Here is a 44,424-nt window from a genome sequence, read left to right as displayed (position 1 = left end):
GTGGTCATGCTGGTCTATCCTCGCGAAGTATTGCAAAATCGCCGCCATCACCATGACGGAGGCGTTATGCAGGATAAATCAGCGGTGGGCGGTGGGTTTACTCTCCGCGTAGCGGCTTCGTTCAACCCGGCGGTACGGCAATCTGCAGCGCCAGCCAGCCGGTCAGCGCGTAGAAGAGGGCGAGCAAAAAGTTGTCGCGCAATCCAAAAGCCATTTCGATATTTTGCTTCTCTGATAATTTTCCCATTATAAGCAGGCTTTGCCGCCCCGGTCAGGCTGCCGGCATGCCGCAGGCTGCGACAATCCGCCGCAGCGGCCGGGCACGCACCGCGCCGGGTAAATCGCCGATAATCCGCGCATGCCACTGATCGCCCCCACCGCCGACAGCAGGGAGTACCTGCTCAACCTGCGCCGACTGTTCGCCCTGCGCTGGGCGATGCTGGTGGCGATGGCGCTGCTGGTGGTGGTCGCCCCGCCCTTGATCGGCATCGAACTGCCGCGCCTGGTGATGTTCGCGATCCTGCTCGTGGTCGCTCTGCTCAACGGCTTCGGCCAGTGGTACGCGGCGCGCAGCCAGGCCGCCAGCGCCAGCGAACTGTGCAGTCAGCTGCTGATCGACATCGTCGCCCTGAGTGCACTGATGTTCTTCAGCGGCGGCGCCACCAATCCGCTGGTCTCGCTGCTGCTGCCGCCGGTCGCCATCGCCGCACTGGGTTTGCCGCAACGGCTGGTATTCCTGGTCGGCGCCAGCGCAGTTGCCGCCTACTCGCTGCTGATGCTCTACTACCTGCCGCTGCCGATCGCCGACGCGGCACGGGCGACGCAATTGCACCTGATCGGCATGTGGCTGACCTTCACCGTCTCGGCGCTGCTGATCGCCTGGATCATCCTGCGCATGACCCGGCTGATCCGCCAGCGCGACGCCGAACTCGCCACCGCGCGCGAGCAGGCGCTGCGCGACGAACGGGTGACGGCGATGGGCACGCTGGCCGCCGGCGCCGCCCACGAACTGGGCACGCCGCTGGCGACGATGGCGCTGATCCTCGGCGAACTGGCCGGCGACGAACGCCTGCCGGCCGACGCCCGTGACGACCTCGGCCTGCTGCGCCAGCAGGTCGCCGCCTGCAAATCCATCATCACCGGCCTGTCGCGGCGGGCCGGCGCCGAGCGCCTGGAAGCCAGCCACGCGCAGCCGGTCGACCAATGGCTCGACGAACTGCGCTGTCAGTGGCAGGCGCTACGCCCGACGGCCAGCTGCCGCCTGCAAGTGCTCAACCAGGATGCGGCACCGCGCCTGGCGATCGACCCGCGCCTCGAACAGGCGCTGCTCAACCTGCTCAACAACGCCGCCAACGCCAGCCCGGCGCCGGTGGACATCCGCCTGACCTGGAACCGGCAGCGCATCGAAATCGAAATCCGCGACCGCGGGCCCGGTTTCCCGGACGAGGTACTGCGCCTCTGCGGCCGCCAGAAACTCCCGGAGCACGCCGGCGGCTTCGGTGTTGGCCTGCTACTCACCAGCTCGGCACTCGGCCAGCTCGGCGGCGAACTGCAATTGAGCAACCCCGCCGACGGCGGCGCCCTTGCCCGCATCCTGCTACCCATCGAGAAGAAATGACTGCACCGATCCTGATCATCGACGACGACCCGACCTTCAACGCGATCCTGATCCGCACCCTGGGCCGCCGCCAGCAGTCCGCGGTCGGTGCCCACAGCAGCGAGGAAGCCCTGCAACTGGCGCAGCAGCACCAGCCCTCGCGCATCGTCCTCGACCTCAACCTGGCCGGCGTTTCCGGGCTGTCATTGATCCCGCAACTGCTGGACATCAATCCGCAGGCGCGCATCGTCGTCCTCACGGGCTACGGCAGCATTGCCACCGCGGTCGAGGCGATCAAGCGCGGCGCCACCCAGTACCTCGCCAAGCCGGTCGAGATCGAGGCCATTCTCAGCGCCTTCGACGACGCCGAACTGTCCGCCAGCGACAGCACGCCGGACGAGCCGCTGTCGGTCGACCGCCTGGAATGGGAACACATTCAGCGCGTGCTCAAGGAAAACGACGGCAACGTCTCGGCCACCGCCCGCGCCTTGAAAATGCATCGCCGCACCCTGCAACGCAAGCTCGCCAAGCACCCGGTCCGCGCCTGAAACCGGACGGACCCGGACAGTCGTTCCGGAAAAACCGAAGTTTCATTGTCCAGCCCCGCCTTGGTGAATCCGCAAAGCGACCCTTATACTGGCCGCTCCACAGCTTGATCGTGGTCTCCCGCACTGCCACCGCAGCATTTGTTCACCGTGACATCCGGAAAGAGAGCCCATGAGCCTGGCGCTGATCGTCATCCTCCCCTTTCTCGGCGCCGCCCTGCCGGCGCTGCTCATCCGCGCCGGCCGCAACGCCTGCACCACCGGCACCCTGGCCACCAGCCTGCTCGCCTTCCTGCTGCTGTTGACGCACGCCCCGGCGGTGTTGCGCGGCGAGGTGCTGCAGGCGCGCTGGGAATGGATCCCGCAACTCGGGCTCAACGTCAATTTCTTTCTCGACGGCCTGGGCTTCTTCTTCGCCGGCCTGATCCTCGGCATCGGCCTGCTGATCATCGTTTACGCCCGTTTCTACCTGAGCAAGGAAGATCCCATGGGCAGCTTCTACAGCTACCTGCTGCTCTTCCAGGGCGCCATGGTCGGCGTCGTGCTGTCCGACAACATCCTGCTGCTGGTGATCTTCTGGGAACTGACCAGCCTCTCGTCCTTCCTCCTCATCGGTTACTGGAAACACCTGCCGGCCGGCCGCCAGGGCGCCCGCATGGCGCTCACCGTCACCGGCGCCGGCGGCCTGGCGATGATCGCCGGCATGCTGATCCTCGGCAACATCGCCGGCTCCTACGATCTATCGACGATCCTGCAGCACAAGGAGGCGATCCAGGCCTCGCCACTCTACCTGCCGGCGCTGCTGCTGATCCTCACCGGCTGCTTCACCAAGAGCGCCCAGTTCCCCTTCCATTTCTGGCTGCCGCACGCGATGGCGGCACCGACGCCGGTCTCCGCCTACCTGCACTCGGCAACCATGGTCAAGGCCGGCCTCTTCCTGATGGCGCGGCTGTGGCCGGTGCTCGCCGGCACTGACGAATGGTTCTACCTGGTCGCCAGCACCGGCCTCGTCACCATGCTGATCGGCGCCTGGATCGCGCTGTTCAAGGATGACCTGAAGGGTCTGCTCGCCTACTCGACGGTCAGCCACCTCGGCCTGGTCACCTTCCTGCTCGGCCTCGGCTCGCCGCTCGCCGCCGTCGCCGCCGTCTTCCACATCCTCAACCACGCCACCTTCAAGGCGGCGCTGTTCATGAACGCCGGCATCGTCGACCACGAAACCGGCACCCGCGACATCCGCCAACTCGGCGGGCTGATGACGCTGATGCCGATCGCCGGCACCCTGGCCACCATCGCCGCCGCGTCGATGGCCGGCCTGCCGCTGTTGAACGGTTTCCTGTCCAAGGAAATGATGCTCGAACAGGCGGCGCACACCGCCTGGCTCGGCCAGCCCTGGCTGGTGCCGCTGCTGGCAACGCTGGCGGCAACCTTCTCGGTGGCGTATTCCTTCCGCTACATCGTCCATGTTTACTTCGGCCGGCCAGCCGGCGAAACACCGCGGCATCCGCACGACCCGCCCTTCGGCATGTGGGGCCCGCCGGCGCTGCTGGTCGTCCTGGTCGTCCTGATCGGCCTCTTTCCGGCGACCGTTGCCGGCCCGCTGGTCGCCACCGTTGCCGGCGCGGTGATCGGCGGCCCACTGCCCGACTACCACCTGGCGATCTGGCACGGCCTGACGCCAGCGCTCGGCATGAGCGCGATCGCCGTCGCCAGCGGTCTGCTCCTGCTCGCCGCCTACGCCAAGCTGCGCCGCCTGTGGGCGAGCGGCCCGCATCCGGAAGCCAAAGCCATCTTCGATGCCAGCGTCGGCGCCGCCGTCGGCCTCGCCCAGACGCTGACGCATCGCCTGCACAACGGCTCGCTGCAACGCCACCTGGCCTTTGCCATCGGCAGCGCCGTCGTCGTCGGCTTCACCGCCTTCGCCATGGCCAGCCATGCGCCGGGCGCGCGCCCCCTGCTGCCGGCGACGCCGGTGGCCATCGTCGCCTGGCTGTTGCTGCTCGGCGCCACCGGCGCGCTGCTCGCGCTGCACCGGCGGCGCCTGCTGTCGCTGGTCGTGGTCGGCGTCATCGGCATGGTCGTCTCGCTTGCCTTCGTCTATCTCTCGGCGCCGGACCTGGCGCTGACGCAGATCTCGGTCGAGGTCGTCACCGTCATCCTTATGCTGCTGGCGCTCAATTTCCTGCCCAAGGAGACGCCGCGCGAAAGTTCCGGCGGCCGCCGCCTGCGTGACGGACTGCTCGCCGCGCTGGCCGGCATCGGCGTCGGCGGTGCCGCCTGGGCGATGACGACGCGCGACGCGGCGACGCTGTCCGGCTACTACCTGGAAGAATCGGTTCCCGGCGGCGGCGGCACCAACGTGGTCAACGTGATCCTGGTCGATTTCCGCGGTTTCGACACCTTCGGCGAGATCATCGTGCTGGGCATCGCCGCGCTGACCATCTATGCCTTGCTCGACGGCGCCACCCGCGGCGCGGTCGGCCGCAAGCTGGCAGCCTGGGCGCCCGACCAGGCACGGGCCGCCGACCGTCACCCGCTGCTGCTGGTGGTCGCCACCCGCGTCATGCTGCCGCTCGCCTTGCTGGTCGGCGCCTTCATCTTCCTGCGCGGGCACAACGTGCCGGGCGGCGGCTTCATCGCCGGCCTGGTCGTCGCCATCGCGCTGATCATGCAGTACATGGCCAGCGGCCACGGCTGGGCGGCGCAGCGGATGAAGGTTGATTACCACGCGCTGATCGGCGTCGGCGTCCTGACCGCCGCCGCCACCGGCGTCGTCGCCTGGCTCGCCGAACACCCCTTCCTGACCAGCGCCTTCGGCCATTTCCACCTGCCGCTGGTCGGCGAATTCGAACTGGCATCGGCAATGGCTTTCGACACCGGCGTCTTCCTCACCGTCATCGGCGCGGTGATGCTGGCACTGGCCAACCTGTCGCGCATCGGCAACCTGGCCGACGCGCCGCCGCCGCAGGAGGGACCGATGGAACCGCTACCGGCAAACGCCCGCGCCGAGGAACACTGACATGGAATTCCTGCTTTCCTCAGCCATCGGCCTGCTCACCGCCGCCGGCGTCTATCTCGTGCTGCGCGCCCGCAGCTGGCCGGTCGTCCTCGGCCTGGCGCTGCTCTCCTACGCCACCAACCTGTTCCTGTTCGCCACCGGCCGTCTGGTGCTCAACCTGCCGCCGGTGATCTCGGCAAGTGCCGCCGGCTACACCGACCCCTTGCCGCAGGCGCTGGTCCTCACCGCCATCGTCATCTCCTTCGGCATGACCGCGGTGATCGTCGTCATGGCCTTGCGCAGCTTCTTCGAGAACGGCAGCGACCATGTCGACGGCAAGGCGGAGGACGCCGCATGAACCACTGGATCATCGCCCCCATCCTGCTGCCGGCGATCATGGCGCCAATCCTGCTGATGAGCGCCCGCCACGACATCGTCCTCGCCCGCGTCTTCTCGCTCGCCTCGACCGTCGCCCTGCTCGGCATCGCCCTGGCGCTGGGCAGCATGGTCGGCGACGGACAGATCCTGACCTACGCGCTCGGCAACTGGGTTGCCCCCTTCGGCATCGTCCTCGTCGCTGACCGGCTGTCGGTGCTGATGCTCGTCCTCAGCGCGCTCCTCGCACTGGCCGTGCTGTTCTTCGCCATCGACGGCGGCGACCGCGACGGCCGCCATTTCCACGCCCTCTACCAGTTCCAGTTGATGGGCATCAACGGCGCCTTCCTGACCGGCGACTTCTTCAACCTCTTCGTCTTCTTCGAGGTGCTGCTGATCGCCTCCTACGGGCTGATGGTGCACGGCGGCGGCCCGGCCCGGGTCAGGGCCGGCGTCCAGTACGTGGTGATCAACCTGGTCGGTTCGACGCTGTTCCTGATCGCCGTCGGCATGATCTACTCGGTCGCCGGCACCTTGAACATGGCCGACCTGGCACTCAAGGTGCCGCAGGTTGTCGCCGCCGACCAGGCGCTGCTGCAGGCCGGCGCCCTGCTCCTGCTGCTCGTCTTCTGCATCAAGGCGGCGCTGGTGCCGGTGCATTTCTGGCTGCCCGGCACCTACGCCAACGCGCCGGCACCGGTCGCCGCGCTGTTCGCGATCATGACCAAGGTCGGCGCCTACTGCGTGATCCGCCTCTACGTGCTGGCCTTCGGCGAAGAGGCCGGCGCCGCCGCCTGGCTGGCCGCGCCCTGGCTGCTGCCGGCGGCCCTCGTCACCTTGACGCTGGGCATGCTCGGCGTCCTCGCCGCCCGTCGTCTTGGCCAGCTTGCCAGCTTTGCGGTGATCGGCTCGATGGGCATGCTGCTCACCGGCATCGCGCTGTTCACCCCGGCTGCGCTGGCAGCCGCGCTCTACTACCTGCTGCACTCGACGCTGGCCGGCGCCGTGCTGTTCCTGATCGCCGATCTGATCGCCCGCCGCCGCCCCGGCCTTGACGACCAGTTGGCGCCAGCCCCGCGCTTTGCCCAGCAGAGCCTGCTCGCCACCGCCTTCTTCGTCGCCGCCATCGCCGCCACCGGCATGCCGCCGCTGTCCGGCTTCGTCGGCAAGCTGCTGATCCTCGACGCCGCCCGCGCCAGCGCACTGGCGGCGACAATCTGGACCTTGATCCTCGGCACCTCGCTGCTCGCCATCATCGGCTTCGGTCGCGCAGGCAGCACGCTGTTCTGGAAAAGCACGGCGCAGCCGGGCAGCTTCCCCGCCCCGGCCAGCGGCAATGTGCTGGCCCTGGTCGCCATCGGCCTGCTGCTCGCCGGCAATGTCGCGCTGACCTTGTTCGCCGGCCCGCTGACCGCCTATCTCGAGGCGACGGCGCAACAGGTTTTCGCCCCCCACCGTTATATCGAAGCCGTACTCGGCAACACTGTTCTGCCCGGAGGACTGCTCTGATGGCTCATGCATCCGCGCCACGGCCGACCCTGCTCCGTCGCTGGTTTCCCCATCCGCTGCTCAGCCTGACGCTGACGCTGCTCTGGCTGCTGCTGATCAACGGCGTCTCGGTCGGTGGCCTGCTGGTCGGCCTCGTCCTCGGCATCGCCATTCCGCGCCTGACCGGCAGTTTCTGGCCGGATCGGCCGGGTATCCGCAACTACGGCAAGATCTTCAGCTACGTGTTGCTGGTAGTCTGGGACATCATCGTCGCCAACCTGCAGGTGGCCAGGATCATCCTCTTCCGGCCGCTCGCCAGCCTGCACACGCGCTGGGTCTGCGTGCCGCTGGCCCTGACCAGTCCGGAAGGCATCGCCGTCCTCGCCGGCACCATCACGATGACCCCGGGCACCGTCAGCTGCGACCTGTCGGCCGACGGCAGGTCGCTGCTCGTCCATTGTCTCGACGCGCCGGACCCCGAAGCCACCGTGCGCGACATGAAGGAACGTTACGAATCCCGGCTGCTGGAGATCTTCCCGTGATCGAATACGCCATCTACTACGCCTACGTGGCGATCAGCCTCGGCCTGCTCTTCAACCTGTGGCGGCTGTTCGTCGGCCCCACCCCGACCGACCGCGTGCTGGCAGTCGATACCATGGTGATCAATGTCATCGCGCTGATCATCGTCTACGGCATCCAGACCGGCAGCACGATGTACTTCGAAGCAGCCCTGCTGCTCGCCATGTTCGGTTTCGTGTCCACCGTCGCCTACTGCAAGTTCATCCTGCGCGGCAACATCATCGAATAGGAAAACGCATGGCACTGTTCAACGAATTGCTCGTCTCGGCGCTCATCATCATCGGCGCCAGCTTCGCCCTGGTTGGTTCCTGGGGGCTGGTCCGGCTACCCGACCTAATGAGCCGGCTGCACGCGCCGACCAAAGCAACGACGCTCGGCGTCGGCGGCGCGCTGGTCGCCTCGATGGTCTATTTCCTGGCCGGCAACGGTACCTTGTCGATCCACGAACTGCTGATCTCGCTCTTCCTCTTCCTGACCGCGCCGCTGACCGCCCAATTCCTGGCCAAGGCCTGGCTGCACAGCCAGCGACCGGACGACCTGCCGCCAGCGGCTTGCCGCGGCTGGTCGACCTTCGACGCCGGCGGGGCGGCAGCCGACCCGCCGCCGCTCAGTGATGCGCGTGATTCATCGGCATCGTCGCCGGCATCGCCCGCGTCACCCTGACCTCGACCGACTTGCTGCTGCCGTCGGCAAAACCGAGCGTCAGCGGCACAACCTGCCCCTCGCTGAGCGGCGCCTGCATGTTGATCAGCATCACGTGCAGGCCGCCCGGCTTGAGCGCCGTCTCGCCGCCGGCCGGAATGGCGATCTCGGCCACCTGGCGCATGCGCATCACGCCGTTGTCGTTGATGTGGGTGTGCAGTTCAGTCAGCTGCGATGCCGGGTTCGCTGCCTTGACCAGACGGGCCTCCGTCTTGCCGGAATTCTTCAGCACCATGAAGGCGCCGGTGGCGGTCGCGTTGGGCGGCGCCAGGCGGATGTAGGGATCGACGACGCTGACGTCGTCGGCACTGCCGGCGAGGACAGCACTCGACAGGCCGAGGGCGGCAATCAGCAGCGACAGGCGTTTCATGGCAGGACTCCTTGTTTCAGTTCAGGTATTGACGGATCAGCGCGGCCATCTGTGCCGGCGGCGTGCCATGCGCCAGGCGCGCGCGCAACCGGCCGTCGGGGCCGACGAGGAAGGTTTCCGCCGAGTGATCGACGGCGTAATTGCCGCCCTCGCCCGGCGGCTGCAATTTGTAGATCACGCCGTAGCGGGCGGCGATCTCGGCGATTTGCGACGCTTCGCCGGTGACACCGGCGAAGTCGGGATCGAAGAATTCCAGATAGGTCTTCAGGTGCGCCGGCGTATCGCGTTGCGGATCGAGCGAAACGAAGAGCACCGCCAGTTTCTGCCGTTCTTCCGGCGTCAGCAGCGCTTTCGCCTCGACCAGCGCGTTGAGCGTCGTCGGGCAGATGTCGGGGCAGAAGGTGTAGCCGAAATAGACAATGACCAGACGGCCGGCGTAATCGTGCAGCGCGACCGGCCCGGCCGCCCCCTGCAAGCTGAAGTCGCCGCCGGCCGGTAGCGGATTGGGCGGCGTCGCCGGGCGGCCGCCCGGATCGGGATGCCAGAACAGCAGCAGACCGAGGATCAGTGCGGCAAGCGCGGCAGCAATGGCGGCAAGGATGCGTTCAGACATGTCAGCCCGTCACGAAACGAAAGGGAACGGCCACCCGCGAACCGGGCAGATCGACCAGCACCGTCGCCTGCCAGGTCATGCGGCCGGTGACGCAGACCGGCAAGCTTGCCTCGCCGGTAAACACCCCCGGCGTCAGCTCCTGCAACTGCGGCCGGTTGAAGCCCATGTCCATCTCGACGCCGGCGAAATCGATCTCGACCCGGCGGGCGCCGCTTGCTTCGACCGTTACCGGAAACGCCTTGACCAGCGGAATCGGCCGCGTGCCGATACTCAGCGAAATCTTGCCGCCGCCGGGCAAGGCCACCGCACAGTCAGCTTCCTGCAGCTTGCAGGCGGCATCGGGCTCGACCGTCAGGTCCGACTTCGGCAGCAGCAATGGCGACAGCTTGTAACCGATGACGACGACCAGCAGGATCAGCAGGATGCCGATGAGGTCGAGAAGTATCTTCCTGTTCACTTGTTTCCTTTTGCAGCGTCCTGCCGCCGGGCTTCCCGGCAGGACCGGCGGCGATTCTGGCACAGCCCCGCCGCGCCAAACTGCGACAAATTGTCGCAGATCGCCGGACAGCTCATTCATCGAATGCTAATATTCAGCCCCCTGGCCCTTACCCCGACTGCCCCGTGAAGAAACTCCTCGCCACCCTTGCCCTAGCCCTTCTCTCTTCCCTCAGCGCCGCCCAGCCGGCACCGGACAGCGCGCCCTTCTTCGGCGCCACGCTGGCCAATGCCGACGACCGGCCGGTAGCGATGAGCCGTTACCGGGGCAAACCGGTCGTGGTCAACTTCTGGGCCCGCTGGTGTCCACCGTGCCGGGCCGAGATTCCCGAACTCAACAGCTTCGCCAAGAAACACGCCGGCAAGATTGCGGTAGTCGGCATCGGCATCGAGGACGACGCGGCGGCGGTCAAGGCCTTCGCCCGCGACTTCCCGATCCAGTACCCGGTCTATCTCGCCCGCGACCAGGCGCATGCGCTGATGTCCGGCCTCGGCAACGCGCGCGGCGGTCTGCCCTACACGCTGTTCATCGACCGCCAGGGCAAGGTGATCGGTGCCAAGCTCGGCATGCTGCGCCAGGCCGACCTCGACACCGCGGCACCGCTGCTGCTGCGCTGAGCGCGGCCGCTCAGGAGCGATCCTGACGGCCATCCCGGGAAAACAGCATGGAGATGCCGACGCCGATCGGGATCAGTGGCCACCAGGTGCCGATCAGCTGGAAGATGTTGACGTGAAAGAGGTCCAGGTTGGCGCCGAGGGCAACGACGCCGACGGAGATCAGGACGATGGCAGCAACGTTTCCCTTCATCGGGGACTCCCTGGATTCAGGCACGACGGACGCCGACAACGCCTTCGACCTCGTGGATCAGGCCGAGGGTTCGTTGCAACTGGCGCAGATTGACGATTTCGACGGTAAAGCTCATGTGCGCGTTGCCCTGGCGTGACTGGGTATTGACGCCGACGACGTTGAGCTTTTCGCGGGTGAAGATTTCCGAGATGTCGCGCAGCAAGCCCTGGCGGTCGTGCGCATCGACGATGATGTCACAGGCGAAGGTGCCGGTGGTCTCGCTGCCCCAGTCGGTCTCGATCACCCGCTCCGGATGCAGGGCGGCAAGGTTGGCGAAATTCGGGCAATCGGCGCGGTGGATGGAAATCCCCTTGCCGCGCGTGATGAAACCGTGAATCTCGTCGGGCGGTGCCGGCTTGCAGCAGCGCGCGAGCTGGGTCAATAGCTTGTCGACACCAACGATCAGGATGCCCTGATTGCCGTCGCTGTGCTTGCGTGGCGCCCGCGTCTGCACCTCGTCCGGCAGTTGCGTGTCGGTCGCCGCTTCGCCGCGTGCCGCCGCCTGGAACAGGCGCAGGTTGAGTTCGCCGCGGGCGGCGGCGATGTAGAGGTCGTCGACCTTGGCAAATTCCAGGCGACGCGCCAGTTCGTCGAGGTTGGCACCGGTCTGCCCGGCGCGCTGCAATTCCTTGGCCACCAGCGCCCGCCCTTCGGCCAGCGTCTCTTCCAGCGCCAGGTTGGCGAACCACGCGCGCACCTTGACCCGCGCACTCTTGGTGTGGATGTAGCCGAGCGCCGGATTGAGCCAGTCGCGCGACGGCCCGCCCAGTTTGGCGGTCAGCACTTCGACCTGCTGCCCGGTTTCAAGCGGCGTGTTGAGCGGGATCAACTGGCCGTTGACCTTGGCGCCGCGGCAACGGTGGCCAAGATCGGTGTGGACGCGGTAGGCGAAATCGACAGCGGTCGACCCCGACGGCAGGTCGACGACGCGGCCCTGCGGCGTCATCACGTAGATGGTCTCGTCGAGCGCCGCCTGCTTGTAGTGATTGACCCAGTCGGAGCTGTCGGCGACCTCGTTCTTCCAGGTCAGCAGCTGGCGCAGCCAGGCGATCTTCTCGTCGTAGGCATCGGCGCCCGGCGCCCTGGCGCCTTCCTTGTAGCGCCAGTGCGCGGCGACGCCGAGCTCGGCGTGCTTGTGCATGTCCCAGGTGCGGATCTGGATTTCCAGGCTGCGCCCGTCAGGACACTCGACCGCGGTATGCAGCGAGCGATAGTTGTTGCCCTTGGGCTTCGAGATGTAGTCGTCGAATTCCTTGGAAATCGGCGTCCACAGGTTGTGCACGATGCCGAGCGCGGTGTAGCAATCCTTGACGTCGTCGACAATGATGCGCAGGGCGCGCACGTCATAGACCTCGGCGAAGCCGACACCCTTCTTGCGCATCTTGTTCCAGATGCTGTAGATGTGCTTGGGCCGGCCGTAGATTTCCGCCTGGGCGATGCCGGCCTCGGCCAGTTCGGCGCGGACGCGGGCGACGGCGTCGGTGATGAAGGCTTCGCGCTCGCTGCGTTTCTCGTCGAGCTGCCTGGCGATCGTCTTGTAGATGTCCGGGTGGATGAAGCGGAAGGAGAGGTCCTCCAGTTCCCACTTCAATTCCCAGACGCCGAGCCGGTTGGCGAGCGGCGAATAGAGTTCCAGCGTCTCGCGCGCCACCTGCACGCGCAGGTCGTCGGAATTGGCCGCGTAGTGGCGCAGCGTCTGCGTCCGGCTGGCCAGGCGCAGGAGGACGACGCGGATGTCCTCGACCATGGCCAGCAGCATCTTGCGCAGGACTTCGACCTGGGCGCGGATTTCCGCCGGGTTGCTCTCGCCGGCCTCGAGATCGACGGCGACGAAGCCCTTGGCGATCGGCCGCAGACGGTTGAGCCGGAAGATGCCATAGACCAGGCTGGCGACCGCCTTGCCGAAGCGTTCCTCGATGTGGGCGACACCGTGCTCGTCCTGCGCCGGCACCGCGAAGAGCAGCGCGGCGATGCGCGAATCGGCATCGAGCCGCAGCCCGGCGATGATTACCGCCATGCCCAACGCGTGCGGCCAGATACCCTCGCCGCTGCCGAGCAGGCTGTTGCCGTAAACCTGGGCGGCGAAATCGACGGCGTCCCGGAGACGCCGGGCATCGGCTTCCGGCAAGCCGGCCGTGAGCACGGCCAGGGACTGTTCAGAATCGCCGTGGGCGGCGACGGAGTGGACGACGGAAACCATGGCCGCGATTATAGGTCTGAGCGATCAGGAATGACAGATACGGACGCTGGATACCGCGCAAGCTCAAGGCTTGCCAGGTGCCGCCCGGGGAGTACCATCGGGGTTTACCCCAATCCCCGCCCCACCGTTTCTGTGGGACCGTGGACCACCGTATGCGCCGTTTTGGCCGCCTGCCCGAGGTCACAAGCCGGAACGGCACTGCATCGTCCTTTTCACGTCACCCGTAAGGAGCAAACATGAAGAAATTCACCGTCCTGGCTTCCGCCCTCGCCGTCATCGGCGCCCTCGGCAGCACCCCGGCCATGGCCCAGCAGAAATTCGTCACCATCGGTACCGGCGGCGTGACCGGTGTTTACTACGCAGCCGGCGGCGCCATCTGCCGCCTGATGAACAAGGACCGCGCCAAGCACGGCATCCGCTGCTCGGTCGAAAGCACCGGCGGCTCGGTGTACAACGTGAACACCATCAAGGCCGGCGAACTCGATTTCGGCGTCTCGCAATCCGACGTCCAGTTCAATGCCGTCAAGGGCCTGGCCCAGTTCAAGGACAGCGGCGCGATGGGCGACCTGCGCGCCGTCTTCGCGCTGCACCCCGAGCCGCTCACGATCGTTGCCCGCAAGGAAGCCAACGTCAAGAAGTTCGAGGATTTCAAGGGCAAGCGCTTCAACATCGGCGTCCCCGGCTCCGGCCAGCGCGCGACGATGGAAGTCCTGCTGCCGGCAATCGGCATGAAGACCGCCGATTTCTCGCTGGTCTCCGAACTGAAGCCGGACGAGCACGGCGCCGCCCTCTGTGACAACAAGATCGACGGCTTCGCCTTCGTCGTCGGTCACCCGGCCGCCAACATTCAGGACGTCACCACCACCTGCGGCGCCCAGCTGGTCAATGTCACCGGCCCCGGTGTCGACAAGCTGATCACCAGCTTCCCGTACTACGCCAAGGCGACCATCCCGGGCGGCCTCTACGCCAACAACCCGAACGGCGCCACCACCTTCGGCGTCGTCGCCAGCATCGTCTCTTCGGCCAAGGTTTCCGACGATGTCGTCTATACCTTGGTCAAGTCGGTGTTCGAGAACTTCGAGGAATTCAAGAAGCTGCATCCGGCTTTCGCCCACCTCGACCCGAAGACGATGATCAAGGACGGCCTGTCGGCCCCGCTGCACAACGGCGCGGTCAAGTACTACAAGGAAAAGGGCTGGATGTAAGCGCCCCGCGTCGCGCTTCGCCAGCGGCGGAGCGTGACGGCTCGGCGGCGGCTTGCCGGGGGGCAGTCCGCCGCCTTTCTCGAAACACCCGGAGAACCTCAGCATGACGAGCCCGGAAAAAAACAATACCGTCCATGAACTGAGCGAAGAACAGCTCAAGCAGATCGTTGCCGAAGCCGATACCGGCGGCCGCAAACCGACCGGCATCGCGGCCAAGCTGCTGGTTGCCGTCGCCCTGGCCTGGTCGCTGTTCCAGCTATGGATCGCCTCGCCGCTGCCTTTCTCGCTCGGCATCTTCGTCCTCAACGACACCCAGTCGCGCGCCATTCACCTGGCCTTTGCCGTATTCCTCGCCTTTGCCGCCTATCCGGCGTGGAAGCGCTCGCCGCGCGCCTACATTCCCGCCGTCGACTGGTTACTGGCTGGCGTCGCCGCCTTCTGCGCCGCCTACCTCTTCCTCTTCTACAGCGAACTCGCCAGCCGCCCCGGCATGCCGACCACGCTCGACCTGGTGGTCGCCGTCACCGGCCTCGTCCTGCTGCTCGAAGCCGCCCGCCGCGCCCTCGGCCTGCCGATGGTCATCCTCGCCATCGTCTTCCTCGGCTACATCTTCCTCGGCCCCTACATGCCGGAAGTCATCGCCCATCGCGGTGCCTCACTGAGCAAGGGGATGAGCCACATCTGGCTGACCACCGAAGGCGTCTTCGGCGTCGCGCTCGGCGTCTCGGCCAGCTTCATCTTCCTTTTCGTGCTCTTCGGCGCCCTGCTCGAGACCGCCGGCGCCGGCAACTACTTCATCAAGTCGGCGATCGCCCTGCTCGGCCACATGCGCGGCGGCCCGGCCAAGGCGGCGGTGGTCGCCTCGGCCAGCACCGGGCTGATATCCGGTTCATCGATCGCCAACGTCGTCACCACCGGCACCTTCACCATCCCGCTGATGAAGAGCGTCGGCTATCGCGCCGACCAGGCGGCATCGGTCGAGGTCGCCTCGTCGGTCAACGGCCAGATCATGCCGCCGGTGATGGGCGCCGCCGCCTTCCTGATGGTCGAATACGTCGGCATTCCCTACACCCAGGTGATGAAGCACGCGATCGTCCCGGCGCTCATTTCCTACATCGCGCTGTTCTACATCGTGCATCTGGAAGCGCTGAAGATGAAGCTCGAAGGGCTGCCAAGGCGCGAACCGCTGCCCTGGCAGAAAGCGCTGGTGTCCACCGTGATGACGGTATCCGGGCTGGTCATCCTGTCCGCCGTCATCTACTGGGGTTTCGGCTGGATCAAAACGCTTGCCGGCGACGCCGCCTTCGCCATCGTCAGCGTGCTGATGCTCGGCGCCTACATCGCCATCGTCCGCTTTGCCGCCCGCTATCCGGAGCTGCACATGGATCGGCCGGACGAGAAGATGGAGTTCCTGCCGGAAATCGGGCCGACGCTGAAGTCCGGCCTGCACTTCCTGCTGCCGGTCGCCGCGCTGGTCTGGAACCTGATGGTCGAGCAGCTCTCGCCGGCCCTGTCCGCCTTCTGGGCCACCATGTTCCTGATGTTCATCCTGGTCACGCAACGCCCGCTGTTTGCCTTCTTCCGCGGCCAGGGACAATTCGCCGCCGCCACCCGCCAGGGCTTCCAGGACCTGTTCGACGGCCTGGTCACCGGCGCCCGCAACATGATCGGCATCGGCATCGCCACCGCCACCGCCGGCATCATCGTCGGCACCGTGACGCTGACCGGCGTCGGCCTGGCGATGACCGAACTGGTGGAAATCCTCTCCGGCGGCAACCTGATGGTGATGCTGGTGCTGGTCGCCGTGATTTCGCTGATCCTCGGCATGGGCCTGCCGACCACCGCCAACTACATCGTCGTGTCGACGCTGATGGCGCCGGTGATCGTCGAACTCGGCGCGCAAAGCGGCCTGCTCGTGCCGCTGATTGCCGTCCATCTGTTCGTCTTCTACTTCGGTCTGATGGCCGACGTCACGCCGCCGGTCGGCCTGGCCTCCTACGCGGCGGCCGGCATCGCCAAGAGCGACCCGATCAAGACCGGCTTCACCGCCTTCGGCTACAGCGCGCGGACGGCGATCCTGCCCTTCATGTTCATCTTCAACACGCAGTTGCTGTTGATCGGCATCACCGATGCCTTCCACCTGATCCTGACCGTCGTCAGCGCGACGCTGGCCAGCCTGATGTTCGCCGCCGCGACGCAGGGTTTCTTTCTGGTCCGCAACCGCCTGCATGAAACGCTGCTTCTGCTGCTCGTCACCTTCAGCCTGTTCCGCCCCGGCTTCTGGATGGACATGATCTATCCGCCCTTCGACGAAGCCGCCCCGACCGAACTGACGCGCCTTGTCGAAGCGGCGCCGAAGGACGGCAAGCTGCGCGTCTGGGTCGAAGGTCTCAGCCTCGAAGGTCAGGAAGTCACCAAGGGCGTGCTGCTCTCGCTCGGCGCCCCGGGCAAGGCCAGCGAACGGCTGGCCAGCATGGGCCTGACCGTGATGACGCTGGGCGACCAGGTGCAGGTCGCCGCCGTGCGCTTCGGTAGCCCGGCGGAAAAACTTGGCCTGGAACAGGGGTTCAACCTGACCCGCATCGAGATTCCGCACCCGGATCGTCCGGACAAGGAATGGATCTTCATCCCGGCGCTGCTCCTGCTGGCGCTGGTCTGGTTCATGCAGAATGCCCGCCGTCGGCGCGAGGCCGCCTGAACCGTCACTGAAAGGAGTTCCCGATGAGCCAACCGCGCATCCCGCCCGCCAGCCTGGGCGGGCTCTCCTACCTCGATCCGGCCGCACCGGAGCCGTGGGCCAGCTTCATCGAGCAGATCGAACGCGTGCGCCCCCACCTCGGCCCGCTCGAACGTTGGGTCGAAACCCTGAAGCACCCGAAACGGACGCTGATCGTCGACATCCCGATCGAACGCGACGACGGAACGATCGCCCACTTCGAGGGCTACCGCGTGCAGCACAACCTGTCGCGCGGCCCCGGCAAGGGCGGCATCCGCTACCATCCGGCGGTGACGCTCAACGAGGTGATGGCGCTGGCCGGCTGGATGACCGTCAAGAACGCCGCCATCGGCCTGCCCTTCGGCGGCGCCAAGGGCGGCATCCGGGTCGATCCGGCAACGCTGAGCAGTGGCGAGCTGGAACGCGTGACCCGCCGCTTCACTTCGGAAATCGGCATCATCATCGGCCCCGACCGCGACATCCCGGCGCCCGACGTCGGCACCAACGCCAAGATCATGGCGATGATGATGGATACCTTCTCGATGAACCGCGGCGGCACCGCCACCGGCGTCGTCACCGGCAAGCCGGTCGCCCTTGGCGGCAGCCTCGGCCGCCAGGAAGCCACCGGCCGCGGCGTCTATTTCTGCGCCCGCGAGGCCGGCAAGCGCCAGCACATCGCCATGGAAGGCGCGCGCATCGTCGTCCAGGGCTTCGGCAACGTCGGCGGCATCGCCGCCCGCCTGTTCCGCGCCGCCGGCGCCCGGGTGATCGCCATCGCCGACCACACGGCGACACTGGCCAACGAAGCCGGCATCGACATTCCAGCTGCCCAGGCCTGGGCCGCCGAACACGCTGGCCTGGCCGGTTTCCCGGGCGCCGCGCCGATCGACATCGAGGACTTCTGGCAACTGGAGTGCGACTATCTGGTGCCGGCCGCGCTGGAAGGCCAGATCACCCCCGAACGTGCCGCCCGCGTGCGCGCCCGGGTCGTCGTCGAAGGCGCCAACGGCCCGACCACGCCGGCCGCCGACGACGTCCTGCGCGACCGTGGCGTGCTGATCGTTCCCGACGTGCTGGCCAACGCCGGCGGGGTTACCGTTTCCTACTTCGAATGGGTGCAGGATTTTTCCAGTTTCTTCTGGACCGAAGACGAGATCAACGCCCGGCTGGAGCGCATCATGGTCAGCGCCTTCGATGCGATCTGGCAGGTTGCCCAGGAAAAACAGGTCCCCTTGCGCACCGCAGCCTTCATCATCGCCTGCCGCCGGGTCCTCGAAGCCCGCGCCGAACGGGGACTCTACCCCTGATCCACCACACCGTCGAACCCGTGGTCGACGGTGCCGCATCCCGCCGACCATGCCGAAATTCCTGACCAATCCCTACCTGCTGCTGACCCTGACCGCACTCTTCTGGTCGGGCAACATGGTGCTCGGCCGCGGCATCCGCGCCGACGTGCCGCCGCTGGCGCTCGCCTTCTGGCGTTGGGCGATCGCCTTCCTGCTCGTCCTGCCGCTGGCGCTGCCGCACCTCAAGACGCAATGGCCGCTGCTCAGGAAAGGCTGGCGGCCGGTACTCGCCCTCGGCCTGTTCGGCGTCGGCGGCTACAACACCTTCGCCTACCTGGCCCTGCAGACGACGACGGCGACCAACGCGGTGCTGCTCAATTCCTTCATCCCGGTCGCCACCATCGCCATTTCCTGGGCCTTCCTCGGCAAGCGCCTGACGCCGCTGGCGGCGACCGGCGTCGTCGTTTCGCTGAGCGGCGCGCTGGCCATCGTCGCCCGCGGCGAACTGGGCGTGCTGCTCCATCTCAACCTCAACATCGGTGACCTCTGGATGCTCGGCGCCGTCGCCGTCTGGGCCATCTACACCGTCGGCCTGGCCTGGCGCCCGGCCGGCGTGCACCCGATGCTGCTGCTCGCCGCCTTCACGCTGGTCGGCCTCGCCGCACTGTTTCCCGCCTACCTGTGGGAGATGGCACAAGGGCGGACGATCAACGTGCACACCGGCTCGCTGCTCTCGCTCGCCTACGTCGGCATCTTCCCGAGCTTCGTCGGTTACATCTTCTACAACCGCGGCGTCGCCGAAGTCGGCGCCAACAAGGCCAGCCTCTTCATCCACCTGATGCCGGTGTTCGGCACCCTGCTCTCGGTCGTCTTCCTCGGCGAAATCCCGCATTCCTACCACTATGCCGGAATCGCGCTGATCTTCACCGGCATCTGGCTGACGATGCGGAAAGGCTGAGCGGCGGATGGGCCTGTTCGACTGGCTGCGCCGCCGCCGACCGGCGGCGATTCCCGACGCCCTGTGGCAACGGACGCTGGCCGGCCAGCCCTTCTTCACCGCGCTCGACGCCGACGAAGCGCGCCGCCTGCGGGCGCTGGCCGAACGTTTCCTGGCCGAGAAGGAATTCACCGCCGCCGGCGGGCTCGAACTGAGCGACGAAATCTGCGTCGCCATCGCCGCCCAGGGCTGCCTGCCGGTGCTCGAACTGGGCCTGGGCGCCTACGGCGACTGGGTTGGCATTGTCGTCTATGCCGACGAGTTCGTCGTCCCGCGCGAGTTCGCCGACGACGATGGCGTGGTGCACCGTTACACCGACGTGCTTTCCGGCGAAGCCTGGGAAGGCGGCCCGCTGCTCGTTTCCTGGCAGGACGTGCAGATGGCCGGCGGCGACTACAACGTCGTCATCCACGAGTTCGCGCACAAGCTCGACATGCTCAACGGCGAAGTGGACGGCATGCCGGCGCTGCACTCCGGCCTCAGCGTCGAGCGCTGGGAGCAGGTGTTTTTCGCGGCTTACGACGATTTCTGCGCCCGCGTCGACAGCGGCGAGGAAACGATCATCGACCCCTACGCCGCCGAAACCCCCGGGGAATTCTTCGCCGTCCTCAGCGAAAGCTTCTTTGGCATCCCAGACGTCGTCGCCGCCGAATACCCGGCACTTTACGCACTGCTGCGCGATTACTTCCGGCAGGACCCGCTGGCCCGCCAGCAGAAAAAATAAAAGCCGGCGCGCAGGCCGGCTTGGCGTCCAAGTCGAAGACTCAGACCTTGTTCACCAGATTGGACAGCGTGACGTTGGTGGTCATCTGCGCCAGCAGCTTCTGCAGGCCGACGCGGGCCTTGAGGTTGATGATCAGCGGCGCGCGCAGGCTGGGGGCGACGCTGCCGCCTTCTTCCTGCTTGTAGAGGGTGATCATCACCGCCACGTCGTCGGCAGCCGGCGACTGCAGCAGGGCGTTTTCCTCGTCGGTGAGTTCGAGCTCGTAGTTGAAGCCGAGCGCGGTCGGATCGATGATCTGGAAAGCCAGCGCCGCGTCATCCACCGACTGCAGCGTGAAGCTCTGCGGCTCACCCTTGCCTTCCTCGTGAGCGAGCATGAACTGCTTCTTGTCTTCGAAACCGATCAAGCCATTCGGAAAGTTGATGACCTTGTCTTCTGCCACATCGACGGTACCAAACAGATAGGTATTCACTTGCATGTGCTCTCTCCTCTTGAGTTGGGATGTATCAATTGGCATCCTACACCACTCCGCGGAGAGTTGTAATTCACCTACGGATTACGGCATCATTGCCGCCCCCTTCCGTTGTCGTCGCCCCCATGCTCGCTCCCATCGAACACCGCATCGCCCTTGAACTCAACGTCCGCCCGGCCCAGGTCAAGGCCGCTGTCCAGTTGCTGGACGAAGGCGCCACCGTGCCCTTCATCGCCCGCTACCGCAAGGAAGTCACCGGCGAACTCGACGACACGCAACTGCGCACGCTGGAAGAGCGCCTCGGCTACCTGCGCGAACTCGAAGACCGGCGCGGCGCGGTGTTGGCCAGCATTGAGGAACAGGGCAAGCTGACGCCGGCACTGCGCGACGAGATCGAAAACGCCGAAACGAAGCAGCGCCTGGAAGACCTCTACCTGCCCTACAAGCAGAAGCGCCGGACCAAGGCGCAGATCGCCCGCGAAGCCGGCATCGAGCCGCTGGCGCTGAGCCTGCTGGAAAACCCCGAGCTGACGCCGGAAGACGAAGCCGAAAAATACCTCAACGCCGACGCCGGCTTTGCCGACGCCAAGGCGGTGCTCGACGGCGCCCGCCAGATCCTGATGGAGAAGTTCGCCGAAGACGCGCAACTCTTGCAGACGTTGCGCGACTACCTGAAGGAACATGGCCTGCTCAAATCGACCGTCGTCGAAGGCAAGGAAACCGAAGGCGCCAAGTTCCGCGACTGGTTCGACTTCGCCGAGTCCATCGTCGACATGCCCTCGCACCGCGCGCTGGCACTCTTGCGCGGGCGCAACGAAGGTTTCCTCAACGTCGCCCTGGTGCTCGACTCGGAACTCAACGAAGAAGCCATCAAGCCCGGCACCAACCCGTGCGAGCAGCGCATTGCCGCCCGCTTCGGGATCAAGCACCAGAACCGCCCGGCCGACAAATGGCTGCAGGACACCGTGCGCTGGACCTGGAAGGTCAAGGTCTATACCCACCTCGAACTGGAACTGGTCAACGAACTGCGCGAGCGCGCCGAGGAAGAAGCGATCCGCATCTTCGGCAAGAACCTGAAGGATCTGCTGCTCGCCGCGCCGGCCGGCCAGCACGTGACCATGGGCATCGACCCGGGCATCCGCACCGGCTGCAAGATCGCCGTCGTCGACGCCACCGGCAAGCTGCTCGACACCGCCACCATCTACCCGCACGAACCGCGCAACGACTGGGGCGGCTCAATCTCGACCATCGCCCGCCTGGCCTCGGCGCACGGCGTGACGCTGGTCGCCATCGGCAACGGCACGGCCAGCCGCGAGACCGACAAGCTGGTGCAGGACGTGATGAAGAAGTACCCGGAAGCCCGGCTGCAGAAGATCGTCGTCTCGGAAGCCGGCGCCTCGGTCTACTCGGCCTCCGAACTGGCGGCCAAGGAATTCCCCGACCTCGACGTCTCGATCCGCGGCGCGGTGTCGATCGCCCGCCGCCTGCAGGACCCGCTGGCCGAACTGGTGAAGATCGAGCCGAAGTCGATTGGCGTCGGCCAGTACCAGCACGACGTGTCCCAATCCAAACTGGCGAAGAACCTCGATGCCGTCGTCGAGGACTGCGTCAACGCCGTCGGCGTTGACGTCAACACCGCTTCGGTGCCGCTCCTGACCCGCATTTCCGGGCTCAATGCCAGCCTGGCCGCCAACATCGTCGGTTACCGCGACGCCCACGGCGCCTTCAAGTCTCGCGACGAGCTGAAGAAGGTGCCGCGCCTCGGCGACAAGACCTTCGAACAGGCGGCCGGCTTCCTGCGCGTGCCCAACGGCGACAACCCGCTCGACGCGTCTTCCATGCACCCGGAAGCCTATCCGCTGGTCGAGAAGATCATCGTCGACCTGAAGAAGCCGATCAAGGAACTGCTCGGCAACAGCCAGGCGCTCAAGGGCCTCAACCCGAGCAAATACACCGACGAACGCTTCGGCCTGCCGACCGTGCAGGACATCTTCAAGGAACTGGAAAAGCCCGGCCGCGATCCGCGCCCCGAGTTCAAGACCGCCACCTTCGCCGACGGCGTCGAGGAAGTGAAGGACCTGCGCCCTGGGATGATCCTCGAAGGCGTGGTGACCAACGTCGCCGCCTTCGGTGCCTTCGTCGACATCGGCGTGCACCAGGACGGCCTGGTGCATGTCTCGGCGCTCTCCAACAGCTTCGTCAAGGACCCGCACGACGTGGTCAAGGCCGGCCAGGTGGTCAAGGTCAAGGTGCTCGAAGTCGACCTCGCCCGCCAGCGCATCGCGCTGACCATGCGCATGAGCGACGAGCCGAAGAAACACGATGCCGGCAGCCAGCGCGGTGCCCCGCTGTCGAAACAGCAGGCCCGCCACAACGCGCCGGCGCCGGCCGGCAACGCAATGGCCAACGCTTTCGCCAAGCTCAAGCGATAGCCGGGGCAAATCCAGCGCATCGGCATTGTCAATTGGCGAGGCGGTAACGCCTTGCCGACAATGACGGCATACCGATTCAGGAGGAAACCGCCATGACCCGCCTCGCCACCACCGTTTTCCGGAAGCATCCGTTCCGTTTCACTGCCGGCATCGCCATCAATCTGGGCGGCGTGCTCGCGCTCGCCGCCCACTTCTAGTCCCGCCTAGAACCCCAGGCTACTGCCCGCACCGAGCAAGGTTGCCACGCCAAGCACGGCGAAGATGGCGGCGGCGATTGCATGCACGACGCGCACCGGTATCCGGTTGGCGATGCGGTCGCCGAGCAGGACGGCCGGCACGTTGGCGATCATCATGCCCAGCGTGGTGCCGGCAACGACGGCGACGACCGCCTGATACTGCGCGGCCAGCGCCACCGTCGCGACCTGCGTCTTGTCGCCCATCTCGGCCAGGAAAAAGGCAATCAGCGTCGTCCCGAACACCCCGTAACGCGCCAGCCCTGCTTCGTCGTCGTCCATCTGGTCGGGAATCAGCGTCCACACCGCCATCGCGATGAAGGACAGGCCGAGCACCCAGCGCATCGTCCCCGGCGCCACCAGCGAGGTGATCCAGGCACCGAGCGCGCCGGCAAAGGCGTGGTTGGCGATGGTGGCGACCAGGATGCCGGCGATGATCGGCAGCGGTTTGCGGAACTTGGCGGCGAGGATGAAGGCGAGCAGTTGCGTCTTGTCGCCGATTTCGGCCAGGGCGACGATGCCCGTGGAGATGAGGAAAGCTTCCATCTGAAGATACCTGGCCGGATCAGGACGATTGACCACGTTGCTTCTCCGGCCCGGGAAAGCGACATGGTCAAAGGTCTTGCCAAGTACGGAACCGCCTGCGCCATGCCCGCTAAGGACAAGTCTGTTGACGCAGGCCTCTGGCGGATGCAGAGCGGCTACTCCCCAATGACGGGGCGGATTATACACAGCTCGCGAAGCTCTCGCCCTGCAATATCGCTTGCATTTGCTTACATCCCGAAACCGCCAGCCGGCAGACTGCGCCGAGGGGCCCGCGTAGACTTGAGGCTTCACGAAAAGGGAGAAAAACAATGAAACATCCGCGCTTGCTGCTCGGCCTGTTGCCGCTCGGCCTCTGGGCCGCTTTTGCCCTGCCCGACCTGCTGACTGCCGAACAGTCCGGCCCCTGGTTCTGGCGGCGCAACCTGATCCTGCTCTCCGGCATCGTCGCCCTGTGGTGGATGAGCGCCGGCATGCTGCTCGCCACCCGCGCGCCCTGGCTGGAAAAGCGCTTTGGCGGGCTGGACAAGCTCTACCGCCTGCACAAGAACATCGGCATCGGCGCCGGCCTCCTGGTGCTGCTGCACTGGCAACTGGAATGGTTGCCGAAGAAGCTTTCCAAGGCCGGCCTGATCGCCGGCCCGAACCGGCCGCGCGCTCCGCACGTTCCCGATTTCTGGATCGACCTGGCCAAGGATGTCGGCGAATGGGCCGGCTACCTCCTGATGGCGCTGGTCGTCGTCGCCCTGCTCCGGCGCCTGCCCTATCACTGGTTCCGCCTCGTGCACAAGGCTTTCGGCCTGATCTTCCTGGGCGGCGCTTTCCACGGCCTGCTGCTGATGCCCAAGGAATTCTGGCAGACGCCGCTGGCCTGGGCGACGCTCGCCGTCGCCGCGCTCGGCGTGGTGCCGGCGCTGCTTTCGCTGAGCGGGCGTATCGGCCGCCGGCGCCAGCATTCGGCGCAAGTTGAACAGGTCCGCCAGGCCGACGGTCAGGTGCTGGAAATCGTCTGCCGTCCGGCCGCCTCCTGGCCCGGCCATCAGGCCGGCCAGTTCCTGCTGGCCGATTTCGGCGTGCGTGGCGAAGGCGCCCACCCCTTCACCATCGCCTCGGCCTGGAATGCCCAAGCCGGCACCCTGACGCTCGCCGTCAAGGCGCTCGGCGACTTCACCGGCAAGCTGCCGCAAAGCCTCGCCGCCGGCCAGACGATCCGCCTCGAAGGCCCCTACGGCCAGTTCGATTTCGCATCAACCTCATCCCGCCAGATCTGGGTTGCCGGCGGCATCGGCATCACGCCCTTCCTCGCCCGCCTGCAGGCGCTCGCCGCCAATGGCCAGCGCGTTGACGCCGACCTCTTCTACTCCAGCGCCAGCGACAGCCCCTTCCCTGAACAGCTTGACGCGCTCTGCGCGCAAACCGGCGTTCGCCTGCACCGTCGCCAAAGCGAACGCGACGGCCCCTTCACCGGCGAGGAAATCGCCGCCTGCCACGGCGACGGCAGCAGCGTCTGGTTCTGCGGCCCGCGCCGCTGGGGCGAAGCGCTGGCCCGCCGGTTCCAGCAGCAAGGCCTGGCGCGCGCCGACTTCCACCAGGAAGCCTTCGAGTTCCGCTGAAACTAGCCGCCCGGCTTCAGCACCTGTAACAGCGCATCGCGCATACGAGAAGCGCTCGCACGGTAGTAAGGATCGCTCTCGCTGGCCAGATAGTCGTCGAGCAGCGCCAGCTTGCCCGGGTACTCGCGGCAATCCTGCACCCGCCCGAGCGCCGCGTCGAAGCGCCGGTGCGCCAGACCGGCGGCGCTGCGCGTCTGCTGCGCGAAACATTCGAGAAAGCGCGGCAGCCGCGCCGCCAGGTATTCCCCCCAGGCAGCCACATCGTCCGCCGTGTAGTAATGCAACCAGATGTCCTGGGCGTACACCGCCGGTTGCGGATCGGCCCGGTAACCTTCGAGGACAATCTCGTTGCCGTCATCAGTCACCGTCACCACACAGGCATCGGCCAGCGTCCCCGGCAGGCGGGCGATCACCGCGTTGTTGCGCTGGCGCAGCTCGTCCAGCTCGGGAAAGCCTTCGAGCAGCTCGCCAATCCGTTCGCGCCGGCCACTCAGGCGCTGCGCCGCATCGGCATCGCTGGCAAGAAGGAATTCCAGCGTGAAGCGCGAACCCCAGCGCGCATCCCAACCCCACTTGTCACACTGACACCAGAACGCCAGCACGCCCGCCGCGCTCTCCTGCTGCCAAGCGGCAACATTGCCCGGCGCTGCGACAAAGCCGGCCGGCAAGCGGGGCGAAATCGCCGCCCGCAACAACTTGTACACCGCCTTGCCGCTCAGCTTCATGGCTGCCCGCCCTCCAGCACCACGACCCGGCACCGCAAGGGCCAGCCCGCCTGCCTTGCTGCTTCCGTCAAGGCCGATGCCGCGGCTGCGGCGCTCGCCACATCGGCAAGCGGAAGCAGCACGCCACCGCGAGCATGCGCCAGCGCTGCGGCCACCGCCGCCTCGCCCGACGTCAGCCCAAGCTCGGCCTGCAGCACCTGTTGAACGAACAGCAGCGGCGTCTGGTCGTCATCCAGAATTTCCACGCCCTGCGCAAACGGCTCCTCAGACACACCACCCAGCGCCGGAAAAGCGCAACCCGGCGGAATCACGCACGGCGCAGTCTGGCGCCGCCACCACAACATGAAGCGCTGCCCCAGCGACATCGCCGTCTCCCCTCAACGAGCGCTCGGCTTCGCCCGCAGATACTGCTTCGGCCAGGCCGCCTCGACCCCTAGTGCCTGCGCCGCCTGCAACGGCCAGCAGGGATTGCGCAAGAGTTCGCGGCCAAGCAGCACGAGGTCGGCCTCGCCGTTGGCGACGATGGCCTCGGCCTGCGCCGCCTCGGTGATCAGCCCGACCGCCGCCACCGGCAGGCCAGCCTCGTGCCGGACGCGTGTTGCGAACGGCACCTGAAAACCCGGCCCGGCGGGAATCTTTGCATCGGCCACCAGGCCGCCGGTAGACACATCGACCAGATCGACGCCGTCGTCCTTGAGCAGACGACAGAGTTCAACCGTCTGTTCGGCATCCCAGCCACCTTCCACCCAATCCGTCGCCGACAGCCGGATCAACAAGGGCATGCCGACCGGCAGCACCGCCCGCACCGCGCCCACCACCTCGCGCACGAGCCGCGTGCGGCCGGCAAAATCGCCGCCGTAGCCGTCGTCGCGCAGATTGGACAGAGGCGACAGGAACTGGTGCAGCAGGTAGCCGTGCGCAGCATGAATTTCCACCGCCCGGAAGCCCGCCCGCACCGCCCGCCGTGCCGCCGCCGCAAAAGCATCGACAACGCGCCAGATGCCGTCGGCGTCCAGCGCCAGCGGCGCCGCATAGGTGCCGAAGGCCAGCGGCGAAGGCGCCACCGCAAGCCAGCCACCTTCCGCCGCCGTCAGCGTGCGCTGCGCCTCCCAGCCGAGGCCGACGCTCGCCTTGCGCCCGGCATGCGCCAGCTGGATCGCCGGCACCGCCCCCTGCCCCTCAATCAGCCGCAGCACGCGCGCCAGCGGCTCAACCTGCTCGTCGTGCCAGAGCCCGAGATCACCCAGGCTGATCCGGCCTTCCGGCAACACCGCCGTCGCCTCGACGATCACCAGCCCCACCCCGCCCACCGCCCGGCTGCCGTAATGCTGCACATGCCAGTCGTTGGCGACGCCCTCGCAGGCAGAGTACTGGCACATCGGCGGCATGCCGATGCGGTTGGGCAAACTCAACTCACGCAGCGAAAAAGGGGAGAACAAGGCGGACATAGGAATCTCCGGACAAGGACAGGAAATGGTAGAAGCAGCGGGCATGCCACGGCAGGATAAATGCCGACATGGCAACACATTGCTTTCGTCAGCAACGATGCTACTCTCAAGCCGCCGCCGGCAGGAAGCCATCGCGGCATTGCGCAAACGAACAACTACCGAGAGGTCATGATGAAAAAACTGCTTATGGGATTGCTGGCCGGCCTGTTCTCCGCCAGCCTCTGCTTCGCCCAAGCCACCGACTGCGAATCAAAGGCCGTCAGCAAGGACGGCAAGCCCCTGGCCGGCGCTGCCAAAGCCTCGTTCATGAAGAAATGCCAGGCCGAAAACAAGGGCGACACCAAAACCGCTTGCGAAGCCAAGGCCAAGGACAAAAACGGCAAGGCCCTGGCCGGCGCCGCCAAGACATCGTTCATGAAGAAGTGCGAAGCCGGGCAGTAAGCCCCCAACCCGCGGCAACACGGAAAACGCGGTCTCTGGAAAACTGCAATCTGGCCGAGGCCCGGCACCCTGCCCTGGCAGATTGCAGCGCCTTGGCCGAAAGAACCAGGAGGCGCGCACCATGCCCCAAATACCCGCTGACAAAAACGAAACCCCCACCCCGCAACTGACGCCAGACGAATCCGCCAGATTGATGGAAGACCCACCGCTCAGTCTCGATCAAGACGACGAAATACTCGCTAGCTGGATCGAAGAAGCCGAACGCCGAGGCGATGAGTACGAGCGAGGTGAAATGGGCGCGATAGATTTCGACGAAGCCATTGCCCTGGCACGCGCCCGGATCGCAAGCTTTGAACGGGAAATCGCCAGGCGTGCCGCACAACTCGATAGCGGCGAAGTGGAAACAGAGCCCGTCAAACCACTCATCGCCGAACTGCACGCCACCGCCCAATCCTCTTCACACCGGCACAAGAAATGAAGAAAAGCACTGCCCGGTGAAATTGCCTGAAGCCGCACGAGCCGCTCCCAGCAGGATGGCTATTGAATCGGGTCGCCGGCAACATCCAGGCCAAAATCGGCAAGCTCACGCTCAAGCGTTTCCGCTGTCGAGCGAATCACTGCCACCCCACTGCGCCCCAAGAGATCGATCATTTCGCTGACGGAAACATCAGCCAGCCTCGCCGCCTGACTGAGAGAAATACGCTCATCGTCGAACAGCCTGATCGCCAGCGCCAGCCCCAACCCATCGCTGAGCAGCGCTTCATCACACGAAACAGCAACAAACACCGGCTTTCCCCGCCGGGTAACCACCGACAACTCGCCATTCTCAGCCCTGCGGATCAACTCACCGGCATGTTCACGCAGATTGCTGATGGTAAAAATGTGCATGAGGAAATCCCAACAATCTCGAAACACGTGCCAAACGATATCGCAAATCCCCGCGCACGATCAAAATTTATAAGTACGCAAATTGCAGGCGCGGCCTTTACCTGGTGGAGGCAATCAACTGGATTTTCCAAGCTGCCTATCCGGCAGTGACGTCCCAATAGACCCGGTTGCTCGCTGTCACCTCTTTCTGAGCTGCCTATCCGGCAGTGACGCGCCACCCGCGCGCTTGCCGCATCGTCATAGGTTTCTGAGCTGCCTATCCGGCAGTGACGTTTGCCGATTTCCGGGTGTTCGATCAGTCGTTTTTCTGAGCTGCCTATCCGGCAGTGACGTGGCGGCGCTGCGCAAGCTCTGATAAGCGCATTTTCTGAGCTGCCTATCCGGCAGTGACGTCGTTGGCGTCATCACCGGATGCTTTTCTGCTTTTCTGAGCTGCCTATCCGGCAGTGACGCGGCGGCGGTGGCCGCCATGGGTCATATCAATTTTCTGAGCTGCCTATCCGGCAGTGACGTGATCGGCGCCCGCTTCGCTCTGCCGTTCATTTTTCTGAGCTGCCTATCCGGCAGTGACGTCGAGTTGTTCGCTGTATCGCTCGTTTTCCCTTTTCTGAGCTGCCTATCCGGCAGTGACGTGGTGATCGTGGCCATTTGAAGCCTCCTTGATTTTCTGAGCTGCCTATCCGGCAGTGACGTCGCCTGGCGCCACCCGGCCAACAGCCGTGTTTTTCTGAGCTGCCTATCCGGCAGTGACGAGATGGAAACCAAGCCGCTCGATATCGACTGTTTTCTGAGCTGCCTATCCGGCAGTGACGACGCGCGGCGCTCGGCTGGGGGAATCGCTGATTTTCTGAGCTGCCTATCCGGCAGTGACGACGGTACGACCTGTGTCGGTTCCGGCAAAGGTTTTCTGAGCTGCCTATCCGGCAGTGACGCCTATGCCGCCCTTGTTTCTTACTGGGTCGATTTTCTGAGCTGCCTATCCGGCAGTGACGAACTGCTTGCCGCCGACGAACTCACCGCCATTTTTCTGAGCTGCCTATCCGGCAGTGACGTTAGCGTCCACACCTCTGCCACACCTCGCCAATTTCTGAGCTGCCTATCCGGCAGTGACGTTGATAGACGATGCGTCGGGTGTAGTGGTTGCTTTCTGAGCTGCCTATCCGGCAGTGACGGGCCCACCCTGTCGCCTCATGGGACGAACTCATTTCTGAGCTGCCTATCCGGCAGTGACGCGACAACGCGATCACGATCCCGCCGGAAGATTTTTCTGAGCTGCCTATCCGGCAGTGACGATGGATCCGCGTTGAGCGCGATTTCCTCGCCTTTTCTGAGCTGCCTATCCGGCAGTGACGAATGGCTACTACTGAGGGGGTTTGACGATGAATTTCTGAGCTGCCTATCCGGCAGTGACGATTGGCCAGTTAATATCGGTCAGCCATCAGCATTTCTGAGCTGCCTATCCGGCAGTGACGGACATCGGCGTGCGCACGGCTGGTGCCTTCTCTTTCTGAGCTGCCTATCCGGCAGTGACGGCGGTAGATTCCTGCAGGGGCGTCATCTCTTTTTTCTGAGCTGCCTATCCGGCAGTGACGTTGATTGACTACCCGACCGATGGCGTCGGACATTTCTGAGCTGCCTATCCGGCAGTGACGAGCTGACCGCCGCGCAGGAAGTGACGCTGATGTTTCTGAGCTGCCTATCCGGCAGTGACGGAGATGGCTTTTTTAAGCCACGGGATCAGGATTTTCTGAGCTGCCTATCCGGCAGTGACGGCCTCGAGGAATTCGCGCACGATGTCAGGCCATTTCTGAGCTGCCTATCCGGCAGTGACGCATGAGGGTTGAGCGATGAAAATAGGCGATATTTTCTGAGCTGCCTATCCGGCAGTGACGTCCCGAAGGGACAAGCCAGGACGGGTTATCCTTTTCTGAGCTGCCTATCCGGCAGTGACGGTAAGGCGATCCCGGCATGCTTGCCCACTCCCTTTCTGAGCTGCCTATCCGGCAGTGACGAATTCCTTTCGACACCTCTTGCATTTTCGTCATTTCTGAGCTGCCTATCCGGCAGTGACGTCGGCCAGTATCTACCCATACGATGACGGCGTTTTCTGAGCTGCCTATCCGGCAGTGACGTTTTCAGGCTTCGCTGATCACCCGCGACGCGTTTTCTGAGCTGCCTATCCGGCAGTGACGTCGGAAGGCGGCGAAATCGAGGTGCAGGCATTTTTCTGAGCTGCCTATCCGGCAGTGACGTGCTGTTCGTCATGCTTGCAAAGGCCTGATATTTTCTGAGCTGCCTATCCGGCAGTGACGGCGCTGAGGCCCGGTAGCTGGATGGTGGCGATTTTCTGAGCTGCCTATCCGGCAGTGACGACGACGACTCGATTACTGGCGGCATCGAGAACTTTCTGAGCTGCCTATCCGGCAGTGACGGCAGGGCAACCGCTACGAACTCAGCGCCGCCATTTCTGAGCTGCCTATCCGGCAGTGACGACGTCGGCTGCCACTTTGTTGTTTTGCGTCCTTTTCTGAGCTGCCTATCCGGCAGTGACGGCGAAACGCGGCTTTCCGTCCATTCATCGACATTTCTGAGCTGCCTATCCGGCAGTGACGCGATTCACGCCGGGCGGTGCTACATGTCGTCGTTTCTGAGCTGCCTATCCGGCAGTGACGTTTGGCTCAAGCGCCTTTTCCCACATCGCCCATTTCTGAGCTGCCTATCCGGCAGTGACGAACGCTGGCCGATTGACTATCGCGTCATCTATTTTCTGAGCTGCCTATCCGGCAGTGACGGATCGGGCGCTCGGCGCGGCGCCACTTGCTTATTTCTGAGCTGCCTATCCGGCAGTGACGCCGGCGGTTTGGAGCGCGATGATTGCGGGCATTTTCTGAGCTGCCTATCCGGCAGTGACGCTCCACGCGATCCTCTCCGACATCGCCTGCCATTTCTGAGCTGCCTATCCGGCAGTGACGTCGGAAACCTTCTCTTCCTTGGAAACCGGCCTTTTCTGAGCTGCCTATCCGGCAGTGACGCTGGTGTGCCAGGATCAACGCCTGGAATACCATTTCTGAGCTGCCTATCCGGCAGTGACGGCGAGATCGGTCGTCGAGGAATCGAACGACATTTTCTGAGCTGCCTATCCGGCAGTGACGCTGCCATCGGTCGGGTGCAGGAGGCTGGTCAGTTTCTGAGCTGCCTATCCGGCAGTGACGTTATCATGCCGCCCAGCGAGGCGGCAGCGAGGTTTCTGAGCTGCCTATCCGGCAGTGACGATCAGGTTGTGATCGGTCCCTTCCTTGCCCTTTTTCTGAGCTGCCTATCCGGCAGTGACGCGGGCGGCCGCGCTTCTTCGGGACGGGGGGCAGTTTCTGAGCTGCCTATCCGGCAGTGACGCTTACGGCTTCCAGGTATTGCTCTATCCCTTTTTTCTGAGCTGCCTATCCGGCAGTGACGGATCGCCTAAAGCAACTTGGCTTTGGCGCCCTTTTCTGAGCTGCCTATCCGGCAGTGACGACCATCGGCTGGTTCTGGACGACGTGGGCTGATTTCTGAGCTGCCTATCCGGCAGTGACGCCGGCGTCAGTCCGTTGCCAATCACGATCTGCTTTCTGAGCTGCCTATCCGGCAGTGACGGAGCGAACACATTGGCGACGTGGAATCGATCATTTCTGAGCTGCCTATCCGGCAGTGACGAGCGACGAATTCTTGCGCGCAAAGGCCGATATTTTCTGAGCTGCCTATCCGGCAGTGACGCAATACGGCTGTCTGTACCAGGTCACCGACCATTTCTGAGCTGCCTATCCGGCAGTGACGTCACGGAAGGCTACGTTTCTGATTTCCCTCCTTTTCTGAGCTGCCTATCCGGCAGTGACGGTGATCGGCGATCCGTTCAGCACCCATGACATTTTCTGAGCTGCCTATCCGGCAGTGACGAAATTGTGCCATTTGGATTACCTCTTAACGTTTTTCTGAGCTGCCTATCCGGCAGTGACGGCTGACGGGCAATGGTTCCCCCGCGTTCGCGGTTTCTGAGCTGCCTATCCGGCAGTGACGGAAAGGGTATTTCAGTGCATGGCGCGGCTTGATTTCTGAGCTGCCTATCCGGCAGTGACGGGTATTGTTTCTCAGCACTTTTAAATGGGTCATTTCTGAGCTGCCTATCCGGCAGTGACGAAAGCTCGCGGCCATTCAAGCTGCGCAAGGCATTTCTGAGCTGCCTATCCGGCAGTGACGCATCTCCCGCATCGCCTGGGCCTCTGCCAACGTTTCTGAGCTGCCTATCCGGCAGTGACGGCTGACTGAGCCGGCGGCGCATGTCTCGGAAATTTCTGAGCTGCCTATCCGGCAGTGACGTTGAATGGCTGCGAGCTTTTCCGGGTCGTATTTTTCTGAGCTGCCTATCCGGCAGTGACGAATTACGGTTCGCGCAAGATGATGCACGAGCATTTCTGAGCTGCCTATCCGGCAGTGACGTGACGCCCATCTCTGAAATAATGTGCGTCATCTTTCTGAGCTGCCTATCCGGCAGTGACGAGAGCCGCGAATGGCTCGATGCCAATCATCCATTTCTGAGCTGCCTATCCGGCAGTGACGCATCTGCAGTGCGAGCCCTGCAACTCCAGCAATTTCTGAGCTGCCTATCCGGCAGTGACGTCGGCGCGGCGCCACTTGCTGAGGTAGTCAGTTTTCTGAGCTGCCTATCCGGCAGTGACGCTGACGCATGGCGTGGGTGAAGCCATGATCTTTTTCTGAGCTGCCTATCCGGCAGTGACGAGTTCGCCGACCCTGAGCCGGTCGCCCTCAAGTTTCTGAGCTGCCTATCCGGCAGTGACGCTTTCAGCGGCTGTAACCAGCGCCTGGCTGCTTTTCTGAGCTGCCTATCCGGCAGTGACGACGGACTGCATTTCGCCAGGCATGGCCTTGATTTTCTGAGCTGCCTATCCGGCAGTGACGGCCTTCGGGCTCCGGGGAGCCTTTTTGACCAATTTCTGAGCTGCCTATCCGGCAGTGACGGCGACAAGGTTCGCATCGGCGTCATTCCGGCCTTTCTGAGCTGCCTATCCGGCAGTGACGATCAGCACCTTCAGCGCATCGGCCAGTGCTTTTTTCTGAGCTGCCTATCCGGCAGTGACGCGTCGGTCCATCCTCGCCGACGAAGTATTCCATTTCTGAGCTGCCTATCCGGCAGTGACGCTGACTGCGTTCGACTGAGCGGCATTGGCTTTTTTCTGAGCTGCCTATCCGGCAGTGACGTTGGAGAAGTTGATGTCCATCCATACTGGGCTTTTCTGAGCTGCCTATCCGGCAGTGACGCGTACTGTTTTGAAATAGAGCGGCGCGGAATTTTTCTGAGCTGCCTATCCGGCAGTGACGTTGAGAAGAGATTATTTCAAGGAAAGGATGAATTTCTGAGCTGCCTATCCGGCAGTGACGACCGCCGGATGGTTCTGGGCAACGTGGGCCGATTTCTGAGCTGCCTATCCGGCAGTGACGGCAGCGCTTGATTGATGAGCCGGCATAGGTAATTTCTGAGCTGCCTATCCGGCAGTGACGGTGGCTTTCGCGTCGGCGAGTTGTTTCTCTAATTTCTGAGCTGCCTATCCGGCAGTGACGACCCCAACCTCAACGTTGGTTCAACCCCGTGGGTTTCTGAGCTGCCTATCCGGCAGTGACGAGCCAATCCGCTGTTGAACGACTGCGCGAGATTTTCTGAGCTGCCTATCCGGCAGTGACGGGGGCGGCCCAGCTATCCAGTCGAAGACAACTTTTCTGAGCTGCCTATCCGGCAGTGACGTCCCCGACCCGGCGGAACCGGGAATCCTGATATTTCTGAGCTGCCTATCCGGCAGTGACGTCCAGCGGCCTCGGTATTTCTTCGCTTGATCAGTTTCTGAGCTGCCTATCCGGCAGTGACGTATGGCACAGACCGGGGCGATTCACGCCGGGCTTTCTGAGCTGCCTATCCGGCAGTGACGGCAATCAGGGAGACCGGCGAGGCTGAGAATCTTTTCTGAGCTGCCTATCCGGCAGTGACGTCCCATCCTTCGGACCCGGCCTGCCACGTTGATTTCTGAGCTGCCTATCCGGCAGTGACGTTACTCAACAGGAGTTCAAGTCGTTGCGCGAGTTTCTGAGCTGCCTATCCGGCAGTGACGTCGACACGGACGAGGGAGAGGGAAAGATAACGTTTCTGAGCTGCCTATCCGGCAGTGACGGATATGTTTTAATGTGACAGTCACGAATTATTTTTCTGAGCTGCCTATCCGGCAGTGACGTTACGGAGTTCCGGCTTGCCGTCGATGTCCCTTTTCTGAGCTGCCTATCCGGCAGTGACGTTGCTCAATCAGGCTGGCAACTTGCGTGCGCATTTCTGAGCTGCCTATCCGGCAGTGACGGAAAATTGAAAACGATGGCAGCGACGAACATATTTCTGAGCTGCCTATCCGGCAGTGACGGTGCGCAATGACGAGGCGCAGCAGTCGCGGCATTTCTGAGCTGCCTATCCGGCAGTGACGCGACGAAGCCGGAAACGAATACATGGTTTATTTTTCTGAGCTGCCTATCCGGCAGTGACGTCCCTGCTCGACAGCCTGCTGATCATCTCGACTTTCTGAGCTGCCTATCCGGCAGTGACGGCGACAGTCCCTCCCACTCCTGCGTCCGAGATTTTCTGAGCTGCCTATCCGGCAGTGACGGACGAGATGCCGCGCTCTTCGGTGGGGATGGCTTTCTGAGCTGCCTATCCGGCAGTGACGTGCACATAACGGCCGATCAGCTTACGGATGTTTTTCTGAGCTGCCTATCCGGCAGTGACGACGACAGAGCCGGCCGGGAAGGTGAAATATTTCTGAGCTGCCTATCCGGCAGTGACGTGCCCGTGGTGTGGTTGTCGATGCACGCCATTTTTCTGAGCTGCCTATCCGGCAGTGACGCCCTGCTGGTCAGTACAGCGGCAATTGCCCGTTTTCTGAGCTGCCTATCCGGCAGTGACGTAGTCCTTCGGTTTCGGGGGAGCAGACGACGGTTTCTGAGCTGCCTATCCGGCAGTGACGCGTCGGATACCTCGATCCGCGCCCGTTGTGATTTTCTGAGCTGCCTATCCGGCAGTGACGGTTCGCACGGGCCAATGCACCAGCCTGGAACTTTTCTGAGCTGCCTATCCGGCAGTGACGTGACAGTCACCTTTAATAGCAAACATCAACCATTTCTGAGCTGCCTATCCGGCAGTGACGGGTATGCCAAGGACGCCCGGCGAAAGCCGGGTTTTCTGAGCTGCCTATCCGGCAGTGACGAAAATCGACCACACCCCGACCCCACCTGTCGATTTCTGAGCTGCCTATCCGGCAGTGACGACGAATGAGAAGATACGCACGGGTGCGTGATATTTCTGAGCTGCCTATCCGGCAGTGACGCCCGAGCTGGTGCGGCTTTCAGTAGTCGTCTCTTTCTGAGCTGCCTATCCGGCAGTGACGTGGAGGAAACGACATACAAGGTGCTCCCTGACTTTCTGAGCTGCCTATCCGGCAGTGACGACCACCGACGACGTCGATCCGTTCGACGCAAATTTCTGAGCTGCCTATCCGGCAGTGACGTTGAAGAGGAGTTTCAGCGCACGGAATCGGACTTTCTGAGCTGCCTATCCGGCAGTGACGGGTACAACTGCCGAAACGTCGGGTCGACGCTTTTTCTGAGCTGCCTATCCGGCAGTGACGATCGAAGCAGGCCAGCCGACCGAAGTATCCAATTTCTGAGCTGCCTATCCGGCAGTGACGGGCACCCAGCCGGCCGCCTGCATCGTTGCCCATTTCTGAGCTGCCTATCCGGCAGTGACGACGTTGCCCGCGACAACATCCGCGCGCACTTTTTTCTGAGCTGCCTATCCGGCAGTGACGGATGAACTACGGGAGCGTTGCGGCGGGGTGAATTTCTGAGCTGCCTATCCGGCAGTGACGACGCCAGCCGGATCGAAGAACAGTTCGAGCTTTTTCTGAGCTGCCTATCCGGCAGTGACGAAGCCTTTTACCTCGTTCCGCGAAGTGATTGATTTCTGAGCTGCCTATCCGGCAGTGACGTTATGCGACATGGTGTCGTCTAATTCGAGTTGTTTCTGAGCTGCCTATCCGGCAGTGACGATCTCGCTGCCGCAGTGCTCGCAGGCATACCATTTCTGAGCTGCCTATCCGGCAGTGACGGCGCCCGGCGGGCACGACTACCAGCGCAGCCGTTTCTGAGCTGCCTATCCGGCAGTGACGGTTCGCCGAAGGCATGCGTGGCGACAGCGAAATTTCTGAGCTGCCTATCCGGCAGTGACGGCAAGGTTGAATTGCTGTATCGGGATGCATCGTTTCTGAGCTGCCTATCCGGCAGTGACGGAATCTCCGCGCGGATTGGCGTCGCCGTAGTTTTTCTGAGCTGCCTATCCGGCAGTGACGTGCGTCGGGTGCCCTACGCGCTCGGCATTCGTTTTCTGAGCTGCCTATCCGGCAGTGACGATTCTGGCTGGAACTCGGCGGAGACCTGTGCCTTTCTGAGCTGCCTATCCGGCAGTGACGAAAGGGTTTCCGGTCGGCACTAGGAAAGGAATTTTCTGAGCTGCCTATCCGGCAGTGACGGAGACTTGGCAGGAGTCGTTGCACGAAACCAATTTCTGAGCTGCCTATCCGGCAGTGACGGGCGATTGTGCTGCTGGTTTCGGATGGGGTTTTTTCTGAGCTGCCTATCCGGCAGTGACGTTCAAAAAATTCTACCTACCAATCGAATTTTTAAAGAAAAATTCCAACTCGAACCGCAAAAACCAAAATCCGACACACCCAACCAACCCATTGATTTTTCAGGGGGATATTTCACCCCGCGAAAAAGGGTCTAAAACCACGGCACAGTCGCGGTAGAACTCAGCCCGTAAGCGCTAAACGCTCCCCCTACAGGCTCTTTCTGCACAGGAAGGTGCTCGACAAACAAGCGGAATTGCTGTTCCGTGCTTTGGCTGGAGAGCAGCAAGTAAGGCAAGCGAAGCATCTCGGCGGCGCTATCAGGAATCGCCTGAACCGCTGCCTCGGCGCTGATTCCCTTGCGGGCGATCAAGCGCCGCCGCTCCCGTTCCGGGCTGCTTTTGGCCTGAACACGCCGAACAACCCGATAAGCAGCGTTCGCGGGGACCAAATTGACCGAGCCACAGGAAAGATGATCGCGCATCCCCTGCAACCAGTTTACCGCCATCAACCGCTCAAGATCGGTCGCTGCTCCATGCAGGCGCAGCCGCGCTCCCAGACCGACACCTTTCTGCTCGACATCGGGAAAACTGACTCCGATCCGCCCTTCCCCGCTGCTGACCAAACCCCGGTGCAGCTTGGCGAACAACGCATTCATCAGCATGTTGGCGGGAAACTCCGGGTCCGGCAAAAGCTGGAGTTCGATGTAGGAATCCATGCCTCAGTCCTTTTCGCCGAAGACACCACCACGGATCAGGGTTGCCATCACGTAATGCTGGTTGCCCGCTTCCGGCACCCGGTCTTTCAGCACCCATTCGTCAAGCAGGTTGTAGAAATCAGCCTTCTGTTTCGGCTGGCGGTAGGCCTTGCCTTGCGAAGTCACCGAGCCATACGGTTCCACCGCAATCGGGCCGATGCTCCCGCTCTCTTCATCCGCCGGATACCAGGTATCGATGGTGCGCAGGGCATTGCCGATTTTCTGGCTGTGGATGCCGGCCACGTCCCCTACAACGTAGAGCGTCTTGCTCTTACCTGATTTCCCCTTGTCGAGAATCAGCTCCTGCGAGGGATAGATCTCTTGGCCGTCGCCCATCCGCACATAGGCAACGACTTCCAGCAAAGCATGCGCCGACCCCGCCAAGCCTTGCTCGATCACTTTGGCCAGCTCGCCCAAGGCCGGGCTGTCGGCGGAGAAATCGCGCAGCGAAAAATCCAGTGCGTCGAAAGACCAGCTCTGCGCGGACTCGCCCTGCGCTAGCTGGCGCACCTGGATTTCGATCTGTTCCGCCCCCATCCGGTTGCGCCACAGGAAGCGGCCATTGGCCAGGTTGCTGGCGTAACGCCGCGCCAGTTCGGCAAAGCCAACCTCCCTGGCGTATTGCTGCACCGTACCTTGCAGCTTGATCTGGTAATCGGCGTTATTGCAGGCAGAGGGAGTACCAGCGCCGCCCAGGATGCGCAGGGTAAAGCGCACGCGCAGCGTATCGGCGTCGTTGGGCAAGGTGGCCACATCAACCGTCTGCAAATTCGGCGACTGGATCGAGGCATCAAGCTTGGCCGGGTCCTGGTCCTTGGTAGCAAGCCGATTGGAGATCGTGCCGCGCACGGATTTTTCGCGCACGGTGACGGCCACCCATTTTTCGCCATTGCTACGCTCATCCCATTTCCCGGCGCTAAAAAGCGCGTCGGAAGGATCGAGCTTGCGTTCAAAGGCGAGGACGGAAGCGGTTTTCAGGTCGGTTTTAGCCATTTTGTTGCTCCTTGAAGTTGGCAAGCACGAGGTTATTCAAAGACTCGGAATAGCGATTGATGCAGCGATAAATGCCGTTGGCGGCGTCGGTCTCCTGTGTCCACAGCAGTTGGCCCAAATCATCGAGCCGATGCGGACTGACCCACTCGCCCAACGAGTAGAGACTTTCGACAAAGCGGAAAGGCGTGGCGGCGTCGCGGGCATTTTCCACCTCGCCCGGCGCATAGAGCGGTGAAATGCCGGCGTAGCCGATGGGCAATGGCACCAACCAGCCGGGCTTGCGGCGGATTTCCCATTTCACCGGCGCACCAGCCTCGTCCGCTTGGCTGACAACCGGCTCGATGTTGAGCCGCGAAAGATCGAGCAAGGCGTCAAGGGCGTTGCTATCCGGCTGTGTCGCCCGCATTTCCGCCAGATGACCAGCCAGCAAGTCGTCCCGCTGAACCAGGGCAAAACCCGGCAACAGGCGACGGCGCAGGCGGCGGAATATCCTGGCGTCGCCCTCGACATCGCCGGCCAGCGGCCACCATTGGGCCTGATAGCGTTTCCCCTCCTGGTGCAGCAGGCTGCCGCCAGCCAGGCGCATGCCCTGGGCGGCGTGGTGCAGCCGCTCGGCCAGTTCTTTGCCGTCGCCTTCGGACTTGTAGTCTCTGACGGCAATAACCAGGCTGACTTCCATATGGGCGCGGCCTTCTTCGACCAGAGCCTGCGTACCGCCATCCTTGCCGACCGGATTGCGGGTCAAACGGAACACCTGGGTACGACGCCCCGGCGGTTGAAAGACCTGCGGTTCGAAGTGGTGGCAGATGATCCCCACCCCAGCAAAGCCTTCATTCAGCTCCGCCGCGAACTTGCGTTCCAGCGCATGCGCAAACCCGGCAAAGGCAGTCGGCGAAGGAAAACCCCAGGACAACGGCCCGGAGATGGCATTGGCGTTCTGCACCCTGAGATGCGGCAACAGAACCAAGGCAAAGACATCACTCATCGTCGGCCACCTCATCGCGCATCAAGCGCATTTCCTCGTCCAGAACATCGCGCCAATGCGCCGCTTCAATCGCGCCCATCGGTGTGTTAGGAGTGGTCAGGCGGGCATTCAGCCAGTTGCCGAAGCGCCGGCAGATTTCGTCCTGCCAATCGCCACGTTGCCGCAGGCTGGCGAAATCGGCGTCCAGCTCGGTACGCTCCGGGTCCAGCCAGCATTGCTCGGCGCTATTGAGCAGGCATTCGGGCGACGCGCTCCAGCCCGGTTCCAGTTGCCGCAACTCGGCGGCGTATTGCAACGCCTCGTCGCGGATCAAGCCGGCCAGCTCGGCCCGCTTGTCGCGGATGCGGATGTTGGTCCCGGCATGCTCGACGCTGACTAGAAATTTCTGTAGGGCTATAACAAGTTCATCAACCTGTTTCCGCCCACCGAAAATGCCATCAAAAACGCTGTTCACCGCCAGCGGTGCGCGAACCTCGGCTGATATCCAACTCGGCGGCAGCGAAGGCAGGAGGTAGTTCTCCCCATAGCGCTCACTGTTCAGTTGGCTGATGTTCTGCGGTTTGGTGCCCCCGAAGTTCTGAATCGCCACATTCGGGTATTCGCAATAACCGTGCGGATGGGCAAGCCCGTTGCGTCTCGCCTCCCGCGCCGCCTTGGCCTCGTCAGAAAAGCGATCCTCGCGGATTCGCTTCCACAAGCCGTGTACCAACGAGGTCGGGAACAGTGGTGCGAGCAGATGGTAGTTTCGGTCTTCAATCGGCCAATACACCTGTTTGGCCAGCTTGTTGGAAGCCGGCTGTCCCTTGGCTTCGGTCAGCGATGCGAATGCCGCCATCCAGGCTTTCGCCAGATCGGCATCATCGGAAAACGCTGCTGCCAGAGCAGGATCAGCCGTTGCGGCAAGATCCAGGATGGTTTTTCCGCCCACCGAAAGGCGGAGAAATTTATACACATCCAGCGCCGCCGCATTGCCAACCACATCCGGCGCCAAGCGCTGGGCCACCGTATGCGTGCCAACGATTTCTTTACCAACCGCCGGATTGCCGGCAACGCTCAGACTGGAACCGCGCGCATCGGGGTGAGTAAATTTGAGGGCATGGGTGACTTGCTGAATCTGCCCAACTCGCCGGGCGGCATCGGGAATCCAGTTTGCCGGCAGGTAATCCTGCAGCAAGACTTGCCGCTGCTCATCCTCTTCCGGCTTGAGCTTTTCCAGCTTGGGCTGAAGACGCTCCTGTAGAAATGAAAGGATTACCTGTTTGACACTGTCCGCACCAGGCGGACTGTTGGAAGTCATGTTCACAAGCGCGTTCTCCTTCATGGGATCAAAACAAGGACTGCCGTACAATGCCCCCCAGCAAAAATCACTGGGGGGCCGGAACGCCTAATAAGGCGTGATGGTTGCTGGTCATCAAACTTCCCTCCTTAACGCAACTAACCCTGCGTTTTGGGCATAACCAAGAGCTGGTTTTTGCACCGAGTTGGGAGCGGCGGCCAGGCCGCTCCCAACTCACCCAGAACGCAGGTTAGCAGAGAAGAACAAATAGTCAACCAAGTAGTTTCGAGAAAGAAAATAAACTATCTACGCATCAATATACTCCAGCAACCTGAGATAATGCGAACACTGCTGAAGTAAGCAGCTCAGAAAAAGTAGTTACGTGAAAGCTACTACGTTACCCACTGCCGGATAGGCAGCATCTTCTAGACGGGGCTAGGCCACTAATTGCCCCGTCTGTTATTTCTTATGCCAGAACCCCAAGGCTGAGCAGTACCACCACTCTTCATCCACCCTTAGCCCACCCTCTACAGACTTCAACGGCAAATCCAGCCCGCCGAATTTCTCCGCGCACTCGCGCAGCTCCATATCCAGACGCTCGGCCAGACTCGCCAGCGCCGCCGGGTAATCCGGTTCGCCCCAGAAACCAAGGCCGGGGCCTGGTTCCAGGGCAATTCGATGCAGGAGGTTGTCGACCGCAACCGGCTTGCCGTCGTCGCCAAAGCGATAGAAACCAATCTCCCCATCTTCGTCCGGCAGCAGGCCGTAGCGTTGTCGGCCCAGCTTGTCCTGGCGGAAGGGATCGCGGCGCTGCAGGTAGCCGCTGAGGTGCGCGCCGGTCGTCCACCACAAGGGCACAGGCAGGCTGAGCGGCGTTTGTCCGGAAGACGGCGCCTGCATCAATTCACGCAAACGGGCATGTTCGAGATCGACAAGGTTGCCGGTCGGGCAAAGCGCGTCACGCTCGCGAATGCGACTGGAAGCGTCGATGTTTTTCAATTGCTCCGGTGTCAGCAGTTCGGCCAGACGATGACTCAGGAGCCGGAAACTCCTGGCCGCCGGATTGGCCGACTCGAAGCCGGGACGAAGGAAGGCCGGCTGGCTCATGCCGGTGGTCAGGTGCTGGATGTTGGCGTCGAGCAGCAACAAGTTGGTGGGCGTGTAGGCCTCCGGCCGATGGCGACGCACCCGGCCAGCTAACTGGATGATCGAGCGCATCGACGAGGGCTCGACAATCGCCCAGTCATAGTCATGATCGCGCCCGACCTCGGCGACGGCAGTGGCGAAAACGACGAAGAGATGGTCGGTTTCCGGGCCGGCGGCAAGCGCCTGCTGGATTTCCGGCTCGGCAAAGACGGCTTGCGGCTGTTTTCGGTTGAGCAGGCGATCCAGTCGATTTTCGATGGCCGAGCGCACCAGCAGCGGGTGCCGCGAGTGGTAGACGCACAGGTGGATACGCTGACCGCTCTCGGCACCGAGGCGGATCAACTCCCGCGCCACGGTAACCAGCGGATTGATGTTGGCAAAGCGCACCAGGCCAAAACTGATTTTCTTGCCGCTGGCCGGGTCGACCGTGCCATTCCACTGGTGCAGTCGGCTCATTTGCGGCCGCAGGACTTGCGCCAGTTCGGCACAGACAATTTCGCGCTTGGCTTGGGCAATCGGTAGCGGCTGGATTTCAGCATGCCGCCGCGCGTCGGCGCGCGCCAGCCGGGCCAGGCGTTTCTGCACGAAATTCTGGTGCTCGGCACGGTAAGTTTCGGCCCCAGCGTGTTCGGAAGCCACCGCCGAGAATTCATCAAACCAGGCGCAGCAGACATTGAGCGGCTGGCCGGGCCGGCCTCGATGCTGTTGAAACTGTTGCCGACCGGCCAGATAGGCCTGAAACAGGCCTTCGATCAGCGCCGGCGGCAAGGTGGCCGAAGAGAGCAAGACCCGGCTGCCCAGCATGCCGGCCCAATGCACCAGACGGCTAAGCGCCGGCAGGTCTTCCATGCCGAAATCGTCCGGCTCGTCGAGCACCAGATCGGAACTCATCAAGCGCAGCATGGGCGGAATCTGGTGGCCGCCGCGCGTGCCTTCGGTGGCTGGCATCAGGTGATCGATGGTGCACACCAGGATGGGCGCGTTGAGCAATTTGCTGGCTGGCTGGTTTTCGCCCAGCCAGCGGTTCAGCGGGCCATCCTCCAGGCTACCGTCGTAGAAAACCTGGTTGTATTCGGGCAGCAGTTCGGCGCTGGACTCTGAGCCGTTGGCCTGTAAGCGGGCTTCGGCTTGTTGCTGCTCATGCAGCGCCCGCACCGCAGCACCGCCGACCAGCACGGCCATTTCGTCGCTGCCGAGACGCAGGCGGTCGCGATAGGCATCGCCGGTTTGCAAGGTCAGCGTGCGCAAACCGAGGGCAACGGTGAACCGCGCCCCGCGCACCGAATCGGCCAGCGCGTAGAGAATGCGGCCGTTCGCCAAGGTCTTGCCGCAGCCGGTCGACGCCATGTTGATGCCGAAAAATCCCTGCTCCGCCGAACGGGCGCGCAGGCCTTCGGCCAGGTCGAAGGCGCGGTTCTGCCAGGCAAAGGCGTCCTTGCTGCGTTCGCGAAACCCTTTGTGGCGAGCCAGGCGCGGCAGTTGCGCCGCCAACCGGGGCAAGGCCCGCACGACTCGGCTGGCGTTCACCTCTACGCCAATCAGGTGTTCGTCGAGGCGTTGTTTGAGTTGGCCGGTTTTGCGGTCGGTGTTGGCGTAGACCGCATCCTTCTTGCCGACCTTGTCGCCGTAGCGCTCGTGGCTCGGTTCGCTGGAATAGTAGTGATCGGACAACATCAGCGCCATGCGGGAAAGGTGCAAGACGTAAGCCTCCCGTCGCCAGTCGCGCGGCGCCCTCCCGAGTTGTTGCAACAGAGCCGAGGCCACCTTGGCCGCATGCTTGCGCCAGTGCTTGCTGGTCAGCGGCAAGCCTTTGGGGAAATGCCAGCAGGCGGCAATCTCCTTTTGACTGGCGCCTTCGCGCGAGCCGCACCAGTTGGCTTCGATATTGGTGGGCAGATAAGCCAGCGCCTTGTGATGCAGGGTTTCCGGCGTTGGCATGCGGTGATGGCTGACGATCAACCAGCCGACCACTTGCGCCAGGGGCGGCAAGGTGGCAAACGGCGTCTTGATGTTGTTGGCGCCCAGCC

General features: G+C 63.6%; 34 protein-coding genes, 1 CRISPR repeat array and 1 riboswitch (1 of these 36 cut by a window edge). Of the genes, 18 read left to right on the top strand and 16 right to left on the bottom strand.

The annotated features are described in order from the left end of the window. Positions 1–358: 358 nt before the first annotated feature. The 8 genes from ACE3OV_RS15450 to ACE3OV_RS15415 all read left to right on the top strand — a co-directional run bounded on the left by ACE3OV_RS15450 (position 359) and on the right by ACE3OV_RS15415 (position 8,245). Positions 359–1,618, top strand: a complete 1,260-nt coding sequence (locus tag ACE3OV_RS15450) for an ATP-binding protein (RefSeq protein WP_374328357.1) — start codon at positions 359–361, stop codon at positions 1,616–1,618. Next, positions 1,615–2,145, top strand: coding sequence for a response regulator transcription factor (locus ACE3OV_RS15445; protein ID WP_374328356.1), 531 nt, complete (start codon positions 1,615–1,617; stop codon positions 2,143–2,145). Before ACE3OV_RS15450 ends, ACE3OV_RS15445 begins: the two co-directional genes overlap by 4 nt. 169 nt (positions 2,146–2,314) lie before the next feature. Next, a complete protein-coding gene (locus ACE3OV_RS15440) occupies positions 2,315–5,161 on the top strand; it encodes a monovalent cation/H+ antiporter subunit A (protein WP_374328355.1) in 2,847 nt (948 codons plus the stop codon). Between the two features lies 1 nt (position 5,162). Then, positions 5,163–5,498 (top strand): Na+/H+ antiporter subunit C, encoded by a 336-nt coding sequence (locus tag ACE3OV_RS15435; protein WP_374328353.1) that lies wholly within the window; start codon positions 5,163–5,165, stop codon positions 5,496–5,498. Next, positions 5,495–7,024, top strand: coding sequence for a monovalent cation/H+ antiporter subunit D (locus tag ACE3OV_RS15430; RefSeq protein WP_374328351.1), 1,530 nt, complete (start codon positions 5,495–5,497; stop codon positions 7,022–7,024). The genes ACE3OV_RS15435 and ACE3OV_RS15430 overlap by 4 nt, the downstream gene beginning before the upstream one ends. Next, positions 7,024–7,545: a Na+/H+ antiporter subunit E gene (locus ACE3OV_RS15425; RefSeq protein WP_374328350.1), complete on the top strand. Its 522-nt coding sequence runs from the start codon at positions 7,024–7,026 to the stop codon at positions 7,543–7,545. Before ACE3OV_RS15430 ends, ACE3OV_RS15425 begins: the two co-directional genes overlap by 1 nt. Then, entirely contained in the window at positions 7,542–7,811 is a 270-nt protein-coding gene (locus ACE3OV_RS15420; RefSeq protein WP_374328349.1) for a K+/H+ antiporter subunit F, read from the top strand. The genes ACE3OV_RS15425 and ACE3OV_RS15420 overlap by 4 nt, the downstream gene beginning before the upstream one ends. A gap of 8 nt (positions 7,812–7,819) precedes the next feature. Next, positions 7,820–8,245 carry a Na+/H+ antiporter subunit G gene (locus tag ACE3OV_RS15415; protein WP_374328348.1) on the top strand — a complete coding sequence of 142 codons (426 nt, stop codon included), beginning with the start codon at positions 7,820–7,822 and terminating at the stop codon, positions 8,243–8,245. On the opposite strand, the gene ACE3OV_RS15410 is transcribed toward ACE3OV_RS15415, so the two are convergent. Genes ACE3OV_RS15410 through ACE3OV_RS15400 form a run of 3 tightly spaced genes read right to left on the bottom strand, consistent with a single transcriptional unit; the run spans position 8,190 to position 9,724 of the window. Beyond that, positions 8,190–8,654 carry a copper chaperone PCu(A)C gene (locus tag ACE3OV_RS15410; RefSeq protein ID WP_374328347.1) on the bottom strand — a complete coding sequence of 155 codons (465 nt, stop codon included), beginning with the start codon at positions 8,652–8,654 and terminating at the stop codon, positions 8,190–8,192. The two genes, ACE3OV_RS15415 and ACE3OV_RS15410, sit on opposite strands and share 56 nt — an antisense overlap. Before the next feature lie 16 nt (positions 8,655–8,670). Beyond that, on the bottom strand, positions 8,671–9,267 hold the full coding sequence (locus tag ACE3OV_RS15405; protein WP_374328346.1) for an SCO family protein: 597 nt from the start codon (positions 9,265–9,267) through the stop codon (positions 8,671–8,673). Between the two features lies 1 nt (position 9,268). Then, complete coding sequence (locus ACE3OV_RS15400) at positions 9,269–9,724, bottom strand: hypothetical protein (RefSeq protein WP_374328345.1); 456 nt, start codon at positions 9,722–9,724, stop codon at positions 9,269–9,271. A 164-nt stretch (positions 9,725–9,888) separates the two neighbouring features. Here ACE3OV_RS15400 and ACE3OV_RS15395 point away from each other — a divergent pair, with 164 nt between their 5' ends. Further along, the gene (locus tag ACE3OV_RS15395; protein ID WP_374328344.1) at positions 9,889–10,380 is read left to right on the top strand and encodes a TlpA family protein disulfide reductase; all 492 of its coding nucleotides are present in this window, start codon (positions 9,889–9,891) and stop codon (positions 10,378–10,380) included. A 10-nt stretch (positions 10,381–10,390) separates the two neighbouring features. On the opposite strand, the gene ACE3OV_RS15390 is transcribed toward ACE3OV_RS15395, so the two are convergent. Both ACE3OV_RS15390 and ACE3OV_RS15385 read right to left on the bottom strand, forming a co-directional pair. After that, a complete protein-coding gene (locus ACE3OV_RS15390; protein WP_374328343.1) occupies positions 10,391–10,570 on the bottom strand; it encodes a LiaI-LiaF-like domain-containing protein in 180 nt (59 codons plus the stop codon). A 16-nt stretch (positions 10,571–10,586) separates the two neighbouring features. After that, a complete protein-coding gene (locus tag ACE3OV_RS15385) occupies positions 10,587–12,809 on the bottom strand; it encodes a bifunctional (p)ppGpp synthetase/guanosine-3',5'-bis(diphosphate) 3'-pyrophosphohydrolase (protein ID WP_374328342.1) in 2,223 nt (740 codons plus the stop codon). A 236-nt stretch (positions 12,810–13,045) separates the two neighbouring features. Here ACE3OV_RS15385 and ACE3OV_RS15380 point away from each other — a divergent pair, with 236 nt between their 5' ends. The 5 genes from ACE3OV_RS15380 (at position 13,046) to ACE3OV_RS15360 (ending at position 19,737) form a co-directional block, all read left to right on the top strand. After that, entirely contained in the window at positions 13,046–14,014 is a 969-nt protein-coding gene (locus ACE3OV_RS15380; RefSeq protein ID WP_374328341.1) for a TAXI family TRAP transporter solute-binding subunit, read from the top strand. Between the two features lie 103 nt (positions 14,015–14,117). Continuing rightward, the gene (locus ACE3OV_RS15375) at positions 14,118–16,712 is read left to right on the top strand and encodes a TRAP transporter permease (RefSeq protein ID WP_374328340.1); all 2,595 of its coding nucleotides are present in this window, start codon (positions 14,118–14,120) and stop codon (positions 16,710–16,712) included. A gap of 23 nt (positions 16,713–16,735) precedes the next feature. Next, positions 16,736–18,037, top strand: coding sequence for a Glu/Leu/Phe/Val dehydrogenase (locus ACE3OV_RS15370; protein ID WP_374328339.1), 1,302 nt, complete (start codon positions 16,736–16,738; stop codon positions 18,035–18,037). Positions 18,038–18,086: 49 nt separating this feature from the next. After that, positions 18,087–18,974, top strand: coding sequence for a DMT family transporter (locus ACE3OV_RS15365; RefSeq protein ID WP_374328338.1), 888 nt, complete (start codon positions 18,087–18,089; stop codon positions 18,972–18,974). A 7-nt stretch (positions 18,975–18,981) separates the two neighbouring features. Further along, complete coding sequence (locus ACE3OV_RS15360) at positions 18,982–19,737, top strand: zinc-dependent peptidase (protein ID WP_374328337.1); 756 nt, start codon at positions 18,982–18,984, stop codon at positions 19,735–19,737. A gap of 40 nt (positions 19,738–19,777) precedes the next feature. Here the strand turns inward: ACE3OV_RS15360 and fliW are convergent, their stop codons facing one another. Then, positions 19,778–20,215, bottom strand: a complete 438-nt coding sequence (gene fliW / locus ACE3OV_RS15355) for a flagellar assembly protein FliW (protein ID WP_374328336.1) — start codon at positions 20,213–20,215, stop codon at positions 19,778–19,780. Between the two features lie 119 nt (positions 20,216–20,334). Here fliW and ACE3OV_RS15350 point away from each other — a divergent pair, with 119 nt between their 5' ends. Then, positions 20,335–22,641, top strand: a complete 2,307-nt coding sequence (locus ACE3OV_RS15350) for a Tex family protein (protein WP_374328335.1) — start codon at positions 20,335–20,337, stop codon at positions 22,639–22,641. A 203-nt stretch (positions 22,642–22,844) separates the two neighbouring features. On the opposite strand, the gene ACE3OV_RS15345 is transcribed toward ACE3OV_RS15350, so the two are convergent. Further along, complete coding sequence (locus tag ACE3OV_RS15345) at positions 22,845–23,420, bottom strand: TMEM165/GDT1 family protein (protein WP_374328334.1); 576 nt, start codon at positions 23,418–23,420, stop codon at positions 22,845–22,847. Continuing rightward, a riboswitch (yybP-ykoY riboswitch) is annotated at positions 23,412–23,596 on the bottom strand. (Overlaps the previous gene by 9 nt.) 132 nt (positions 23,597–23,728) lie before the next feature. On the opposite strand from ACE3OV_RS15345, the gene ACE3OV_RS15340 reads away from it, so the two are divergent. Further along, the gene (locus ACE3OV_RS15340) at positions 23,729–25,030 is read left to right on the top strand and encodes a ferric reductase-like transmembrane domain-containing protein (protein ID WP_374328333.1); all 1,302 of its coding nucleotides are present in this window, start codon (positions 23,729–23,731) and stop codon (positions 25,028–25,030) included. A gap of 2 nt (positions 25,031–25,032) precedes the next feature. Here ACE3OV_RS15340 and ACE3OV_RS15335 read toward each other — a convergent pair whose 3' ends face one another. The 3 genes from ACE3OV_RS15335 to ACE3OV_RS15325 are packed head-to-tail and all read right to left on the bottom strand — an operon-like array spanning position 25,033 to position 27,203. Beyond that, positions 25,033–25,755 (bottom strand): hypothetical protein, encoded by a 723-nt coding sequence (locus tag ACE3OV_RS15335; RefSeq protein ID WP_374328332.1) that lies wholly within the window; start codon positions 25,753–25,755, stop codon positions 25,033–25,035. Then, a complete protein-coding gene (locus ACE3OV_RS15330; protein ID WP_374328331.1) occupies positions 25,752–26,120 on the bottom strand; it encodes an ATP-dependent Clp protease adaptor ClpS in 369 nt (122 codons plus the stop codon). The genes ACE3OV_RS15335 and ACE3OV_RS15330 overlap by 4 nt, the downstream gene beginning before the upstream one ends. A gap of 12 nt (positions 26,121–26,132) precedes the next feature. Next, the gene (locus ACE3OV_RS15325) at positions 26,133–27,203 is read right to left on the bottom strand and encodes an NADH:flavin oxidoreductase/NADH oxidase (protein ID WP_374328329.1); all 1,071 of its coding nucleotides are present in this window, start codon (positions 27,201–27,203) and stop codon (positions 26,133–26,135) included. 60 nt (positions 27,204–27,263) lie between these two features. Between ACE3OV_RS15325 and ACE3OV_RS15320 the strand changes: the two genes are divergently transcribed. Together ACE3OV_RS15320 and ACE3OV_RS15315 are read left to right on the top strand one after the other, a co-directional pair. Then, complete coding sequence (locus ACE3OV_RS15320) at positions 27,264–27,644, top strand: hypothetical protein (RefSeq protein ID WP_374328328.1); 381 nt, start codon at positions 27,264–27,266, stop codon at positions 27,642–27,644. A gap of 121 nt (positions 27,645–27,765) precedes the next feature. Next, positions 27,766–28,122: an addiction module protein gene (locus tag ACE3OV_RS15315; protein WP_374328327.1), complete on the top strand. Its 357-nt coding sequence runs from the start codon at positions 27,766–27,768 to the stop codon at positions 28,120–28,122. A gap of 59 nt (positions 28,123–28,181) precedes the next feature. Here ACE3OV_RS15315 and ACE3OV_RS15310 read toward each other — a convergent pair whose 3' ends face one another. The 6 genes from ACE3OV_RS15310 to cas3f all read right to left on the bottom strand — a co-directional run. Continuing rightward, positions 28,182–28,532 (bottom strand): type II toxin-antitoxin system prevent-host-death family antitoxin, encoded by a 351-nt coding sequence (locus ACE3OV_RS15310; protein ID WP_374328326.1) that lies wholly within the window; start codon positions 28,530–28,532, stop codon positions 28,182–28,184. 124 nt (positions 28,533–28,656) lie between these two features. After that, positions 28,657–37,264: direct repeats of the CRISPR family, unit length 28 nt; unit sequence TTTCTGAGCTGCCTATCCGGCAGTGACG. A 130-nt stretch (positions 37,265–37,394) separates the two neighbouring features. After that, positions 37,395–37,958 carry a type I-F CRISPR-associated endoribonuclease Cas6/Csy4 gene (gene cas6f / locus ACE3OV_RS15305; protein WP_374328325.1) on the bottom strand — a complete coding sequence of 188 codons (564 nt, stop codon included), beginning with the start codon at positions 37,956–37,958 and terminating at the stop codon, positions 37,395–37,397. 3 nt (positions 37,959–37,961) lie between these two features. Continuing rightward, positions 37,962–38,990: a type I-F CRISPR-associated protein Csy3 gene (gene csy3 / locus ACE3OV_RS15300; protein WP_374328324.1), complete on the bottom strand. Its 1,029-nt coding sequence runs from the start codon at positions 38,988–38,990 to the stop codon at positions 37,962–37,964. Further along, a complete protein-coding gene (csy2, locus tag ACE3OV_RS15295) occupies positions 38,983–39,975 on the bottom strand; it encodes a type I-F CRISPR-associated protein Csy2 (RefSeq protein WP_374328323.1) in 993 nt (330 codons plus the stop codon). The genes csy3 and csy2 overlap by 8 nt, the downstream gene beginning before the upstream one ends. Beyond that, the gene (csy1, locus tag ACE3OV_RS15290; RefSeq protein WP_374328322.1) at positions 39,968–41,272 is read right to left on the bottom strand and encodes a type I-F CRISPR-associated protein Csy1; all 1,305 of its coding nucleotides are present in this window, start codon (positions 41,270–41,272) and stop codon (positions 39,968–39,970) included. Before csy1 ends, csy2 begins: the two co-directional genes overlap by 8 nt. 438 nt (positions 41,273–41,710) lie before the next feature. After that, positions 41,711–44,424: the 3' portion of a type I-F CRISPR-associated helicase Cas3f gene (cas3f, locus tag ACE3OV_RS15285; RefSeq protein WP_374328320.1), read on the bottom strand. 571 nt of this gene lie beyond the right edge of the window; the window shows 2,714 of its 3,285 coding nt (coding positions 572–3,285); the start codon falls outside the window, past its right edge — the gene reads right to left on this strand; the stop codon is at positions 41,711–41,713.

Source organism: Azonexus sp. (genome assembly GCF_041909095.1).
Taxonomy (GTDB): Bacteria; Pseudomonadota; Gammaproteobacteria; order Burkholderiales; family Rhodocyclaceae; genus Azonexus.
This window is presented reverse-complemented; position numbering and strand designations above follow the sequence as displayed.

Excerpts from the sequence above, each read along its gene's own strand:
- ACE3OV_RS15450 (WP_374328357.1), top strand. The coding sequence starts at position 359 with ATGCCACTGATCGCCCCCACCGCCGACAGCAGGGAGTACCTGCTCAAC.
- ACE3OV_RS15445 (WP_374328356.1), top strand. The coding sequence starts at position 1,615 with ATGACTGCACCGATCCTGATCATCGACGACGACCCGACCTTCAACGCG.
- ACE3OV_RS15440 (WP_374328355.1), top strand. The coding sequence starts at position 2,315 with ATGAGCCTGGCGCTGATCGTCATCCTCCCCTTTCTCGGCGCCGCCCTG.
- ACE3OV_RS15435 (WP_374328353.1), top strand. The coding sequence starts at position 5,163 with ATGGAATTCCTGCTTTCCTCAGCCATCGGCCTGCTCACCGCCGCCGGC.
- ACE3OV_RS15430 (WP_374328351.1), top strand. The coding sequence starts at position 5,495 with ATGAACCACTGGATCATCGCCCCCATCCTGCTGCCGGCGATCATGGCG.
- ACE3OV_RS15425 (WP_374328350.1), top strand. The coding sequence starts at position 7,024 with ATGGCTCATGCATCCGCGCCACGGCCGACCCTGCTCCGTCGCTGGTTT.
- ACE3OV_RS15415 (WP_374328348.1), top strand. The coding sequence starts at position 7,820 with ATGGCACTGTTCAACGAATTGCTCGTCTCGGCGCTCATCATCATCGGC.
- ACE3OV_RS15410 (WP_374328347.1), bottom strand. The coding sequence starts at position 8,654 with ATGAAACGCCTGTCGCTGCTGATTGCCGCCCTCGGCCTGTCGAGTGCT.
- ACE3OV_RS15405 (WP_374328346.1), bottom strand. The coding sequence starts at position 9,267 with ATGTCTGAACGCATCCTTGCCGCCATTGCTGCCGCGCTTGCCGCACTG.
- ACE3OV_RS15390 (WP_374328343.1), bottom strand. The coding sequence starts at position 10,570 with ATGAAGGGAAACGTTGCTGCCATCGTCCTGATCTCCGTCGGCGTCGTT.
- ACE3OV_RS15385 (WP_374328342.1), bottom strand. The coding sequence starts at position 12,809 with ATGGTTTCCGTCGTCCACTCCGTCGCCGCCCACGGCGATTCTGAACAG.
- ACE3OV_RS15380 (WP_374328341.1), top strand. The coding sequence starts at position 13,046 with ATGAAGAAATTCACCGTCCTGGCTTCCGCCCTCGCCGTCATCGGCGCC.
- ACE3OV_RS15375 (WP_374328340.1), top strand. The coding sequence starts at position 14,118 with ATGACGAGCCCGGAAAAAAACAATACCGTCCATGAACTGAGCGAAGAA.
- ACE3OV_RS15370 (WP_374328339.1), top strand. The coding sequence starts at position 16,736 with ATGAGCCAACCGCGCATCCCGCCCGCCAGCCTGGGCGGGCTCTCCTAC.
- ACE3OV_RS15365 (WP_374328338.1), top strand. The coding sequence starts at position 18,087 with ATGCCGAAATTCCTGACCAATCCCTACCTGCTGCTGACCCTGACCGCA.
- ACE3OV_RS15360 (WP_374328337.1), top strand. The coding sequence starts at position 18,982 with ATGGGCCTGTTCGACTGGCTGCGCCGCCGCCGACCGGCGGCGATTCCC.
- fliW (WP_374328336.1), bottom strand. The coding sequence starts at position 20,215 with ATGCAAGTGAATACCTATCTGTTTGGTACCGTCGATGTGGCAGAAGAC.
- ACE3OV_RS15350 (WP_374328335.1), top strand. The coding sequence starts at position 20,335 with ATGCTCGCTCCCATCGAACACCGCATCGCCCTTGAACTCAACGTCCGC.
- ACE3OV_RS15345 (WP_374328334.1), bottom strand. The coding sequence starts at position 23,420 with ATGGAAGCTTTCCTCATCTCCACGGGCATCGTCGCCCTGGCCGAAATC.
- ACE3OV_RS15340 (WP_374328333.1), top strand. The coding sequence starts at position 23,729 with ATGAAACATCCGCGCTTGCTGCTCGGCCTGTTGCCGCTCGGCCTCTGG.
- ACE3OV_RS15335 (WP_374328332.1), bottom strand. The coding sequence starts at position 25,755 with ATGAAGCTGAGCGGCAAGGCGGTGTACAAGTTGTTGCGGGCGGCGATT.
- ACE3OV_RS15330 (WP_374328331.1), bottom strand. The coding sequence starts at position 26,120 with ATGTCGCTGGGGCAGCGCTTCATGTTGTGGTGGCGGCGCCAGACTGCG.
- ACE3OV_RS15325 (WP_374328329.1), bottom strand. The coding sequence starts at position 27,203 with ATGTCCGCCTTGTTCTCCCCTTTTTCGCTGCGTGAGTTGAGTTTGCCC.
- ACE3OV_RS15320 (WP_374328328.1), top strand. The coding sequence starts at position 27,264 with ATGCCGACATGGCAACACATTGCTTTCGTCAGCAACGATGCTACTCTC.
- ACE3OV_RS15315 (WP_374328327.1), top strand. The coding sequence starts at position 27,766 with ATGCCCCAAATACCCGCTGACAAAAACGAAACCCCCACCCCGCAACTG.
- ACE3OV_RS15310 (WP_374328326.1), bottom strand. The coding sequence starts at position 28,532 with ATGCACATTTTTACCATCAGCAATCTGCGTGAACATGCCGGTGAGTTG.
- cas6f (WP_374328325.1), bottom strand. The coding sequence starts at position 37,958 with ATGGATTCCTACATCGAACTCCAGCTTTTGCCGGACCCGGAGTTTCCC.
- csy3 (WP_374328324.1), bottom strand. The coding sequence starts at position 38,990 with ATGGCTAAAACCGACCTGAAAACCGCTTCCGTCCTCGCCTTTGAACGC.
- csy2 (WP_374328323.1), bottom strand. The coding sequence starts at position 39,975 with ATGAGTGATGTCTTTGCCTTGGTTCTGTTGCCGCATCTCAGGGTGCAG.
- csy1 (WP_374328322.1), bottom strand. The coding sequence starts at position 41,272 with ATGACTTCCAACAGTCCGCCTGGTGCGGACAGTGTCAAACAGGTAATC.